Source organism: Aliihoeflea sp. (genome assembly GCF_052435475.1).
Lineage (GTDB): Bacteria > Pseudomonadota > Alphaproteobacteria > Rhizobiales > Rhizobiaceae > Aliihoeflea.
On the sequence record NZ_JBQVMV010000012.1, the window covers coordinates 55,075 to 109,525 of the forward strand.

Here is a 54,451-nt window from a genome sequence, read left to right on the forward strand (position 1 = left end):
GCAGCGGCTCTCTCCGGACGCGCAGGATGGACTCGCACTGACGATCCTTGAGATAGTCGGGGATGAAAAGTCCGACATCTATGTCCTTTCGGACGATGAGAGACAGGCGATTGAAGCTTCGCGCGCCCAAATTGCCCGCGGTGAATTTGCGACGGAAGACGAGATCGAGGCGGTACTGAACAAGTATGCGCAATGAAGGCGCGGCTTTCGCCGGCGGCGCTGGAAGATCTCGATGGCATCCTGCGGTTTCTGGCGTCACAGTCGCCGTCAGCCGCAGCGGGGTTTCGCGACAAATTTAAGCAGATAAGGCAGTTGCTCGGCGTCTATCCACATGGCGGTCGGCGAACCGATCAGGAAAATCTGCGCTACGTGAACGCTCGACCGTATCCGTACCTTGTCTTCTACGACGTGATTGACGGTCAGGCGGTCATTCAACGGCTGATCCACGGGGCACGCAATCCGCTCTCCATGCCGGGCCGCCCGAGCTAAGTCAGGCCAACTACCGCTCCGCCAACCCCTCCAACTCCTCCGCCCGCGTGCGGGTCAACTCCACCATGCACGAATTGCCCTCGATCGCCGCGATCGTGCCTTCGCCGGAGCGATAATACCCGCAGCTTGCGTCGCGATAGGCGATCCAGGTGCGCTGGACGTCGCGAAACTGGGTGCGGCGTTCGCCTTCGAGCGGTTCGATGGCGGCGCGGTAGGCGGTGTTGAGGCGCGCGTCCCAGTCCTCGTAGGTTTCGGTCAGGCATTCGACGATGTCGACGGTGGTGACGGCGTCGGGACAGGTCTCTTCATCCTCGGCGAACGCGGGCGCTGCGAAAAGAAGAAGGGCGGGAATGATCATCGAAATGGCGCGCATGGACTTGCTCCGTTGGTCTGGAGCGTCGAACAATGCGATGCCCGCCTACGCATCGCAAGCGAGACCCGATGTCGAACGATCCGCTGCTCCAGCCTTTCCGCCTCAAGCATTTGACGTTCAAGAACCGGGTGATGTCGACGGCGCACGAGCCGGCCTATTCGGAAGACGGGATGCCGAAGGAGCGCTACCGGCTCTACCACGCGGAAAAGGCCAAGGGCGGCATGGCGCTGACGATGACGGCCGGCTCGGCGCTCGTCTCGAGGGACAGCCCGGCGGCGTTCGGCAATCTGGAGGCCTATCGCGACGAGATCGTGCCTTGGATGCGCGAACTGGCGGATGCCTGCCACGAACATGACTGCAAGGTCATGATCCAGTTGACGCATCTGGGCCGTCGGACGGGCTGGAACCGGGCCGACTGGCTGCCGGTCCTCTCCGCCTCGCCGGTGCGTGAAGCAGCGCATCGGGCCTTTCCGAAGGAGGCGGAGGAGTGGGACATCGAGCGCATCGTCGCCGACTACGCGTCGGCCGCTGAGCGCATGAAGGCAGCCGGGCTCGATGGTATCGAGTTCGAGGCCTATGGTCATCTGATGGACGGGTTCTGGTCGCCGGCGACGAACCATCGCGCGGACGACTATGGCGGGTCGCTGGAAAACCGGATGCGGTTTTCGGTGCGGGTGCTCGATGCGGTGCGCGACGCCGTCGGGCCGGATTTCGTCGTCGGCATCCGTATGGTGGCGGACGAGGATCTGGAGACGGGGCTCTCCCGCGCCGAAGGCGTCGAGATCGCGCAGATGCTGGCGCGGTCGGGCAAGGTCGATTTTCTCAACATCATCCGCGGCCATATCGACACCGATGCAGCACTGGTCGACGTCATCCCGGTGACGGGAATGCGCTCTGCGCCGCATCTCGATTTCGCCGGCGAGGTGCGCGCCGCGACGAAGTTCCCGGTCTTCCATGCCGCACGGATTTCCGACGTCGCGACCGCGCGCCATGCGATCGCCGAGGGCAAGCTCGACATGGTCGGCATGACGCGCGCGCATATCGCCGAGCCGCATATCGTCGCAAAGGTGAAGGCCGGCGCGGAGCACCGCATCCGCCCCTGCGTCGGCGCGACCTACTGCCTCGACCGCATCTATGAGGGTGGCGGCGCGCTGTGCATCCACAATGCGGCGACGGGACGCGAAGCGCAGATTTCGCATGTCATCGCCCGGACGGAAGGGCCGCTCAAGCATGTGGTCGTGGTAGGCGCAGGGCCGGGCGGGCTGGAGGCGGCGCGCGTCGCCGCCGAGCGCGGGCACGAGGTGACCGTGATGGAAGCCTCGTCGAAAGCCGGCGGTCAGATCGGGCTCGCGGTGCAGAACCCGCGTCGCCGCGAACTCGTCGGCATCGTCGACTGGCGGCTGGCCGAACTCGGCCATCTCGGCGTGACCATCCGCTACGATTGCTGGGCGGAGGTGGGGGACGTGTTGGAACTGGAGCCCGACGTTGTGGTGATCGCCACCGGCGGCCTGCCGCAAAACCCGCCGCTAGAGGCGGGCGACGACCTCGTCGTGTCGAGCTGGGACATCCTGTCGGGCGCGGTGAAACCGGCCGAGAACGTGCTGCTTTTCGACGACAATGGCGGGCATCAGGGCATGTCGGCGGCCGAGATGATCGGCAATGCGGGATCGAAGCTCGAACTCGTCTCGCCCGAACGGCTGTTCGCGCCGGAGATGGGCGGCATGAACCACGTGCCCTACATGCGCGCCTTCCACGAGCGCCATGTGCGGGTGACGATCAACACGCGTGTCGTCGCCGTCCGGCGCGAGGGCAACGGGTTGGTGGCGACGCTCGGCTCGGACTATGCGAAGGGCTGGACCGAGGATCGGCACGTGGAGCAGGTTGTCGTCGAGCACGGAACGGCAGCGAACGACGAACTCTACCACGCGCTCAAATCCCATTCGAGGAACGGCGGCGCGGTGGATTACGAAAGCCTCGTCGGCGGGCAGGGTGCGCTCTTTCCGCAGTCGAACGTTGACGGACGTTTCGACCTCTTCCGGATCGGCGACGCGGTCGCGGCGCGCAACATCCACGCGGCGATCTATGATGGAATCCGCTACGCCATCCGGTTGTAATTCCGCCGCTTGCCGCCGGTCGGGCACAAAAACTGTTTCGCGCCGCGTCCAATGGCACTAAGTTGCCGCCCAAATGGCAATTTTCGCAATCTGCAACTCCGGACGGTGACGAAATGAACATGGAAGTTAGAGCCAAGGACACGTCCGCGGCTTTCGCGTGGAACGATCCTTTCCTTCTCGACGATCAACTGACCGAAGACGAGCGGATGATCCGCGACACGGCGGCCGCCTTTGCGGCCGACAAGCTCGCGCCGCGCGTGCAGGAGGCGTATCTGGAGGAAAAGACCGATCCCGCGATCTTCCGCGAGATGGGCGAATCCGGTCTCCTGGGCGTCACGATCCCTGAGGAATATGGCGGCGTCGGTGCCGGCTACGTGGCCTATGGCCTCGTCGCCCGCGAGGTCGAACGCATCGATTCGGGCTACCGCTCGATGATGAGCGTCCAGTCCTCGCTCGTCATGCACCCGATCTATGCCTACGGTTCGGAAGAGCAGCGCAAGAAGTACCTGCCCAAGCTCGCTTCGGGCGAATGGATCGGCTGCTTCGGCCTGACCGAGCCGGATGCCGGCTCCGACCCCAACGGCATGAAGACGCGCGCCGTGAAGACGGCCGATGGCTACCGCCTGTCGGGCTCGAAGATGTGGATCTCGAACTCCCCGATCGCCGACGTCTTCGTCGTCTGGGCGAAGTCGGAAGCCCATGACAACAAGATCCGTGGCTTCGTGCTCGAAAAGGGCATGAAGGGCCTGTCCGCGCCGAAGATCGGCGGCAAGCTGAGCCTCCGCGCGTCGATCACCGGCGAAATTGTCATGGAAGGCGTCGAGGTAGGCGAGGACGCGCTGCTGCCGAACATTTCCGGTCTGTCCGGCCCGTTCGGCTGCTTGAACCGCGCCCGATACGGCATTTCCTGGGGTGCGATGGGCGCTGCCGAGGATTGCTGGTTCCGCGCCCGCCAGTATGGCCTCGACCGCAAGCAGTTCGGCAAGCCGCTCGCCGGCATGCAGCTCTTCCAGAAGAAGCTCGCCGACATGCAGACGGAAATCGCGCTCGGCCTGCAGGGTAGCTTGCGCGTCGGCCGCCTGATGGACGAGCACAAGTTCGCGCCCGAGATGATCTCGCTCGTCAAGCGCAACAATTGCGGCAAGGCGCTCGATATCGCCCGCCAGGCCCGCGACATGCACGGCGGCAACGGCATCCAGGTCGAGTACCACGTGATGCGACACGCGCAGAACCTCGAGACGGTCAACACCTATGAGGGCACGCACGACGTCCACGCGCTGATCCTCGGACGCGCGCAGACCGGGCTGCAGGCGTTCTTCTAGGCGCCGCTCGCGACAGGGGATCGGGCGCTTCGGCGCCCGATTTCACAAGCAAGAAACTTCAAAAAGAAAAAGGAGAACACTCTCATGGCAATGGGAAAAATTGCAGCCCTGACGACCGTCCTGGCGATGCTCGGCTCGCCGGTGATCGCAGGCGAAACGCTCGACCGCGTGACCTCGGCCGGCAAGCTGGTCATGTCGAGCGACCCCGAATATCCGCCGCAGTCCTTTCTCAATGACGCCAACGAAATGGACGGGTTCGACATCGATGTCGGCAAGGCGATCGCCGAGAAGATGGGCGTCGAACTGGAAATCGTGACCCCCTCCTGGGAAGTGATCACGGCAGGTAGCTGGGCCGGGCGCTGGGACATGTCCGTCGGCTCGATGACGCCGACCGCCGCGCGCGCGCAGGTGCTCGATTTCCCCGCGATTTACTACTATACGCCGGCCGCCTTCGCCGTTCACACCGATTCCGACGTGCAGTCGATAGACGAACTGAACGACAAAATCATCGGCTCGTGCGGCGGCTGCACCTACGACGCCTATCTCAACCGCGAACTGGTGATCGATGCCGAGGGCGTGCCCGAGTTCGAATATCAGGTGACGGCGGCCGAAATCCGCACCTACGAGACCGACACCAACGCCTTCGACGATCTGCGCCTCGGCGACGGCGTGCGCATCGATGCGGTGTTCTCGGCGCTGCCGACCATCCAGGAAGCGATCAACAACGGCTATCCGCTGCGCATCGTCGGCGATCCGGCCTTCTACGAGCCGCTGTCGGTCGCAACCGACAAGGGCGACGAGGAGTTCAACGCCCGCATCGCCGAGATCGTCGAGGAGCTGCACGCCGACGGCACCCTCTCCGAACTGTCGGAGAAGTGGTACAAGGTTGACCTGACGACCGTCGAGTAATGTCAGCAACCGACACGATAAACGACGCGCCGGCTCTCCCACCGGAGAGCTGGCTCGTCCGTGCCCGCCCGTCGCGGATCGAGGCGGGCATCGTTTTCCTGATCGTGATCGTCCTCGTCTGGATGGGGCTTGGCGGCACACGCGCCGGCGGCCTGGTCGCGCCGCTTCTGGGCGGGGCGACGGGCGAGGGGCAGGAGGTCGGCTTCGGGCTGCACCTTGCGACCGGCATCCTGCTCGGCGGCGCGATCTGGGCAAACCTGATCCTCCTTCGCCTGGTGCCGTTCAAGATCCAGGTGCTGATCGTCTGGATCGAACTCGTCCTGCTTTTCGGCCTGTTCATCACCAGCTTCGACCGCAATCTGGGCGTCTGGTTCGCACCGACGCGCGACGGTGGGACGAACCTGTCCTACATGATCACGACGGGCGCGGTGACGACGCTCTACGTCTCGCTGATCTCGATCGTCATCGCCTCGGTCATCGCGCTTGCCGCAGCGCTCGGGAAGCTGTCGAGATCGGGGCCGGCCTATGCGATCGCGACCTTCTACATCTCGTTCTTTCGCGGCACGCCGCTCTTGCTGCAGGTCTATCTGATCTATCTCGGCCTGCCGCAGATCGGGCCGCAATTCGCGCTCGACGCGGTGCCGTCCGGCATCATCGCGCTGTCGCTTTGCTACGGCGCGTATCTGGCCGAAATCTTCCGCGCCGGCATCGTCGGCGTCGCGCATGGCCAGCACGATGCGGCCAAGGCGCTGGGCTTCACGGAGCGCCAGACCTTCCGGCTGATCATCTTTCCCTTGGCGATGCGGCTGATCGTGCCGCCGACCGGCAACCAGTTCATCGCGATGCTGAAGGACTCCTCGCTCGTCTCGGTGATGGGTGTGTGGGAACTGACGCGCACCGCGCAGATCATCGGCCGGCGCGATTTCACCGTCTTCGAGATGCTGATCGCGGCGGCGCTGATCTACTGGGCGATGTCGATCTGCTTCGAACTGATCCAGTCGCGGCTGGAGAAGCATTATGGCAAGGGGCATGTGAGGTAGGAATTTAAGGGTGGCGCTCTATGGCGCCCCCCTCTGCCCTGCCGGGCATCTCCCCCGCGAGGGGGGAGATTGGTCTCGTCGCCACCGTGCGTGATCTCCCTACTTGCGGGGGAGATGGCCGGCAGGCCAGAGGGGGGCGACGTAGGGCACCCGATTCGGAGATAAGCGTGACAAACACCTTCCTTTCCCACCTCTCCGCCGAACTCGACGGCCTCAAATCCCAAGGCCTCTACAAGTCCGAGCGCGTGATCTCGTCGATGCAGTCCGCCGAAATTACCGCCGACGGGCGCGAGGTGCTGAACTTCTGCGCCAACAACTATCTCGGCCTCGCCGACAATGCCGAACTGCGCGAGACGGCCAAGCACGCGCTCGACCGCTACGGCTACGGCATGGCCTCGGTGCGCTTCATCTGCGGCACGCAGGAGGAGCACAAGGCACTCGAGGCGCGCATCTCGTCCTTCCTCGGCTTCGAGGACACGATCCTCTATGGCTCGTGCTTCGACGCCAATACCGGCCTGTTCGAAACGCTTCTGTCGGACGAGGACGCCATCATCTCCGATGCGCTCAACCACGCCTCGATCATCGACGGCGTGCGGCTGTCGAAGGCGAAGCGCTACCGCTACGCCAACAACGACATGGGCGAACTCGAAGCGCGGCTGAAGGAGGCCGCCGACGCGCGGTTCCGGCTGATCGCGACGGACGGCGTCTTCTCGATGGACGGCATCATCGCCAACCTTCAGGGCGTTTGCGACCTTGCCGAGAAGTACGACGCGATGGTCATGGTCGACGACAGCCATGCAGTCGGGTTCGTCGGGACCCATGGCCGCGGCTCGATCGAGCATTGCGGCGTCGAGGGCCGGGTGGACATCGTCACCGGCACGCTCGGCAAGGCGCTCGGTGGCGCGTCGGGCGGCTATACGTCGGGCAAGCGCGAGGTCGTCGACTGGCTACGCCAGCGCTCGCGGCCGTACCTCTTTTCCAACACGCTCGCACCGGTGATCGCCGCGACCTCGCTCAAGGTCTTCGACATGGTCGAAAACGGGGACGCGCTGCGCCGGCACTTGAACGACAATGCCGCACGCTTCCGCGCCGGCATGGAAAAGGCCGGCTTCACGCTCGCCGGAGCCGACCATGCGATCATCCCGGTCATGCTCGGCGACGCGCAAGTGGCGAAAGACATGGCCGACCGGCTGATGGACCACGGCATCTACGTCATCGGCTTCTCGTTTCCGGTGGTGCCAAAGGGCCAGGCGCGGATCAGGACGCAGATGTCGGCAGCGCATTCGGTCGAGGATATCGACCGCGCGGTGGAGGCGTTCGCGGCAGTGGGAAAAGAGATGGGGGTGGTTTGATGAGCGCGTCGCCCTACGTTGCGCCCCTCTGTCCTGCCGGACATCTCCCCCGCGAGGGGGGAGATTACGCGCGCCATCGCCCCAGCCAATCTCCCCCCATGCGGGGGAGATGTCCGGCAGGACAGAGGGGGGCGCGAAGGAATGCTGTCGATTCGGAGGTCAGTTCATGTCCAACATGATGCGTGCACTCGTCAAAGCCAAAGCGGAGCCCGGCATCTGGATGGAAGAAGTGCCGCTGCCGGAAGTCGGCCCCAACGACGTCCTCATCAAGGTGAAGAAGTCCGCGATCTGCGGCACCGACGTCCACATCTTCAACTGGGACCAATGGGCGCGAAAGACCGTGCCGGTGCCGATGGTGACGGGGCATGAATTTGTCGGCGAGGTCGCCGATTTCGGCGCGGCGGTGAGCGAATACAAGGTCGGCCAGCGCGTCTCGGGCGAGGGGCATATCGTGTGCGGCCATTGCCGCAACTGCCGCGCCGGGCGCGGCCACCTCTGCCGCAACACGCTCGGCGTCGGCGTCAACCGGCCGGGCTCCTTCGCCGAATATCTGGTCCTGCCCAAACACAATGTCGTGCCGATCCCCGACGACGTGCCGGACGAGATCGCCGCGATCTTCGATCCGCTGGGCAACGCCGTCCACACCGCGCTCTCCTTCGATCTCGTCGGCGAGGACGTGCTGGTGACGGGCGCGGGGCCGATCGGCATCATGGGCGCGCTGGTGGCGCAGGCTGTGGGCGCGCGCAAGGTCGTCATCACCGACATCAACCCGGTGCGGCTCGACCTCGCCCGCAAGATGAAGATCCACCATGTCGTCGACGCCTCGAAGGAGAGCCTGCGCGACGTGATGCGCGAGGAGGGCATGACGGAAGGCTTCGACGTCGGGCTTGAAATGTCGGGCTCGGCGGCCGCCTTCCGCGACATGATCGACACGATGAACAATGGCGGCAAGATCGCCATCCTCGGCATCGCGCCGACCGGATTCGAGATCGACTGGAACAAGGTCATCTTCAAGATGCTGACGCTGAAGGGCATCTACGGCCGCGAGATGTTCGAGACCTGGTACAAGATGATCGCGCTGGTGCAGGGGCCGCTCGACGTGTCGGGGCTCATCACGCATCGCATCGGCATCGATGACTATGCCGCAGGCTTCGAGGCCATGCGCTCGGGCAATTCCGGCAAGGTCGTGATGGACTGGTAGGCGGCAGGCGATGCGGCGGTTTGCGCGTATATTGCTGACACGACACGAAACGCCCGTCGGGCTTGGCTCCAACGTCAAGGCCGGGATCGGCGCGGCGCTGGGCATGTGCTTCGTCGGTTATCTGGCATCGACGACAGACCTGCCGCTGCTGCTCGCCCCGCTGGGCGCGAGTTCGGCACTCCTGTTCGGCCAGCCGTCGAGCCCGCTCGCCCAGCCGCTGAACGTGATGGCGGGCTTCTTCATCTCGGCCGTCATATGCGAGGCCACTTTCTCGCTGTTCCCCGGCGTCTGGATCGCCGCGGCACTTTCGGTGGGCATGGCGATCGTGGTGATGCGGGCGCTGCGCGTCACCCATCCGCCAGCCTGTGCGCTGCCGATCCTCGCCTTCGGCAACGGCCTTCACGGCATCCAGCTCTTTGTCGTCGTCCTGATCGGTTGCCTCGTCCTGATCTCGCTCGCAATCATCGTCCACAACATCCCACCCAGGCGCGAGTATCCGCATCGGGTGGAGTGACGCTCAACCGCCCGCCCGTTCCAGCGCGGCGAGGCCGCGCAGGACGGCGTCGCGGTCGGCGGGCGACATGTTGGCGAGGAGGTTTTCCTCGAAGGATTTGGCGAAGGGTACGAGTTCGCGATAGGCGGCCTGGCCGGCCTTCGTCAGCGTCAGATGTTCGACGCGGCGGTCTTCCGCGCTCGGTGACCGCTTCAGCCACAGCCGCTTTTCGAGCGCGGAAACGGCGCGCGATACCTTGGTCTTGTGCATCGCCGAATGCTGGCCAACGGCAGTCGCCGTCATCCTCTCATATTGGCCGAGCGCCGCGAGCAGCCGCCATTCGGGGCGGGTGAGGCCGTAGCGGTCGCGGTAGATTTTCGCGAAGTCGCGGCTGATGACGTCCGCCAGCCGGTTCAGCCGATAGGGGAGGAAGCGTTCGAGCTCGAGCGTCATCGGCACCGTTGATGGTTACATTTTCAATGGTTACGAATGCAACGAAATACACGGGACGTCAAATCCGGGAGGTCGCCATGAACGAGATGAGCAAAGTGCTCGGCCACACGTCGCCGGCGAAAAAGCCGAAGGCGCGCTTCGACTACATGCCGGGCTTCGGCAACGATTTCGAGACCGAGAGCCTGCCCGGCGCGCTGCCTCAGGGCATGAATTCGCCCCAGCGGCCGGCCTATGGGCTCTATGCCGAGCAATTGTCCGGCTCGCCCTTCACGGCACCGCGCGGAACGAACGAGCGTTCCTGGCTCTACCGCATCCGCCCGTCCGTGAAGCACCATCGCCGCTTCAAGCCCTACGACCTGCCGCTCTGGCTCTCCGCGCCGTCGAAGGGCGAGCATGAACTGCCGCTCGGCCAGTTCCGCTGGAACCCGGTGCCGATCCCGGCGGAGAAGACCGACTTCATCTCCGGCATGCGCACGATGACGCTTGCCGGCGACGTGCTGGGGCAGGCGGGCATGGCGGCGCATGTCTATGTCGCCAATGCCGACATGGTGGACGACCATTTCTTCAACGCCGATGGCGAGATGCTGGTCGTGCCGCAGGACGGCGGCGTGCGCTTTTTGACCGAGATGGGCGTGATCGAGGTCGAGCCGGGCGAAATCTGCATCCTGCCGCGCGGACTCACCTTCAAGGTCGAGCTGATGGGAAAGACCGCGCGCGGCTACATTTGCGAAAACTACGGCGCCAAGTTCACGCTGCCCGATCGCGGGCCGATCGGCGCCAACTGCCTTGCCAACCCGCGCGACTTCAAGACGCCCGTCGCCTGGTATGAGGACAAGGAAACGCCCTGCCGGATCGTCGTCAAATGGTGCGGCCAGTTCCACGTCACCGAGATCGGCCATTCGCCGCTCGACGTCGTCGCCTGGCACGGCAATTATGCGCCCTACAAATACGATCTCGCGACCTTCTCGCCCGTCGGCGCGATCCTGTTCGACCATCCCGACCCGTCCATCTTCACGGTTCTCACCGCGCCCTCCGGCGAGGAGGGGACGGCGAATATCGACTTCGTCATCTTCCCGCCGCGCTGGATGGTGGCCGAGAACACGTTCCGCCCGCCCTGGTATCACCGCAACATCATGTCCGAATTCATGGGCCTGATCCGCGGCCAGTATGACGCGAAGGAAGAGGGCTTCGTGCCCGGCGGCATGAGCCTTCATAACATGATGCTGGCGCATGGGCCCGACGCGGGCGGCTTCGAGAAGGCATCACGTGCCGACCTGAAGGCGGTGAAGCTGGAAAACACCATGGCGTTCATGTTCGAAACGCGCTTTCCCCAGCTTGTGACGAAATACGGGTTGGGGCTGGAGACGCTTCAGGACGACTACATCGATTGCTGGAGCGACCTGAAGAAGCGCTTCGATGGCACGATCGAAGGCGACTGGAGTTAAGTGCCGCCGGCTGCAATGATGGCGCGACGACAAGAGAGCCCATACCGGGCCAAGGGGATGGAGACCGCATGAAACTTGCCACGCTGAAGAACGGCACGCGCGACGGAAAACTGGTGCTCGTGTCGCGCGACCTGACGCGCTCGACGGATGCGTCCTTCCTCGCCCCGACGCTGCAGGCCGCGCTCGACAACTGGCGCCGGATCGCGCCGCATCTCGAAGCGCTGGCCGAAAGCCTCGAAGTCGGCGCAGTGCCGACCGAGCGCTTCCACGAGCACGACGCGATGTCGCCCCTGCCGCGCGCCTATCAGTGGGCGGACGGCTCGGCATACGTCAACCACGTCGAACTCGTGCGCAAGGCGCGCAATGCCGAGATGCCGGACACCTTCTGGACCGACCCGCTGATGTATCAGGGCGGTTCGGACACGTTCCTCGGGCCGCGCGATCCGATCGTGATGGCCGACGAAGCCTATGGCATCGACATGGAAGGCGAGATTGCAATCATCGTCGACGACGTGCCGATGGGGGCGAGCCTCGACAAGGCGCGTGAGGCGATCCGGCTGGTCATGCTGGTCAATGACGTGTCGCTGCGCGGCTTGATCCCGGCCGAACTCGGCAAGGGCTTCGGCTTTTTCCAGTCGAAGCCCTCCTCGGCCTTCTCGCCGGTCGCGGTGACGCCGGACGAACTCGGCGACGCCTGGGACGGCGGCAAGCTCTTGCTGCCCTTGATGGTCGATTACAACGGCAAGCCGTTCGGCCGCGCGAACGCCGGCGTCGACATGACGTTCGACTTCCCGACCCTGATCGCCCACGCAGCGAAGACGCGGCCTTTGGTGGCGGGCTCGATCATCGGCTCGGGCACGGTGTCGAACAAGCTTGACGGCGGGCCGGGCAAGCCGGTCGATGCCGGCGGCGTCGGCTATTCCTGCATCGCCGAAATCCGCACCATCGAGACGATCGAAACCGGCAAGGCGACGACCCCCTTCATGCGCTTCGGCGACACTGTCCGCATCGAGATGAAAGACAAGGCGGGCCATTCGATCTTCGGCGCGATCGAGCAGGTGGTGGAGAGGTACGAGCCGGAAAACAATTGACCACAAAGCACCCCACTCCGTCGCGCTTCGCGCGCCACCTCTCCCCCTGCCCCGGGGAGAGGAACCCAGGCTGAATGAGCGCTGAGATTGATGAAGCGCATTTCCTCTCCCCCGGGGCAGGGGGAGAGGTGGCCCGAAGGGACGGAGTGGGGGTGCTTTGCGACGCGGAAAACAAACTGGAGCACACATGACCAAGAACTTCGCATCGACCGGCGACATGGCCGAAAAGAACATCTCCTTCACCGAGATCGGCCGCGACCTGTGGGCGTTCACCGCCGAGGGCGATCCGAACACCGGGGTCATCATCGGCGACGATTCGGTCATGATCATCGACGCACAGGCGACGCCGCGCCTGGCGAACAAGGTCATCGAGAAGATCCGCACCGTCACCGACAAGCCGATCAAATATGTGACGCTGTCGCACTATCACGCGGTGCGCGTGCTCGGCGCATCGGCCTATGGCGCGTCGGAAATCTTCATGTCGGAAAAGGCGCGGTCCATGGTGGTCGAGCGCGGGCAGGAGGACTGGGATTCGGAGTTCGGCCGCTTCCCGCGCCTCTTCCAGGGTCATGAATCGATCCCGGGCCTCACCTGGCCGACCATGACCTTCAATGACCGGCTGACCGTCCATATGGGCAAGCGCCGCGTCGACCTGATGTTCCTCGGCCGCGCGCACACGGCGGGCGACATCGTCGCCTATGTGCCGGACGAGAACGTGATGTTCACCGGCGACATCGTCGAATACCACTCCGCCTGCTATTGCGGCGACGGGCATTTTTCCGACTGGCCGATGACGCTGGAGGAAATTCGCGCCTTCGACCTCGACGCCATCGCCCCCGGCCGCGGCGACGCGCTGGTCGGCCCGGACATGGTCAACGACGCGATCGACAACACCGCCGATTTCGTCATGTCCACCTACCGCCCGATCGCCCGCGTGGCGCAGGGCGGCGGCTCGCTGAAGGAAGCCTGGGACGCGTGCCGCGAAGTCTGCGACCCGAAATTCGGCGACTACGCCATCTACGAGCACTGCCTGCCCTTCAACGTCGCCCGCGCCTATGACGAGGCGCTGGGGATCGACACGCCGCGGATCTGGACGGCGGAGCGGGACAAGGCGATGTGGGGAGAGTTGCAGGGGTGATTGGGGGCGGTAGGCTTCAGGATACCCCCACCTTTTATTCCTCCCCACAAGGGGGAGGAAGGATGTCAGCGTCGCACCGCACCTCGGATGAATTGATCTGATTTGAATGGTGGCTCGACGCCGACGTCTCCCTCCCCCTTGTGGGGAGGGGTGCGGGGTGGGGGTATTGAAGCCCGCAAGCTTTAAAGAGAGGAGGCGATCACGTGACCAATCTACCGCGACATTTTTCCGCCATGGCGCGCAACAATCGCTGGTCAAACCACGTCCTCCTGCGCGCATGCGCAAATCTCGACAGCGTGGCCTTCACCGCAACCCGCACCTCCTTCTTCCCCTCCATCGCCGCGACGCTCTCACACAACCACTTCGTCGACCTCTACTACATCGACGCGCTGGAAGAGGGCGGACGCGGAGAGCGGGTCTATGACGACGAGATCGTGTTCGCCCACGCATCCGAACTTGCGCCGCTGCAAAAGGCGGCGGATGAGCGGCTGATCGCATTCTGCGACCGGCTCTCGGATGACGACACCGAGCGGACGGTTGTCACGGATCGCGGCCACAAGGGGCAATTCCCCGAGCGCATCGACGATCTCCTCGCTCATCTCTTCCAGCACCAGATTCACCATCGCGGACAGGCCCATGCAATGCTTGCCGGCACCGATGTGAAGCCGCCGCAACTCGACGAATTCTTCCTCACCTTCGAGCGCGACCCCGAAATCCGCCGCATGGGGCTCGCCTGATGCCGCGCTACCAGTACCAGCCGTTCGAATACAAGACGCCGCCGGAACTCTCCGGCGAGGCGGGTGCACGCAGGAAGATCGTCATCGTCGGCGCCGGGCCGGTGGCCCTCGCTGCGGCGATCGACTGCGCGCTGCACGGCATCGAATGCGTGGTGCTGGACGACAACGACGTCGTCTCGCTGGGCAGCCGCGCGATCTGCTGGTCGAAGCGCACGCTGGAGATTATGGACCGCCTCGGCATCGGCGAGCGCATGGTCGAAAAGGGCGTGACGTGGAAGGTGGGGCGGTTGTTTCACCGCGACCGCGAGGTCTGGAATTTCGACCTCCTGCCCGAGCCCGGCCACAAGATGCCGGCTTTCATCAACCTCCAGCAATATTACGTCGAGCGGTATCTGGTCGAACGCGCGGCCGAGTTTAAGGACCTGATCGACCTCAGATGGAAGAACCGTGTGACGGGTGTCGAGCCATCCGCCGACGGTGTGCGTGTTTCGGTCGAGACGCCGGACGGCACCTACGAAATCGAGACCGACTGGCTGCTCGCCTGCGACGGGGCACGCTCGCCGGTTCGCGCGATGATGGGCCTCGATTTCGCCGGCCGCGTCTTCGAGGAACGGTTCCTGATCGCCGATGTCGAGATGAAAGCGGATTTTCCGCCGGAGCGCTGGTTCTGGTTCGAGCCGCCCTTCCACAAGGGACAGTCCGCGCTTTTGCATAAGCAACCGGACGACATCTACCGCATCGATCTGCAACTTGGCTGGGACGCCGATCCGGAGGTGGAGAAGCGGTCCGAAAACGTCATCCCGCGCATCGAGGCGATCGTCGGCCATCGCGATTTCACGCTCGACTGGGTGTCGGTCTACACCTTCCAGTGCCGCCGGCTCGACCGTTTCGTCCATGGCCGCGTCGTCTTCGCGGGCGATAGCGCGCACATCGTCTCCCCCTTCGGCGCGCGCGGCGGCAATGGCGGCATCCAGGACGTCGACAATCTCATCTGGAAGTTGGCGATGGTGGTGAAGGGCGAGGCACCCGAAAACCTCAGCGCCACCTATGATGAAGAGCGCATCCACGGCGCCGACGAGAACATCCTGAACTCCGCACGCGCGACCGGCTTCATGACACCCAAAAGCGAGATGGAACGCATCTTCCGCCACGCGGTGCTCGACCTTGCCGGCGAGCACGAATTCGCGCGGCGGTTGGTGAATTCGGGACGCCTGTCGCGGCCCTGCTCGCTGGCGGGGCTATCGCTGCAAGGCCAGGGGGAGGGCGTCGGGCAGGCGATGTCCGATGCGCCGGTAAAAGGCGGCTGGCTGCTCGACCATTTCGGCGGACGCTTCGCGGTGATGGCGGTCGAGGCGGATCTGCCGGACGGCCTGCCGGCGGAAATCGACCGCATCGTCGTTACCACTGACTGGTCGCGACGGGGTGACACAACGACGTTGATCGATGCCGAGGGGCTGGTCGCGAAACGCTACGGCGCCGGCACGGTCTGGCTGGTCCGGCCCGACCAGCATCTGGCGGCACGGTTCGACAATCCGTCGGTGGCGGAGATCGTCGCTGCATATGAGCGCGCGAGGGGGATGGTATGAGCGAGATCGGCGAGGACCGGCTGGGTGCAGCGGGTGACGATGTCTACGCCGCGCTGATGGCCGCGCATGACGGGCTGAGCCTGGAAGAAAGCACGCGGCTGAATGCCAGGCTTGTGTTGCTGTTAATGAATGAGGTCAGCGACACTAAGCGTATCAAGGCGGCGATTGGGGCTGCGAAAAAGTTGACGACGTGAATTTCGGTAGTTACATTTAATGCAGATCGTGTGGGACGAACCCAAGCGGATCAAGAATTTGCGCAAGCATTTGCTGGACTTTGCGGACCTTGACCCAACGTATTTCGATCGAAGCGTGGTTACGGCTGCCAGAGACGGACGCTTCAAGGCGACTACAAATTGGCAAGGTCACGACATGACCGTGGCATTCCGGCCTTTAGGACGTGAGGCGATCTCGGTGATCTCAATGCGACCCGCAAGTTTTGCCGAAAGGAAGCGAATATGGCGCGGCTGAAGGTGAATGATCAAATTCAGAACGAGCCGGAAAACTGGACGGATGCTCAAGAGGCCGACCTTCTTCGCAAAATTGCAGACGATCCTGATGATTGGGTGTCGACGGACGAAGAACTAAGGCAGGCTCGCCCCTTCGCCGAAGTTTTCCGGGAACTGGCTGCGAGCATTGAGCGTAGCCGTGGCCGACCTTCGGTCGAAAACCCAAAAAAACAGGTGACCTTGCGGTTGGACGGCGATGTGATCGAGACATTCCGCGCTTCCGGCCCAGGCTGGCAAAGCCGCATGAACGCGGCTTTGCGGAAGGCTGCAGGGCTATAAGACGAACTATTCCGCCGCCTCGACCTTGATCACGCCGCGCCTGATCTGGTCTTCCTCGATGCTCTCGAACAGGGCGCGGAAATTGCCTTCGCCGAAGCCTTCGTCGCCCTTTCGCTGGATGAACTCGAAAAAGATCGGGCCGATCACGGTTTTCGAGAATATCTGCAGCAGGATCTTCGTCGTGCCGCCGTCAAGCACGCCTTCGCCGTCGATCAGGATGCCGTGCTTTTTCATGCGGTCGATCGGCTCGTCATGGCCGGCGACGCGCTCGTGGCTCTTTTCGTAATAGGTTTCGGGCGGCTTCGGCATGAATTTCAGGCCGTTGGCGTCGAGCCTGTCGGTGGCATCAAAGATGCCGTCCGTGCCGACCGCGATGTGCTGGATGCCTTCGCCCTTGTACTTGCGCAGATATTCCTCGATCTGGCTCGTCTCGTCCTTGGACTCGTTGAGCGGAATGCGGATCTTTCCGCAGGGGCTGGTGATCGCGCGGCTCATCAGGCCGGTGATGCGGCCGTCGATGTTGAAGAAGTGGATCTGCTTGAAGCCGAACAATTCGCGGTAGAAGGCCCACCACTTGTCCATGTTGCCGCGAAAGACGTTGTGGGTGAGGTGGTCGAGATAGTAGAAGCCGACGCCTTCGGGCTTCGGGTTTTTTTCGCCCAGCCACTCGAATTCGGCCTCGTAGGCCGAACCGCGGTCGCCATACGTCTCGACGAAATAGAGAAGCGAGCCGCCGATGCCGACGATGGCGGGCACGTCGAGCGTCTTGTCGTCGCCCTCATAGGGCGTCGCGCCCTTGGAGACGGCGTGGTCAAATGCGTGTTTCGCATCGACGACGCGCCAGGCCATGGCGGGAGCGCAGGGGCCGTGCTCGTCGACGAAGCGCATCGCGTGCGAGCCGGGTTCGGCATTGACGACATAGTTGATGTCGCCCTGCCGCCAGACGTCGATCTTCTTGGTCCTGTGGGTCGCGACCTTGGTGTAACCCATGCGCGTGAAGAGTTCGGCGAGCTTTTCGGGCTCGGGATGCGCGAACTCGACGAACTCGAAACCGTCGGTGCCGGCGGGGTTGGCGCGGGTGATCTCGGCGGGCGGCGCGTCGTGCGGGAAGGGACCCATTTCATCCTCCTGAATTGATTGGCCCGATCCTACGCCGAAGGTCGTGCAAGCGGCTTGCATTCTGATGCGCGAAATGGGCAAGTTATGCACGAGGCATGCATGGATGGTGAGCAGATGGCTGATATCGACCTTGTAGACGCATTCGATCGCAAGATACTCGCGCTTTTGCAGACGGATGCGCGGCTGACGAATAACGACCTTTCCGAACGCGTCCACCTCTCACCCTCGCAATGCTCGCGGCGACGACAGCGGCTGGAGGAGGCCGGTTTCATCAAGGGATACCGTGCGACGCTCGACCGCGACCGGCTCGGCTTTCCGCTGGTCAACGTCATCTCGGTGACGCTCGCCACCCACAACCGCGATAATGCGCAGCGCTTTTCCGAGCTTCTGGCGCGTCTGCCGCAGGTGCAGGAGGCCTACGCGCTGACGGGCGAGATGGACTATTTCCTCAAGGTCGTCACGCCCGACCTGAAGTCGCTCGCCGACTTCGTCAACGAAGTGCTCCTGCCGCATGAATCGGTGCAGCATGTGAAGACGGCGATCGTGCTGCAGACGTTGAAGGAGACGGATGCGTTGCCGCTCTAACGTGTTACGAAAATGACGCGTGACGGCTCTTTATTGTTACATAAATCCATGTAGGATCGCTGCCTGAAGACCGGTTATCGTGGGAGAGCGGCCGGTCCGCAGCATCAGGGAGGAAATCGATGCAGATGAAGTCTTTCAGGGCGGCGCTCGCCGCCGGTGTGCTGGCCTCGGCGACGTGGCTGGCCGGTTCCACATCCGCACTGGCGCAGGAGGTGACGCTGCGGCTGCACCATTTCCTGCCGGCGCAGGCCAACGTGCCGACCCACGTCCTCGACGTCTGGGCCGACAAGATCGAGGACGCTTCCGGCGACCGCATCAAGATCGAGCGTTATCCGGCCATGCAACTCGGCGGCACGCCACCGCAGCTTTATGACCAGGCCGCCGAGGGCACGGTCGACATCGTCTGGACGCTGCCCGGCAACACGCCCGGCCGTTTCCCCTCCGTCGAGGTCTTCGAACTGCCCTTCATGATGACCAATGCCGAGGCGACGTCGCGCGCCTATTGGGACATCTTCGACGCCAGGCTGCGCGACACCGAATTCGCCGACACGCACATTCTCGGCACCTGGGTCCATGGGCCCGGCATCATCCATTCCAAGGAGCCGGTCGAGACGATGGAGGATCTGTCGGGCATGACGGTCCGCGCGCCGACACGCGTGATCACGGCACTCCTGACCGAGCTTGGCGCCAATCCGATCGGCATGCCGATCCCGCAGGTGCCCGAGGCGCTGTCGAAGGGCGTGATCCAGGGCGCGGTGGTGCCGTGGGAGGTCACGACCGCGCTGCGCGTTCCCGAACTGGTCGACAACCACACCGAATTCGGCGGCGACCACGCGCTCTATACCACGACCTTCGTGCTGGCGATGAACAAGGCCAAGTATGACAGCCTGCCGGACGATCTGAAGGCGATCCTCGACGAGAATTCGGGCGCCGAGTTCTCGGCCTTCGCCGGCCGCACCCAGCAGGAATACGACGCGCCGGGCCGCAAGCTGGCCGAGGGCAACAACATCATCGAACTGTCGGCCGAGGAATCGGCCAAGTGGCAGGAAGCCGCGCAGCCGGTGATCGACAACTGGGTCGCCGAGATGGACGGCAAGGGCATCGAAGGGCAGGCGCTGCTCGACGAGGCGCGCGGTCTGATCGAGAAATACACCGCCGAATAGGTGAGGCGTTGCGTGGAGCGGAAGCCGTGGGTTTCCGCTCCGCGCGTCTTTCCTTTTCCGCCTCGTGGGTGCACGGTCGGCATGGCGGCGGGACAACCGCCGTCAGCTTGATTCTCAACGTTATGTTCTATAACAATCCGCCTCAGGGAGTTCGTTGCTCCAGGCTTGGCACGGCTGTAGCCTGCCTGCCGGAGCGGTGTTGATGAGGGAGGAGAGGATGAACCTCTCGCGATTCATGGCGGGGCTTGCACGCGGGCTGGCGATCATCGGTGGGCTGGCGCTGGTGGCGATCACGGTCATCACCGTGGTCTCGATCACCGGGCGCGGGCTGACGGCGTTCGGGCTGAGGCCGGTGCCGGGCGATTTCGAGCTGGTCGAGGCGGGCACCGCCTTCGCCGTCTTCGCCTTCCTGCCCTGGTGTCAGTTGACGCGCGGCCACGCGACCGTCGACGTCTTCACGAGCTTCCTGTCGCCGGCCATAAACCGGGTCATCGATCTCGTTGCAGAACTGCTGATGACGGCGGTGATCGTTCTCATCGCGCTGCAGCTCTGGCGCGGCATGTGGGACAAGATCCGCTACCAGGAAACGACCTTCATCCTGCAGTTCCCCGTCTGGTGGGGCTTTGCGGCGGCGATGGCGGCGGCGTGCGTCGCGGTCGTCATCTCGATCTACGTCCTTATCGTGCGCGTGCAGGAAGTGCGGACCGGCCGCACCATTCTCGGTCCCGGCCAGGGAGCAGTCCATTGAGCAATCTCGAACTCGGCCTCTGGTCGTTCCCGGCGCTCCTCTTCCTGATCTTCCTGCGCATTCCGATCGCGCTTGCCATGCTGGTGACGGGCCTCATCGGCACCTATCTCATCATGGGCTCGCCCGCGCCGATCCTGTCGCGGCTGAAGGGCGAGACCTATTCGACCTTCTCCAGCTATTCGCTGTCGATCATCCCGCTGTTCCTGCTGATGGGCCAGTTCGCCTCGCTTGGCGGCATGTCGCAGTCGCTGTTCAACGCCGCCAATTCCTGGCTCGGCCACCGCAAGGGCGGCGTCGCCATGTCGGCCATCGGCGCCTGTGCCGGGTTCGGGGCCATCTGCGGTTCTTCGCTGGCGACGGCGGCCACCATGGCGCAGGTCGCTCTGCCCGAACTCAAGCGCTACGGCTATTCTGGCGCGCTGGCAACGGGAACGCTTGCGGCCGGTGGTACGCTCGGCATCCTGATCCCGCCTTCGGTGGTCCTGGTCATCTATGCCATCCTCGCCGAGCAGAACATCGCCAAGCTCTTCGTTGCCGCCTTCATTCCCGGCATCCTCGCGGCTATCGGCTACATGATCGCAATCGCGATCTATGTCCGCCTCTATCCCGACTCCGCCGGATCGAGCGAGCGCCAGCCCTATGCCCAGCGCTTCCGCGCATTGTTCGACGTCTGGCCGGTGTTGCTGGTGTTCATCGCCGTCGTCGGCGGCATCTATACGGGCTGGTTCACGCCCACCGAGGCGGCCGCCGTGGGCGCTGCCGGCACGGGTCTCATCGCATGGGTCAGTGGCGGGCTGACGCGCAGGACGCTGATCGATTCCATCCTGATGACGGCGTCGGCGACGGCCATGATCTTCTTCATCGTCTTCGGCGCGGCGTTCTACAATTCCTTCCTGGCGCTTTCGCAGATGCCGGTCGCTGCCGCGACGTTCATCACCAGCCAGGGCTTCGAGCCGATGATGGTTCTGATCGGCATCCTGTTCTTCTACGTCGTGCTCGGCTGCTTCATGGATTCGCTGTCCATGATCCTCCTGACGATCCCGATTTTCTTCCCGATCGTCTCGGCCCTCGATTTCGGCCTCGGGCCGGAAGAGTTCGCGCTGTGGTTCGGCATCCTCGTCCTGATCGTCGTCGAGGTGGGGCTGATCACGCCGCCGGTGGGCATGAACCTCTTCGTCATCAACTCGATGGATCGATCGACGCCCATCATGCAGACCTACAAGGGCGTCATGCCCTTCGTGATGAGCGACATGTTCCGCACGATCATCCTCCTGGCCTTCCCGGTGATCACGCTGTTCCTGGTGCGGGTGCTGTACTGAGCATGGCTGACATGTCTCCAATTTGTGATACGGTGTATTACAAATTGGAGGTGCCGCAATGACCAAGCCCCCCTTGTCCGATCCGATCGCCATGAGGCTTCCGGAAGACATGCTGTCGGCGATCGAGGAGATCGCGCAAACCTGCGACCGTTCCCGCAGTTGGGTGATCGTCCGGGCGCTGAAATTCTATTTGGCGTCCGAAGGCGCGGATATTCTGGCGGTCAGTGCCGGTCGCAAACAAGCCGATGCTGGCGCGAGCGAGGACATGGACAAGGTCCTGCGCGAGGTAAGCGAACTCGTCGGACGGCGCGTTGCCTAGGGTTCGCCTGTCGGCCCAGGCAGCGGACTATCTGAAGGCGGACGCGCACTATCTGCGTCAGCACAGCAGGAGCGCCGCCGAAGCTTTCGTGATGCGGATGCAGGAGGCGCGCGTCAACCTCGCCCGTTTTCCCGACATCGGACTTGGAAGCGGACGATTGCCCGTGCCGGGCGCACGCCGGCTGATCGTCGGCGACCATGTTATCGACTACGAAGTTTCAGATGATGTCATCACGGTGCTGGCGATCCGGCATGGCCGCCAACAGCCACCTGATTTCGAGCCGGACGAAGATTTCGACTACGAAGCCTGAGACCTACAGCCCCATCTGCTGGATCGCGGCGTGGAGGTTGGCGCATCGGGTGCCGGAGCGGCAATAGGCGAGGACGGGCTTGGGCAGTTCCTTCAGGAGCGCGGCCTGGTCGCGGGCGTTGTCCTCGGTCATCTGGCCGGAGATCACCGGCAGATGGCGGAAGGCGAGGCCGGCTTCCTCGGCGGCCTTGCGGATGATTTCGACCGACGGCTGGCCGGGGTCCTCGTCGTCGGGGCGGTTGCACACGATGCTCTTGAAGCCCGCGCCGGCGATGAGCGGCACATGCTCGACACCGATCTGCGGGGAGACCGAATAGTCCTCGGTGATCTGGCGGATTTGCATGTCTCGTCTCCTGCGGGTGCCTGTCGGGGCCGCAGATGTGGCATGGCCGGCCGCACGAGGCAACCGGCCATGAAAAGGCTTACGCAGCCTCGAACAGCCCTTGCCCGCGGGCAAGCGCGCGCAGGTGGAAGTCGGCGTCGCCGAACTGCGTGTCGATCATCGTCATGCGCTTGAAATAGTGCCCGACGGCATATTCCATCGTCATGCCGACGCCGCCGTGAAGCTGGATCGCATTCTCGCCGCACACGCGCCCTCCGCGCCCGATCTCGGCCTTGGCCGCGTGCATCGCCTGCGCGCGCGCCGCCGCATCGTCGCTGCCCGCCATCATCGTGGCGTAGAGCGTGATCGAGCGCGCCTGCTCGATGGCGACGAACATGTCGACGGCGGCGTGCTGAAGGACCTGGAAGGCACCGATCGGCACGCCGAACTGCTTGCGGACCTTGAGATAGTCGACCGTCAATTCCTGCATCGCCGACATCACGCCGATGGATTCGGCCGACAGGGCCGCGATGGCGCCGTCGATGGTTTTCTTCAGCGCCGAAAGCCCGGTGGCCGGATCGCCCAGCGCTTCGGCGGCCACGTTGTCGAGGCTGAGTTCGGCCGCGCGCGCGCCGTCCTGCGTCGGGTATCCGCGCCGCGTCAGGCCTTCGGCGGAAGCATCGACGAGGAAGAGGCCGATGCCGTTTTCGTCGCGCACGTCGCCGGCCGTGCGGGCGACGACGATGATTTTATCGGCAGCCTCGCCATGGAGCACGACGCTCTTCTGGCCGGTAAGCCGCCAGTGGTCGCCGTCCTTCACCGCCTTCGTCTCGACATGGTGGAGGTCGTAGCGCGAATTGCGCTCGGTATGGGCGAGGGCGAGCTTGAGCGAACCCTCGGCGATCTGCGGCACGAGTTCGGCTCGCTGGTCGGCGGAAGCGGCCGCCTTGAGCGCGCCGCCGCCGAGGATAACCGTCGCGAAATAGGGCTCGAGCGCCAGCGCGCGACCGAGCGATTCCATCACGATCATGGTCTCGACCGGCGTGCCGTCGAGCCCGCCATCTTCCTCCGAAAAAGGCAGCGCCATCAGCCCCATCTCGGCATAGGCGTTCCACATCTCGGCGCTGAAGCCGGCGGGATCGGCCATGTATTTCTTGCGCTGCTCGAAGCCGTAGGAGTCTTTCAAGAGGCGGTCGAGAGAGTCCTTGAGCATGGATTGCTCGTCGGAAAGGTCAAAGTCCATGGTAGCTCCTGAATGTGTCTGCCGTTAGCGCCCTATGGCGCCCCCCTCTGGCCTGCCGGCCATCTCCCCCGCATGGGGGGAGATTAGTCTCGTCGTCGACACCGCGTGATCTCCCCCCTCGCGGGGGAGATGCCCGGCAGGGCAGAGGGGGGCAACGTCGAGCGCCTGCATGGCCGAGCGTCATCACAACCCCAGCACCGCCTTGGCGATGATGTTCTTCTGGATCTCGTTCGAGCCGCCATAGATCGAGACCTTGCGGAAGTTGAAATAGCCTGGCGCGGCGGTGGCGGCGTAGTCGGGTTCGATCGGCAGCTCGTTCGAGCCGTCCATGTCGCCCGAATGGAAGGGCATGGCGTGCGGGCCCATGACCTGCATCAGGAGATGCGTGGTCGCCTGCTGGATTTCCGAACCCTTGATCTTGAGGATCGAGGACGCCGGGTCCGGCTTGCCGGTATTGCCGCGCTTGGCATCGGCCGCAACGACGCGCAGCTGCGTCAGCTCCAGCGCCTTCAAATCGATCTCGACCGAGGCGAGCTTTTCGCGGAAGCGCTCGTCCTCGATCAGCGGCCGGCCGGACGACATCTCCTTCGCCGCCAGTTCGCGGATGCGCGCGAGCCGCTGCTTCGACATGCCGACGCGGGCGATGTTGATGCGCTCGTTGCCGAGCAGGAACTTGGCATAGTCCCAGCCCTTGTTCTCCTCGCCGACGAGGTTTTCGACCGGCACCTTCACGTCGGTCAAGAACACCTCGTTGATCTCCCGCCCGCCATCGATGGTGACGATGGGGCGGACCTCGATGCCCGGCGTCTTCATGTCGATCAAAAGGAACGAGATACCGGACTGCTTCTTGGCGTCCGGATCGGTGCGCACGAGGCAGAAGATCCAGTCGGCATATTGGGCGAGCGTCGTCCAGGTCTTCTGGCCGTTGACGATGTAATGGTCGCCGTCCCGCACGGCTTTCGTCTTGAGCGAGGCGAGGTCGGAGCCGGCGCCCGGTTCGGAAAAGCCTTGGCACCACCAGTCGTCGAGATTGGCGATGCGCGGCAGATAATGCGCCTTCTGCGCCGCGTTGCCGAAGGTATAGATGACCGGCCCGACCATGTTGACGCCGAAGGCGAGCGGCTGCGGCGCCGGCCATTTCTGCGTCTCTTCGAGGTAGATGTATTGCCGCATCGGGTCCCAGCCCGTGCCGCCATATTCCGCCGGCCAATGCGGCACGGCCCATCCCTTCTCGTTGAGAATGCGCGACCAGGTGACGAGGTCGTCCTTGTCCATGTGCTCGCCGTCGATCAGTTTCTGGCGGATCTCGGCCGGCAGCTTGTCCTTCAGGAACTGGCGCACCTCGTCGCGGAAGGCGAGTTCCTCGGATGTGTAGCGAAGGTCCATGTATATCTCCTTCTAAGCGTTGCGCAGACCCCCACTCCGGCCTTTCAGGCCACCTCTCCCCCTCAGAAGGGGAGAGGAAACGCCGGCCGCATGCTCGATCCCTTCCTCTCCCCTGGGCAGGGGGAGAGGTGCCGGAGCGAAGCGGAGGCGGAGTGGGGGTGCTTCATGCGATCAAACGATCTCGAACAGTCCCGCCGCGCCCATGCCGCCGCCGACGCACATGGTCACCACGGCATATTTGACGCCGCGGCGCTTGCCTTCAATGAGGGCGTGGCCGGAAAGCCGCGCGCCGGACATTCCATAAGGATGACCGAGCGCGATGGCGCCGCCATTGACGTTGAGCTTGGCCGGATCGATGCCGAGCTTGTCGCGGCAGTAGATGACCTGCACGGCGAAGGCCTCGTTCAGTTCCCAAAGGCCGATGTCGTCGACGGTGAGGCCGTGGCGTTCGAGCAGGCGCGGCACGGCGAAGACGGGGCCGATGCCCATCTCGTCGGGCTCGCAGCCGGCGACGTTGAAGCCGCGCATGATGCCGAGCGGGGTCAGCCCGCGGCGCTGCGCTTCCTTGTCGCTCATCATGACGTGGGCCGACGCGCCGTCGGAAAGCTGGCTGGCATTGCCGGCCGTGATCGTGCCGCCCTCGCGCACCGGCTTCAGGCCGGCAAGGCCCTCGGCGGTGGTCTCGGCGCGCGGACCTTCGTCATGGGCGATCTCGACGTCGCGATGCGAGATTTCCTTGGTCTCCTTGTCGACGACGGCCATGCGGGTCTTCATCGGCGCGATCTCGTCCGCGAACTTGCCCGCCTCACGGGCGGCGGCGACGCGACGCTGGCTTTCGAGCCCGTATTCGTCCTGTTGCTCGCGGGTGATGCCGTAGCGCTTGCCGACGTTTTCGGCGGTGTCGATCATCGGCAGATAGACGTCGCCGACCGAGCCCGTCAGCGACTTGTCGACGAGGCGGAAGGTGTTGCGGTGGTCGTTCTGGACGAGCGAGATGGATTCGACGCCGCCGGCGATGCCGACCGGCACGCCGTCATTGCGGATGGCGTTGGCCAGAAGCGCCATGGACTGCATGCCCGACGAGCACTGCCGGTCGATCGTGGTGCCGGCTGCGGTGACGGGAAGCCCGGCGACGAGCGCGGCGCGGCGCGCGACGTTGAGGCCGGTCGTGCCCTCCTGCATCGCGCAGCCCAGGATCACGTCCTCGATCTCAGCCCCATCGACCTTTGCGCGCGAAAGCGCGTTGCGGATGGCGTGGGCGGCAAGGTCCGCGCCGGCCGTGTCGTTGAAGCCGCCGCGATAGGCCTTGCCGATCGGCGTTCTGGCGGTCGAGACGATGACTGCGTCTGTCATGAATTCCTCCTCATTGGGCGGCCTTGAGCGCCGCCTCCTGTTTCAGTTCGAGCTTTGACAACTTGCCGACGGGCGTGCGCGGGAGCGCCGGGCGGATTTCGAGCGCGCCGGGCAGTTCGTGCGGCCCGATCTTGCCTTTCAGGAAGGCGCGCAAGCTCTCGAGAGTCAATTCCGGCGCGCCGTCTTGGAGCTTGGCGAACACTTTCGGCGTCTCGCCGCGATAGGCGTCGGGAATGCCGATGACCAGCACTTCCTCGACGTCGGGATGGGTGTAGACGGCCTGCTCGATCAATTGCGGATAGACGTTGAAGCCGCCGCAGATGATCATGTCCTTCTTGCGGTCGACGATGGTGAAGAACCCGTCGCCGTCCATGAAGCCGATATCGCCGGTCAGGAACCCGCCATCGGAAAAGATCGTGTCGTTGTCGCCCTCGCGGCCCCAGTAGCCGGACATCACGTTCGGCCCGAAGATACGCAACTCGCCCGTCTCGCCGGCCGGCAGCACGCGGCGCGGATCGTCGAGCGCGACGATATCGACATAGATGCCCGGCAGCGGCACGCCGATCGTGTCGACGCGGTCCGGATGGGTGACTGGGATGTTGGTGCCGGCGGGCGACGTCTCGGTCATGCCCCAGCCGCCGAGAATGTCGTGGCCGGTGGCGCGCTTCAATTTGCGCGCCACCTCGACGGGAAGCGGCGCGCCGCCCGACGCGCAGTAGCGCAGCGAGGAGAGGTCGCGCTTTTCGAAGCCCGGCGTCGCGGCGATGGCGATCCACATGGTCGGCACGCCCGGAAAGCTCGTCGCGCCGGCCTCGATTTCGGCCAGCGCCGTCTCGGCGTCGAAGCGGGTGTGGAGGAGGAGCGTTAAGCCGTTCTTCACCCCGCGCAGCATGACGGCGGTCAGCGCATAGATGTGGAAGAGCGGCAGGAAGAGCAACACGCGGTCCTCTCCCGGCCGGATAAGGCCATGAGCGGAAAACCAGGCATCGTAGCTGGAGACGGCGGCCGAAAGGTTCGCATGCGTCAGCATCGCGCCCTTGGGCAGGCCCGTCGTCCCGCCCGTATATTGCAGCACCGCGAGGTCGCCGGCCTCGACATGGGGGAGGGCGGCGATACTGCCCATCTCTATGCCGTCCCATTTCGGCCCCGCGCCGTCGAGCGCCGCATCACTGCCGACGATGACGCGCTCGACCAACCCTGCCTCACGCAGCGCCTCGGCCTTGGCCGACAGCCCGCCGAGATCGGTCGTTATGATCGCCCGCGCGCCGCTGTCGGCGATCTTGTGCTTCAGCACGATCTCGCCGTCGAGCGGCGACAGATGCACGACGGTCAGCCCCGCCTTCAGCGCGCCGAAAAAGGCGATCGGATGGTAGAGCGTGTTGGGCAGGAGAAGCGCAATGCGCTCGCCCTTGGCAAAGCCCGCCGCTGCAAGCGCGCTCGCAACGGCGTCGACCTCGCGCGCCAGGTCGCGATGCGAAAAGTCCCGCCCGCGAAAGACGAAGGCCGCCTTGTCGCCCCAAATGGCCGCCGAGCGCTCGACCAGCTCGTGCACCGGATAGGTGTCGAGCGGCACGTCCGGCGAGAGGCCCGCCGGATAGATGCCTTTCCAGGGCGCGTCGGCGAGCCGGGTCATGCCGCCTTCTTTTTCGGCGCGGTGAAGCCTGCGCCTTCCTCGGCGAGGCGACGTAGGAGCGCGGACGGCTTGAAGACGTCCTTGCCGGTCTTGCCGTGCCAGTGGTCGAGCCGCTCGACGATCTTCTTCAGCCCGACCGTATCGGCATAGAACATCGGCCCGCCCTTGCCGATCGGGAAGCCGTAGCCGTTGGTCCAGACGATGTCGATGTCGGACGGCCGCGCGGCGATCTCCTCCTCGAGGATCAGCGCGCCCTCGTTGATCAGCGGATAGAGCGTGCGCTCGGTGATCTCCTCGTCGGAAATCTCGCGGCGGTTGACGCCCTTCTCCCGCGCCTTGTCCTCGATCAGCTTTTCGACGTCCGGATCGGTCTTCGGCGCGCGCGACCCGGCCTCATAGAGATAAAAACCCTTGCCGGTCTTCTGGCCGAAGCGTCCCTGTTCGCAGAGCGCATCGGCGATCGCCGCCGTCTTGCCGAGCGCCTTGCGGTTGCGCCAGCCGATGTCTAGGCCGGCAAGGTCGCCCATCGCGAACGGGCCCATCGGCCAGCCGAAATCTGTGAACACCTTATCGATCTGCGCCGGCGTCGCGCCTTCCATCAAAAGGTCCTCGTTTTCTGCCGAACGGGCCGAAAGCATGCGGTTTCCGACGAAGCCGTGACAGACGCCGACGACCACCGGCACCTTGCCGATCTTCTTGGCGACGGCAAGCGCGGTGGCGAGCACGTCCGGCGCGGTCTCGGCGCCGCGCACGATTTCGAGCAGCTTCATGACGTTGGCGGGCGAGAAGAAATGCAGGCCGACAACGTCCTGCGGGCGCGAGGTGGACGCCGCGATCTCGTCAACATCGAGATAGGAGGTATTGGAGGCGAGGATCGCGCCGGGCTTGGCGACCTGGTCGAGCTTGCCGAACACCTCCTTCTTCACCGACATCTCCTCGAACACGGCCTCGATGATCAGGTCGCATTCGGCAAGATCGGCATAGTCGGTGGTCGGCTTGAAGGCGGCGAGACGCTGCTCCTTCGCCTCGGTCGTCAGCGAGCCGCGCTGGACGGAAATGTCATAGTTCTTCGCGATGGTCGCGAGGCCACGGTCGAGCGCTTCGCGGTTCATCTCCAGCAGCGTCACCGGAATGCCGCCATTGACGAAGGACATGGCGATGCCGCCGCCCATCGTGCCCGCGCCGATGACGCCGACGCGCGCGACCGGGCGCGGCTTCACGTCGCCGTCGACGCCCTTGACCTTGGCCGTCTCGCGCTGCGCGAAGAACAGATGGCGCTGGGCCTGCGACTGGACGCCCTGCACCAGATCGAGGAAGAACTGCCGTTCGGCCTTGAGCGCGGCGTCGAAATCCATGGTGATGGCATTGCGGACCGCCTGCGCGCAGGCGACCGGCGCGTCGAGCCCGCGCGCCTTCTTCTTCACTTCACCGACCGCGGCGTCGAAGGCGGCCATGTCGACATTCTCGATCCTGTCCGTGCGGTCGCGCACGGCGACGAGCTTTTCGCCGATCTTCGAGCGCGCGAAGGCGATGGCGGCCTCGACCAGATCGCCATCCGCAATCTCGTCCACGACGCCGAGCTTCAACGCCTTGTCGGCCGAAATCGGATTTCCGGTGGTGATGATCTTCAACGCTTCGACGGGCCCTGTCAGACGCGGCAGCCGCACCGTGCCGCCCGATCCGGGCAGGATGCCGAGCTTGACTTCGGGCAGGCCGACCAGCGCCGACTTGACCGCGACGCGGTAATGGCAGGAAAGCGCAAGTTCGAGCCCGCCGCCGAACGCCGTGCCGTGGATGGCGGCGATGGCAGGCTTCGGCAGGGTTTCGAGCAGGCGACACAGTTCGGGCAGCGACGGCGAGGCGAGCGCCTTGGGCGAGCCGAACTCGGTGATGTCCGCGCCCGAGATGAAGGTGCGGCCCGCGCAGGCGATGACGATCCCCTTGACGGCATCATCGTCGCGCGCGCTTTCGATCGCGGCGAACAGCGGCTCGCGCAGATGATGGCTGAGCGCGTTGACGGGCGGGTTGTCGAGCGTGATGACGGCGATCTCGTCCGCGCGCGTCAACTTTACATATTCGGTCATGGTGCTTCCTTGTCAGTTCAGCGCTCCGTCGCGCCCCCCTCTGTCCTGCCGGACATCTCCCCCGCGAGGGGGAGATCACATGGTGTCGATGACGAGAGTAATCTCCCCCCATGCGGGGGAGATGTCCGGCAGGACAGAGGGGGCAACGTAGAGCGCTTCCTTCGCATGTCAGTTCTGCGTCACAAATGTCTTGATGAGCCGCGCCGTCTCTTCCGGCTTCTCGATGCACGGCAGATGCCCCGCGCCCTCGATGATCTCGAAGCGCGACCCGGCCACCAGATCGGCCGTCGAGCGCACGAGGTCGGGCGGTGTCGAGCCGTCCTGGTCGCCGACGATGCACATCAGCGGCATCTTGAGCGCGGCGGTGGATTGGGTCAGGTCGGCATCGCGCAGGGCCGCGCAGGTGCCGGCATAACCGTCGACCGTGGTGCGGGTCAGCATGGCGGTATAGCCGACGAAATCGGCATTGTCGGCGCGGCGGTAGGTGGGCGTGAACCAGCGCTCCATGATGGCGTCCGACATCGCACCGATGCCCTTCGAGGTCACCGTGTCGATGCGCTGGTTCCACATCTCAGGCGTGCCGATCTTGTGCGCGGTGTCCATCAGGACGAGGGCGGAAACGAGGTCGGGACGCTTGGCCGCGAGGCCCTGCGCGATCATGCCGCCGACCGACAGGCCGACGACGCTCGCCTTCGTCACGCCGAGTTGATCGAGCAGAGCGGAGAGGTCGCCGACATGGTCGTCGAGCTTGTAGGGCGCAGGCGTCGCTTCCGAAAGGCCGTGGCCGCGCTTGTCATAGAGAACGACGCGGAACGCATCGCCGAGAAGCGCGACGACATCGTTCCAGATACGGAAATCGGTGCCGAGCGAATTGGAAAAGACGAGCACCGGCGCCGTTTGCGGGCCGCGGACTTCGTGATGCAGGACTACGCCGTTGACGCGCGAAAACGCCATCCCGGACCTCCCTTCCGGTTTGAACATACCGCAAAGTATGTCGCAAGCGCGGGCCGCGTCAACGGCGCGCGCCGAAATTCACGCGCGATCGAGCCCGGTCAGGTCGAGTTCGCCGGGCAGCGGCGCGAAGTAGGCGTCGATATCGGCATCGCTCACCTCGGCGAGGGTCGCCGGGCGCCAGTCGGGCCGGTTGTCCTTGTCGATGATGACCGCGCGCACGCCCTCGAAGAACTCATGACCCTCGACGACGCGGGAGACGATCCGGAATTCGATCTTCATGCACGTCTCGAAATCCGCCTTCGCGCCCTCCTGCATCTGGCGCAGCGCGATCTTGAGGCTGGTCGGCGATTTCGTGCGGATGATCGATGCCTGCTTCGCAGCCCATTCGCCGCCATCGCCGTCGAGCGCGGCGAGAATGGTTTCGACCGTATCGCCGGCGAAGCAGCGCTCGATCGTCGCGGCGAGATCGGGGAGCGTCGCTCCTTCAGGCGAGGCGGCGAAGGGGGCGAGGGCGTCATCCGGCGCGGCGCCGTCCGCAAGCGCAGCCTCGATCGCGTCGAAGCGCTCGGTGGGCGCGGCATGGGTGGTCAGGCCGCACCACAGCGCATCGGCCTGGCCGAGCCGCGCGCCGGTGAGCGCCAGCCAGGTGCCGATCCGGTGCGGCAATCGCGGAAGGAAGTATGTGCCGCCGACATCGGGAAAGAGGCCGATGCCGGTTTCGGGCATGGCGAACATCAGTTTCGAGCCGCCGACGCGGTGGCTGCCGTGGAAGGACACGCCGACCCCGCCGCCCATCACGATGCCCTCGATCAGCGCGACATAGGGTTTCGGATACGTCTTGATGAAGGTGTTGAGCCGGTATTCCTCGCGATAGAAATCGCGGATCGCCGGGTTCTTCTGCTGGCCCCAGTCATAGAGCTGGCGAATGTCGCCGCCGGCCGAAAACGCCCTCTCACCCGCCGCCTTGACGACGATTGTTTCGATCGCGGGATCGTTCTCCCATTCGATCAGCTTCGCGTGGAGTTCGCCGACCATCAGCCGGGTCACCGCGTTCAGCGCCTTCGGGCGGTTCAGCGTAACGATGCCGGCCTTGCCGCGCGTTTCGAACAGGATTTCGGCCTCGGACATCTTCACCTCCACTGCGTCGTCAGACTAAGGGTGAATAGCCGGTTCGCCCATCGGTGGCTATGCGCAGCGGATGTGCAGAAAACGACGTGCGCGCATCGAGCGCAACCCGGCTTTCTGCTCTTGATCGTTCGAAGGTCCGGGAATTGTGGCAAGAAGCGTTGTGCGCGTATCGACCAATGACGGCCGGGCCACCGGGCGAAAATCGCGCCGCTGTCTCCGCCCGCCCTTCCCACGACGGGAAATCGCCGCTAATCGGAATGACCGTGAATTGAGGGAGGAGTTTGCGATGGCGATGTCCTTGCCCGGATGTGAGGGGAAGTCCCGCTGATGCGCGCAGTTCTCGAACAGTTGGAGGAGCGGCGCGGTCAGGCGCGGCTCGGCGGCGGCCAGAAGCGCATCGACGCGCAGCACGCCAAGGGCAAGCTCACCGCGCGCGAACGCGTCGAGGTGCTGCTCGATGAGGGTTCGTTCGAGGAATACGACATGTATGTCGTGCACCGGACGACCGATTTCGGCATGGCCGAGCAGAAATTCTCCGGCGACGGCGTTGTGACAGGCTGGGGCACGATCAACGGCCGACTCGTCTACGTCTTCTCCCAGGATTTCACCGTCCTCGGCGGCTCGCTCTCCGAGACCCACGCTCAGAAAATCTGCAAGATCATGGACATGGCGGTGCGCAACGGCGCGCCGGTCATCGGCCTCAACGATTCAGGCGGCGCGCGCATCCAGGAAGGCGTCGCCTCGCTCGGCGGCTATGCCGACGTCTTCAAGCGCAATGTCGACGCGTCGGGCGTGGTGCCACAGATTTCCGTCATCATGGGCCCCTGCGCCGGCGGCGCGGTCTATTCGCCGGCGATGACCGACTTCATCTTCATGGTGCGCGATTCATCCTACATGTTCGTCACCGGCCCGGACGTCGTGAAGACCGTGACGAACGAGATCGTCACGGCCGAGGAACTCGGCGGCGCAAGGACGCACACGCAGAAATCCTCGGTCGCTGACGGCGCCTTCGACAATGACGTCATCGCGCTGGAGGAAGTGCGCCGGCTGTTCGACTTCCTGCCGCTCAACAACCGCGAGAAGCCGCCCGTTCGCCCGTTCCACGACGACCCGGCCCGTATCGAGGACCGGCTCGACACGCTGATCCCCGACTCGGCCGCCAAGCCCTACGACATGAAGGAACTGATCCACGCGCTCGGCGACGAGGGCGAGTTCTTCGAGATTCAGGAAGCTTTCGCCCGCAACATCATCACCGGCTTCATGCGCATGGAAGGCCAGACGGTCGGCGTCGTCGCCAACCAGCCGATGGTGCTCGCCGGCTGCCTCGACATCGATTCATCGCGCAAGGCCGCGCGTTTCGTGCGCTTCTGCGATGCCTTCTCGATCCCGATCCTGACGCTGGTCGACGTGCCGGGCTTCCTGCCGGGCACGGCGCAGGAATATGGCGGCGTCATCAAGCATGGCGCAAAGCTGCTCTTCGCATACAGTCAGGCGACCGTTCCGATGGTCACCCTCATCACCCGCAAGGCCTATGGCGGCGCCTACGACGTCATGGCCTCCAAGCACATCGGCGCCGACGTCAACTACGCCTGGCCGACGGCCGAGATCGCCGTGATGGGCGCCAAGGGCGCGACCGAAATTCTCTACCGCTCCGAACTCGGCGACCCGGAAAAAATCGCCGCCCGGACGAAAGAATACGAGACCAACTTCGCCAATCCGTTCAAGGCCGCCGAGCGCGGCTTCATCGACGAAGTGATCATGCCGCATTCCTCCCGCAAGCGCATCGCGCGCGCCTTCGCCATGCTGCGCTCCAAGAAGCTGGAGCAGCCATGGAAGAAGCACGACACGATCCCGCTTTAGGGGCGGGTGATGCCGACCGTCTTCGAATGGAAGGGATGGAAGTTTCTATTCTATAGTGACGAAGGCACGGAGCCGCCGCATATCCACGCACGCAAGGATCGCAAGGAAACAAAGATTTGGCTCAAAAGCCTTGAGATAGCGCGAAACAAGCGGTGCACGGCGCATGAACTAGCCGCTCTCGCGAATATTGTAGAAGAGCATCAAAGCGAATTTCTGGAGCGATGGCATGAGCACTTTGGAAATTGACGAAGACCTGATCGAGCCCGTCGCCGCGCACTGCACGGACCACGACCTCGTGGTGACGCTTGCCGATGGCGTGAGGCTGGTCATGCCGCTCTGGTGGTATCCCCGTCTGCTGCGCGCCGGCGAGCGGGAACGCAACGAAATCGAGCTGTCGCCCTATGGCATTCACTGGCCGACAATCGACGAGGATTTGAGTGTCGAGGGAATGCTCAAAGGCCGCAAGGCACCTGATGCCGTGCCGCCGGCACAAGCCGCCGAATGACCACTTCACCTCCTTCTCCCGCGATGTGAGACCCAAAAGAATGTTCAAGAAAATCCTCATCGCCAATCGCGGCGAGATCGCCTGTCGGGTCATCAAGACGGCGAAGAAGCTCGGCATCGCGACCGTCGCGGTCTATTCCGACGCCGATCGCGATGCGCTGCATGTGAAGATGGCGGACGAGGCGGTGCATATCGGTCCGGCGCCGTCGAACCAGTCCTATATCGTCATCGACAAGATCATCGACGCGATCGCCAAGACCGGCGCCGATGCGGTCCATCCGGGCTATGGCTTCTTGTCGGAGAACCCGCTTTTCGCGCAGGCGCTGGAAAGGCAAGGCGTCGCCTTCGTCGGTCCGCCGGTGCGCGCGATCGAGGCGATGGGCGACAAGATCACGTCTAAGAAGCTCGCCGCCGAAGCGGGCGTCTCGACTGTGCCCGGCCATATGGGCCTGATCGCCGATGCCGACGAGGCGGTCAAGATTTCCACCTCGATCGGCTATCCGGTGATGATCAAGGCGTCGGCCGGCGGCGGCGGGAAGGGCATGCGCATCGCCTGGAACGACGCGGAGGCGCGCGAGGGCTTCCAGTCGTCCAAGAATGAGGCGAAGAACTCCTTCGGCGACGACCGCATCTTCATCGAGAAGTTCGTCACCCAGCCGCGCCATATCGAGATCCAGGTCTTGGGCGACCAGCACGGCAATGTCATCTATCTCGGCGAGCGCGAATGCTCGATCCAGCGCCGGAACCAGAAGGTCATCGAGGAGGCGCCGTCGCCATTCCTCGATGAGGCGACGCGCAAGGCGATGGGCGAGCAGTCGGTCGCGCTGGCAAAGGCCGTCGGCTATTTCTCGGCCGGCACGGTCGAGTTCATCGTCGATGGGGAGCGCAATTTCTACTTCCTCGAAATGAACACGCGCCTGCAGGTCGAGCATCCGGTAACCGAATTGATCACCGGCATCGACCTCGTCGAGGAGATGATCCGTGTTGCCGCCGGCGAGAAGCTGCGGATGGCGCAGGACGACGTCGAACTGAACGGCTGGGCGATCGAAAGCCGGCTTTATGCGGAAGACCCGTTCCGCAACTTCCTGCCGTCGATCGGCAGGCTGACACGCTATCGCCCGCCAGCCGAAGGCAAGCTGGATGACGGCACGATCGTGCGCAACGACACCGGCGTGTTCGAGGGCGGCGAGATCTCGATGTATTATGATCCGATGATCGCCAAGCTCTGCACATGGGCTCCTGATCGCCTCGCCGCCATCGACGCGATGAGCGCTGCGCTCGACGATTTCGAGGTCGAGGGCATCGGCCACAACCTGCCCTTCCTGTCGGCGGTGATGGAGCACGAGCGCTTCCGCGACGGCCGCCTGACGACCGCTTTTATCGCCGAGGAATTTCCCGAAGGCTTCCAGGGCGTCGCGCCGCAGGCCGCTGACGGCCGCGTCCTCGCCGCCGTCGCCGCCTTCGTCAATTGGCGCAGCCAGAAGCGCGACGTGCTGATTTCCGGCGGCATGGACAATCACCGCCGCGCCGTCGGGCGTGACTGGATCGTCGCGATGGGTGAGAGCGAATTCGAATGCCTCCTGCGCGAGGAGGGCGGCAAGGTGCTGGTCTCCTTCGGTCCCGACAAGGCGGTCGAGGTCAGGTCGGACTGGCTGCCCGGCAAGAGCCATGCGCGCTTCACCGTCGACGGCGAGCCGGTCGGCGTCAAGATCGATCGCGTCAATTCGGCCTGGCGCCTGCGCTGGAAGGGCATCGACGAGAAGGTTCATGTGCGCACCCCGCGCATTGCCGCGCTGGCGCGCCTGATGCCCGAAAAGCTGCCGCCGGACACCTCGAAGATGCTGCTCTGCCCGATGCCGGGCGTGATAACCTCGATCGCGGTCAAGCCCGGCGACACCGTCGAGGACGGCCAGCCGCTCGCCACCGTCGAGGCGATGAAGATGGAAAACGTCCTGCGCGCGGAGCGGCGCGGCGTGGTGAAGTCGGTCGCCGTGGAGGCGGGCGCGAGCCTGGCGGTGGACGAGATGATTTTGGAGTTCGAGTAGGGTCATGCTGAACCGTCTGCGCCTCTTCGCGCCCCCCTCTGTCCTGCCGGACATCTCCCCCGCGAGGGGGGAGATCAGCCAGTCGCAAAGGTCAACGCGCGTGATCTCCCCCCTTGCGGGGGAGATGTCCGGCAGGACAGAGGGGGGCAACGTAGAGCGCCTCGCGGCAGGAGGAGCCGACGCATGACCAACCACAACCTCGACCAATGGCGCAAGGCCGCCGAAAAGGAGGTCAAGCGCGACCCGGACACGCTCGTCTGGAACACGCCCGAAGGCATCGCGGTCAAGCCGGTCTACACCGCCCACGACATCGCCGGCCTCGACCACATCCACTCGCTGCCGGGCCAGAAGCCTTTCCTGCGCGGGCCGCGCGCTACGATGTATACGGGCCGACCGTGGACGATCCGGCAATATGCGGGCTTCTCCACCGCCGAAGCCTCCAACGCCTTCTACCGCAAGGCACTGGCGGCGGGGCAGCAGGGCGTGTCGGTCGCCTTCGACCTCGCCACCCATCGCGGCTATGACTCGGACCATCCGCGTGTCGAAGGCGATGTCGGCAAGGCGGGCGTCGCGATCGATTCGGTCGAAGACATGAAGATCCTCTTCGACGGCATCCCGCTCGGCGAGATTTCCGTCTCGATGACCATGAACGGCGCGGTGATCCCGATCCTCGCGAACTTCATCGTCGCGGGCGAGGAGCAGGGCGTCTCGCGCGCCGAACTCTCCGGCACCATCCAGAACGACATTCTCAAGGAGTTCATGGTCCGCAACACCTACATCTATCCGCCCGAGCCCTCGATGCGGATCATCGCGGACATCATCGAATACACCGCAAAGGAGATGCCGAAGTTCAACTCGATCTCCATTTCCGGCTACCACATGCAGGAAGCCGGCGCGACGCTGGTGCAGGAACTCGCCTTCACGCTGGCTGACGGACGCGAATATGTCCGCGCAGCGCTCGCCAAGGGGCTGGACGTCGACGCATTCGCGGGCCGCTTGTCCTTCTTCTTCGCCATCGGCATGAATTTCTTCATGGAAGCCGCCAAGCTGCGCGCCGCGCGCCTGCTCTGGACGCGGATCATGGAGGAATTCGAGCCGAAGAAGGCATCGTCCCTTATGCTGCGCACGCACTGCCAGACGTCCGGCGTGTCGCTGCAGGAACAGGACCCCTACAACAACGTCATCCGCACCGCCTACGAAGCGCTGTCGGCGGCGCTCGGCGGTACGCAGTCGCTGCACACCAACGCGCTCGACGAGGCGATCGCGCTGCCGACGGAATTCTCCGCCCGCATCGCCCGCAACACGCAGTTGATCCTGCAGCACGAGACGGGCGTGACCAGGGTCGTCGATCCGCTCGCCGGCTCCTACTATGTCGAGAGCCTGACCAATGACCTCGCCGAAAAGGCCTGGGCGCTGATCGGCGAGATCGAGGCGATGGGCGGCATGACCAAGGCGGTCAATGACGGCTATCCCAAGCGCCTGATCGAGGAGGCGGCGACGCGCAAGCAGGCGGCGATCGACCGCGGCGACGAGGTGATCGTCGGCGTCAACAAGTACCGGCTCGAGACCGAGGACGACCTCGACATTCTCGACATCGACAACAAGGCGGTGCGCGAGGCGCAGATCGCGCGCATCGAGAAGACCCGCCGCCAGCGCGACCCGAAGAAGTGGGAGGAAACGATCACCACGCTGCGCGACGTCGCCCGCACCGGCAAGGGCAACATCCTCGAAGCCGCCGTCGAAGCGGCCCGCGCCCGCGCCACGCTCGGCGAGATTTCCGATGCGCTGCGCGAGGCCTTCGGCGACCACACGGCGGTGCCGAAGGTGGTGCGCAACGTCTACGGTCCAGCCTATGAGGGCGAACCGGAATACGAGACGCTGGTCGAGCGGCTGGACGGTCTGGCGAAGGTCCTGGGCGAAACGCCCAAGGTCATGGTCGCCAAGCTCGGCCAGGACGGCCACGACCGCGGCGCCAAGATCATAGCGTCCGCCTTCGGCGATATCGGCTTCGACGTCCTCGCCGGCCCGCTCTTCCAGACGCCGGGCGAGGCGGCGGATCTAGCGGTGGCGCAGAAGGTGCATGTCGTCGGCATGTCGTCGCTCGCCGCCGGCCACAAGACGCTGGCGCCCCAGCTCGTCGAGGCGCTGAAAAAGAAGGGCGCGGAGGACGTCATCGTGGTCGTCGGCGGCGTCATTCCCCGTCAGGACTACCAGTTCCTCATCGACAGCGGCGTGGCGGCGGTCTTCGGCCCCGGCACGAATGTGCTCGACGCCGCCCGCGCGGTGATCGACCTGATGGAAGGCAAGCGCCGCAACGCGTGAGGCGTTACGCTTCGAATGGATCGCGCGCCGGCGCGTGCGGGTAGGTGCCCGCCGCGCGGCGGCGCTCGATCTGCTTCATCGAACAGGCGGGCGAGCACAATATGCCTTCGTCGCAGAAATAGGCCGGGCCGTCTTCGATCCGGCCGTAGTAGTACCAGAAGCCCGGATCGCCGTAGCGGCGGCGGCATTCGACGCAGAAATTCGTTTCGGGGCGCGCCAGCATTATGGTCTCCGTTTCGCTTCCAGTTTGACGTAAACGTCAAAAAAATCTAGCCATGGTTGCCACGCATTCGAGCCGGAGGAAAGCCTATGTATCGCGCGCCTGTCGACGACATCGCATTCACCTTGAAACATGTCGCGGGGCTCGACGGGGCGATGGCTGATGGCCGTCTCGGCGATCTTTCCGACGATCTGGTCGACGCTATCCTTGGCGAAGCCGGCCGCTTCGCCTCCGAAGAACTGGCACCTCTCTACAAGGTCGGCGACGAGGTCGGCGCGGTCTGGAAGGATGCGGCGGTGACGACGCCGCCCGGCTGGCGCGAGGCCTATCGCCACTGGATCGAGGGCGGCTGGAACGGGCTCTCCGGGCCCGAGGATTTCGGCGGACAGGGCCTGCCGACCATGCTCGCCATGGCCGCGATGGAGATGTGGAACTCGGCCTCCATCGCCTTCGCGCTCTGCCCGACGCTGACCGCCGGCGCGGCGGAAGCCGTCGCCAAGCACGGGTCGGACGACCTCAAGGCGATCTATCTCGAAAAGCTCGTCACCGGCGAATGGACCGGCACGATGAACCTGACCGAGCCGCAGGCCGGCTCCGACCTCGCCGCGCTGCGCACCCGCGCGACCCGCGCCGATGACGGCACCTACCGCATCTTCGGCCAGAAAATCTTCATCACCTATGGCGAGCACGACTACACCGACAACATCGTCCATTTGGTGCTCGCACGCCTGCCCGACGCGCCGGCCGGCACGCGCGGCATCTCGCTGTTCCTGGTGCCGAAATTCCTCGTTAACGCGGACGGGTCGCTCGGCCGGCGCAACGACGCCTTCTGCGCCTCGATCGAGCACAAACTCGGCATCCACGCCTCGCCCACCTGCACCATGATCTTCGGCGACGGCTTCGTCGACGGCGAGGAAAAGGGCGCGGTCGGCTATCTGGTCGGCGAGGAGAATCGCGGCCTCGCCTGCATGTTCACCATGATGAACAATGCACGCCTCGCTGTCGGCATCGAGGGCGTCGCGGTCGCCGAGGCCGCATTCCAGAAGGCGCATGCCTATGCGCTCGACCGTCGCCAGGGCAAGGCGCCGGGGCACACGGGCGACGGCATGGCGCCGATCGTCCTGCACCCCGACGTGCAGCGCAATCTTTTGACCATGAAGGCGCTGACGCAGATCGCGCGCGCCATCTGCTATTCCTGCGCCCACGCGATCGACATGAGCCATGCGGGCGGCGACGACGCGGCCGAATGGGCCGACCGCGCCGGCCTCCTGACCCCGGTCGCCAAGGCCTTCTCGACCGATATCGGCGTCGAGATGGCCTCGGTCGGCGTGCAGATCCATGGCGGCATGGGCTTCATCGAAGAGACAGGCGCGGCCGCACTCTATCGCGACGCGCGCATCGCGCCGATATACGAAGGCACCAACGGCATCCAGGCCATCGACCTCGTCACGCGCAAGCTGCCGCTTGGGCACGGCAAGCACGTGCTGCGCTTCATCGACGAGCTGCACGCCGACATCGAGGCCGTGCGCACGTCGAACCGGGACGGCTTCGGCGCGACGGCGGAAAAATGCGAGGCGGCGTTGAACGATTTGTCCGAGGCGACGGCCTGGCTGCAGGAGGCGCTCGATGGCGGCCGCACCGACGAGGCGCTGGCCGGCGCGACGCCCTATCTGCGGCTCTTCGCGCTCGCCGCCGGCGGCGCCTATCTCGCGCGCGGCGCGGTAGCCGACGAGAGCGGCAAGCGCATCCCGCTCTGCCGCTTCTACGCCGAAAACCTGATCGAGGAGACCGCCGCGCTTCGCCGCCGCGTCGTCGAGGGCGCCGTCAGCCTTCGCGAAGCCGGCGCGGCGCTGGTCGCGTAAAGCATGGCGCCGGCAAGTGGGAACCGGTTTTCGGGTCACATCATGCGACAACGAGTGAGACGGATATGAACGAGCACATCCAGATCGAGCGCCGTGGCGCGATCCAGTCCATCCGCATGAACCGGCCGGACAAGAAGAACGCCATCACGCGGGCGATGTATGCGCAGATGGCGCAGGCGCTGACGGCGGGCGACGCCGATCCCGACATCCGCTGCCATGTGATCCTCGGCGTGCCGGGCGCGTTCTCGTCGGGCAACGACCTTGCCGACTTCATGACCGTCGCCACGGGCGGGGAGGGTGGCCGCGAGGTCTACGACTTCCTGCTCGCGCTCGCGAAGTCGCAAAAGCCGATCGTCTCGGGCGTCGATGGCATCGCCGTCGGCATCGGCACGACGATCAACCTCCATTGCGACCTGACCTTCGCCACCCCGCGCACCGAATTCCGTACCCCCTTCGTCGATCTCGGCCTCGTGCCCGAAGCAGGCTCGAGCCTGCTCGCCCCGGCCGTCATCGGGCGCCAGCAGGCCTTCGCGCTTCTGGGATTGGGCGAAGGCTTTTCGGCCGAACGCGCGAAGGAGGCGGGCCTGATCTATACCGTGGTGTCGGAAGCCGAACTCGAAGCCGCGGTCTTCGAAGCCGCCGAACGCATCGCCTCAAAGCCGCCCGAAGCCCTGAAGATCGCCCGCGACTTCCTCCTCGGCGACCGCGCACCACTCATCGCCCGAATCGAGGAAGAAGGCGTCCAGTTCCGCAACCGCCTCAAATCCGAAGAAGCGCGCAACGCCTTCATGGCCTTCATGAGCCGGAAGAAGTAGGGGGCCTTATCGTCCGCGATGCGCGTTGGCGTAGGCGCGCAGAACGGTCTGCATCTTGGTCAGATGCCCCTTGCCGCCGCTCTGCTTTTGGAAGAAATCGAAGACGTCCGCATCGAGCTTGAGGTGCACTGAGCGCTTGCGCGGCGCTTCGACCTTGGCGCTGGCCCAAAACTCCGCGCCGAGACTCTCGCCCTCCGGTGCGTCGACGGGCCGCGCGATGTCACCATTGTCCTTCATCTGGCGGATCTCCGCCAGCGATGCTCGCTTGATATATGGCTCGCTCATCGCGACCTCCCTTCCAGGCCGAAATCAGCCTGATGGCATCTTTGCGCCGTGTGTGCACGACGACGAAACAGTCGCCGTCCACCATTCCAAGTGAGATGAAGCGCTGTTCGCCGTAATCCTGCCGGTCGTCGATGCGCGTGAAAACGACTTCTTCGAAGATCAGCGCCGCGTAGAGCAGGTCCACGCCGTGCTTCTCGATGCCGTTGCGGCGCTTGGCTTCATCCCATTCGAATTCCAACGGCACAATCCAATGTTAGTGTATTTGAAAAGTGTACACTTTGCAATGTGCCCGCTCACGGATATAGCCTCGTCTTCCCCCAGCCGTCACCCTCGCGCTTGAACTGTAGGCGGTCGTGCAGGCGGAAGGGGCGGTCGTGCCAGAATTCGATCTCGACCGGCCTGATGCGGAAGCCCGACCAGTGCGCGGGGCGGGGGATTTCGCCGATGGCATGTTTCGCAGTGTATTCCGCGACCGCCTTTTCCAGCGCGAACCGGCCTTCGAGCGGGCGCGATTGGGCTGACGCCCAGGCGCCGATCCGGCTGCCGCGCGGGCGCGTCGCGTAGTAGGCGTCGGCCTCGGCGTCGGTGACGATCTCGACCGGCCCGCGCACCCGCACCTGCCGGCGCAGGCTTTTCCAGTGGAAGCACATGGCCGCCTTCATCGAACCCAGAATCTCCCGCCCCTTGGCGCTTTCGAAATTGGTGTAGAAGACGAAGCCCTGCGCGTCGAAACCCTTTAGAAGCACCATGCGCACGTTAGGCAGGCCGTCGGCGTCGACCGTCGCGAGCGCCAGCGCGGTGGGATCGTTGATCTCGCTCTTCTCGGCGTCCTTCAGCCAGTCGGCGAAGAGGCGATAGGGTTCGGTCGCTTCGGTGAAATCAGTGTTTGTTAACTGTGCATCCGACATTCTAAACCTCTGCGCATGATTCGAGCATCGGACCGAAAAGTGGAAACCGGTTTTCGGACTTTCCGATGCTCTAACAACAAATGTGGATCGTACTTTGCGCGTCCTTGGACGCGCGGCGATCCATCGGGAGATGACGCATTGTTGCACCCGTTGCAAGCGATGGCGATGACGGCACGGCGGGCCATTTTGCTGGCCACGATGGCGTCGTGCCTTGCCGCCTGCGGCTCGCGCGGCGTCACGCTCGAGGACGTCGCCAAGGATACGTCGATCATCACCGGCTCGGTGCAGAAGACCGAAGCGCCGAAGGATGCGACGGAACTCTCCGATGCGGCGACCATCCGCAACGTCGTCTCCGCGCTCGACCTCGACGCCGGCGCGCCCGATGCGCTCGCATGGGCGAATGCCGAGACGGGTTCGCGCGGCGCGCTGCGTCAGATCAGTGAATACAACGAACAGGGCACGCGCTGCCGCCGCTTCGAGGCGACGCGCGAAAGCTTCGACGGCATCGCGCTCTATCAGGGCGAATCCTGCCTCGCCTCGGGCGGCATGTGGGCGATGACGGCTTTCGACAAGCTTTGACCGGCGCCCGGAAAATCTGGAAACTTCGCGCCGTCATGCTCATATAGCGGGCGACCAATCCTCAATTCGGGCAGGCAATTCATGCGCGATCCCTACCAGGTGCTGGGCGTTGCCAAGAACGCCTCGGCCAAGGACATCAAGTCGGCATACCGGAAGCTGGCGAAGAAATATCATCCGGACCAGAACGCCAACGACCCGAAGGCGCAGGAACGCTTCGCCGAGGCGAGCCAGGCCTATGAGATCGTCGGCGACGACGAGAAGCGCGGCCAGTTCGACCGCGGCGAGATCGACGCGACCGGCAAGCCGCGCTTCACCGGTTTCGAGGGCGCGGGTGGCGGCGACCCGTTCGGCGGCTTTCGGCGTGCCGGCGCAGGTCCGGGCGGCGGGCGCTACGAGTTCCGCTCGTCGGGCGGCGCCGATCCGTTCGGCGATGCCGGTGACGACATCTTTTCGCACATCTTCGGCCAGGCGTTTCGCCAGGGAGGAGGCGCGCAGGCAGGGCCGCAGCCAGGGGCCGGCCAGCGCCGCCAGCCGCGCGGCAGCGACCTGCAGGTGACGCTCGACGTGACGATCGAGGAAGCGGCGACGGCGGCCAAGGTCACCGCGGCCTTTCCCGACGGGCGCAAGATCGCGGTCAAGCTGCCGGCCTTCCTGGAGGACGGGCAGACGATCCGCCTGAAAGGGCAGGGCGAGCAACTCGGCATCGGCGAGCCGGGCGACGCTCTTGTCAAAGTCCGCTTCAAGACGCATCCGCTCTACCGTGTCGAGGGTCGCGATCTTCATGTCGACCTGCCCGTCCCGCTGGAAGACGCGGTGCTGGGCGCCAAGCTGCCGGTGGAAACGCCGACCGGCCGGCTCGCCGTCGCCATTCCCGCCTGGTCGAGCTCCGACAAGCGCTTGCGCTTGAAAGGCAAGGGCCTGCCGACCAGGCATGGCGGCCATGGCGACCTCTACGTTCATGTCTCCGTGATGCTGCCTCCCGACCGCGACGAGGACCTTGAGGCACTGATGCGCGCGCGCCGCGCTTCCTGATCGCCGTTGCCGCCCGACGGTCTCGCGGCTTGATGCCGCACACCCTCTATGCGATAGGCTCGGTCCAAACGTGATCGGGTCGAGGGAATGACATGGCAGGTGGAAACGGATTGATGGCCGGCAAGCGCGGCCTCATCATGGGCGTGGCGAACAATCGCTCGATCGCCTGGGGCATCGCGAAGGCCTGCGCAGAGCAGGGCGCCGAACTCGCCTTCACCTGGCAGGGCGACGCCTTAAAAAAGCGCGTCGAGCCCCTCGCAGCCGAACTGGGCGCGCATCTGGCCGGCCATTGCGACGTTTCCGACATGGCGACCATCGACGCCGTCTTCGCAGACCTCGAAGCCAAGTGGGGCAAGCTCGACTTCGTCGTCCACGCCATCGGCTTTTCCGACAAGGACGAACTCGTCGGCCGCTATGTCGACACCAGCCACGGCAATTTTGTGAAGACGATGGACATCTCGGTCTACTCGTTCACCGCCGTCGCGCAGCGCGCCGAAAAGCTCATGACTGAGGGCGGCTCGCTCCTGACCATGACCTATTACGGCGCCGAAAAGGTCATGCCAAACTACAACGTCATGGGCGTCGCCAAGGCCGCTCTCGAAGCGTCCGTTCAGTATCTGGCGGTCGATCTCGGCCCGAAGAATATTCGCGTCAACGCCATCTCGGCCGGCCCGATCAAGACGCTCGCCGCGTCCGGCATCGGCGATTTCCGCTACATCCTGAAGTGGAACGAGTACAACGCCCCGCTGCGTCGCACCGTCACCATCGAGGAAGTCGGCCAGACCGGCGTCTACCTCCTCTCCGACATGTCGAAGGGGATGACGGGCGAGGTGCTGCACGTCGATTCGGGCTATCACGTCGTCGGCATGAAGGCGGTGGACGCCCCGGACATTTCGACGGTCTGACGCTCCTCACCAACAAATGACCGCATGCAACTTGCGGCCCGGCGACGGGTCGCGCTAATCCAAGCGCATGGCAACGCTCATCTATTTCATCCGGCACGGCCAGACCGACTGGAACGCAACCATGCGCCTGCAGGGGCAGGCCGACACGGATCTGAACGTTGTCGGCCGTGCGCAGGCCGACCGCAATGGCGAGCGGCTGGCGAAGGTGCAGCCCGACATCGCCTTGTTCCGCTTCGTTGCCAGCCCGCTGAAGCGCACCCGCGAAACGATGGAACGCGTGCGCGCCGGCGCCGGCCTGCCGCGCCGCGGCTATTTGACCGACCCGCGCCTCATCGAGGTCCATTTCGGCGACTGGCAGGGCAAGACGCTGGAAGAGGTCGAAGCCGGTAGGCCCGGCGCGACTGCCGAGCGCAATGCCGACAAATGGCACTTCGTGCCGCCCGGCACCGCCGGCGAAAGCTACGACCGCCTGATGTCCCGCTTCCGGCCGTTCCTCGACGAGATCGCGCACCCGACCGTCTGCGTCACCCATGGCGGCATCATCCGCGCCGTCTTCCGCATCGCAGGCGGCATGGGTGCTACGGAAGCCGCGGCGTTGGTCGTGCCGCAGGATAGGATTTTGCGGTGGGATGGGGTGAAGCTGGAGTGGCTGTAGCTGCTGGGTGCCACGTCATCCCGGCCGAAGTCCGAGCGAAGCGAGGCGAGAGCCGGGACCCATTCCGTGCCCTCTCCGATGGTACGGAATGGGTCCGGATAGCCGATCTGCGCTGCGCTCCGATCAGCTTTCGGGATGACCCCGTACCGGCCTAATCCCCCACATCCATATCCGTAATCTGCTTCTCCCCCTCGATCTCCTCATAGGCGAGCAGCACGTCCATTCCCTCCGAGATCGCCTCGACATCGAATTCGCCCGGCAGCTTGTAGACATTGCCGTTCTCGAGCGTGATCGTCATCGCTTCGCGGTCGATCGCGGTAATCGGGCCTTCGTCGTTGGCGGCGAGGGCCGCGGTGGCGAAGAGAGTGGCGGCGGCGGTGAAAAGGGCGAGCTTGCGCATCAGATGGAATCCTCCGGAGGGTCGCGAGACGATGTTTGAATCGAAACAATGTGTCAAAACTCCGCGCGGTTTGACCCTCCGGCAAAACGCCAATAGAAGCGGTGGCGAAACGGCCCTTGAAGGGCCGGCGGGGCAGGGACCAGCATGTCGCACAACACGTTCGGGCATCTCTTTCGCGTGACGACCTGGGGCGAAAGCCACGGGCCGGCGCTCGGCTGCGTCGTCGATGGCTGCCCCCCCGGCATCAGGTTCCAGCTTTCCGACATCCAGGCCGATCTCGACCGCCGCCGTCCCGGCAAGTCGCGCTTCGTCACCCAGCGCCAGGAGCCCGACCAGGTGAAGATCCTGTCCGGCGTGCTCGAGGACGGCGACGAACTCATCACCACCGGGACGCCCGTTTCGATGCTGATCGAAAATGTCGACCAGCGCTCCAAGGACTATGGCGAAATCGCCCGGCAATACCGCCCGGGCCACGCCGACTACACCTATGACCTCAAATACGGCCTGCGCGACTATCGCGGCGGCGGACGCTCTTCGGCCCGCGAGACCGCAGCCCGCGTCGCCGCCGGCGCACTCGCCCGCAAAGTGGTGCCCGGCATGGTCGTGCGCGGCGCGCTCGTCTCGATGGGCGTCAAGGACATCGACCGCGCCAACTGGGACTGGGATTTCGTCCAGTCCGCCGACAACCCGTTCTTCACGCCCGACCCCAAATCCGTGTCCGTCTTCGAGGATTATCTCGACGGCATCCGCAAGGCTGGCTCCTCCGTCGGCGCCATCGTCGAGATCGTCGCAGACAATGTCCCGGCCGGCCTCGGCGCGCCGATCTACGCCAAGCTCGACCAGGAGATCGCGTCGGGCCTGATGTCGATCAACGCCGTCAAGGGCGTCGAGATCGGCAACGGCTTCGAGGCCGCTCGCTTTACCGGCGAGGAAAACGCCGACGAGATGCGCATGGGCAATGACGGCCCGCGCTTTCTGTCCAACAAGGCGGGCGGCATTCTCGGCGGCATCTCGACCGGCCAGCCGGTCGTCGCCCGTTTCGCCGTCAAGCCGACCTCGTCCATCCTCAACACCCGCCAGTCGATCGACGTCGACGGCCAGGAAGTGGACGTCCGCACCAAGGGCCGTCACGACCCCTGCGTCGGCATCCGCGCCGTGCCGATCGGTGAGGCGATGGTCGCGTGCGCGATTGCGGATCACTATCTGAGACATCGAGGCCAGACGGGCCGGGTCAATTAAGGGAGGGGGGGGAGTAAGGGAGTAGGTGAAATTCTAGGATGAAGCCCGCGGCGCTCAACCTTCATTTTTCCCTACTCCCTTACTCCCCTATCTCCCCCGCTCCCCCGCTCCCCCGCTCCCCCACTCCCCCACTTCGAAAGACGCTCCATGCCCTACGACCAGCAAAAAACCGTCGAAGCCATCCGCGCCTTCGAGCGTGGCGAGATCGTCGTCGTCATGGACGATGACGGCCGCGAGAACGAGGGCGATCTCATCGTCGCGGCCGTGCACTGCACGCCCGAGAAGATGGCCTTCATCGTGCGCCACACTTCGGGCATCGTCTGCACGCCGATGACGCGCGAGGACGCCAAGCGGCTGAACCTGAACCCCATGGTCGCCGACAATGACGCGCCGCATTCGACGGCCTTCACCGTCTCCGTCGACTTCAAGCACGGCACCACCACCGGCATTTCGGCGGAAGACCGCACGCTGACGGCGCGCAACCTTGCCAATGGCAATGTCGGCGCGTCCGATTTCGTGCGTCCCGGCCACATCTTCCCGCTCGTCGCGCGCGAGGGCGGGGTGCTCATGCGCTCCGGCCACACGGAAGCTGCGGTCGATCTGTGCAAGCTCGCCGGCCTCCCGGCGGTCGGCGTCATCTGCGAACTCGTCAATGATGACGGCACGGTGATGCGCGGCCCGCAGGTGCAGGGCTTCGCCCGCCAGCACGGCCTGAAGGAAGTTTCCGTCGCGGACCTGATCGCCTATCGCCAGCGCCAGGAAACACTGATCGAGCGCATCTCCGATTTCGAGATCGAGACGCCCGGCGGCAAGGCGCGCGCGCTGACCTACCGCCTGCCGTGGGACACGATGCACCATCTCGCCATCGTCTTCGGCGACATCCGCGACGGCCGCGACGTGCCGGTCCGCCTCCACACCGAGGACGTCGTCGCCGACGTGTTCGGCGCAGGGACCGAACTCAAGAATCTCCTGTCGAAGTTCGGTAGCGAACGCGGCGTCCTCGTCTATCTGCGCGAGGGCTCGGTCGGCGTGGCGCACAATGCGCGCAACCGGCCGATGGGCGAGCGCGAGGCGCACGAAGAAGCGCTTGTCCGCGAGGACGAATGGCGCGAGATCGGCCTCGGCGCGCAGATCCTGCGCGATCTCGGCATTTCGTCGATCCGGCTGCTCGCCTCCCGCCCGCGCCACTATATCGGCCTCGAGGGCTTCGGCATCGAAATCGCGTCGACCGAGATCATCCAGAGCTGATCGCTGTTGATCGCTCGGCCGAAGTGAAATCGGGGCGTGGTCACGCGCCCTGATCGGCCCTATATCAAGCGCCCATGGTCACACGTCTCTATACGCACCCCATCTATCTCGAACATCTGATGCCAGCCGGCCACCCCGAGCGGCCGGATCGCCTGCGCGCGCTAGAACGTGCACTGGAGGCCGAGGCCTTCGACCGGCTCGACCGGCATCTGTCGCCGATGGGCGATATCGAAACCGTGCTCTACGCCCACCCGCAAAGCCATGTCGACAAGATACGCGCCCTGATCCCCTCCGAGGGTCTGGCGAGCATCGACGGCGACACCACCGTCAGCCCGAAGAGCCTCGAAGCCGCGCTGACCGCCGTTGGCGCTGCCAATGCGGCCGTGGACGACGTCTTCGCCGGCCGCGCCGACAACGTCTTCGTCGCCTCGCGCCCGCCCGGGCACCATGCCGAGAAGGCGACGGCGATGGGCTTCTGCCTCTTCAACCACGCCGCCATCGCCGCCCGCCACGCCCAGAAGGCGCACGGCGCCGAGCGCGTCGCGATCGTCGACTGGGACGTCCATCACGGCAACGGCACGCAGGATATCTTCTACGACGACCCGTCGGTCCTCTACTGCTCCACGCACCAGATGCCGCTCTATCCCGGCACCGGCGCGAAGTCGGAGACCGGCGCCGGCAACATCGTCAACGCGCCGCTCGATCCAGGCACGGGCAGCGAAACCTTCCGCGAGGCGTTCAATTCGCGCGTCCTCCCCGCGCTCGACGAATTCCGGCCCGACCTCATCATCATCTCCGCCGGCTTCGACGCCCACCACCGCGACCCGCTGGCCGAGATCAACCTGACCGAAGACGATTTCGACTGGGCGACCGGCGAACTCATGGAGCGCGCGACACGCCACTCCAACAACCGTCTCGTGAGCTTGCTGGAAGGCGGTTACGATTTGCAGGGCCTGGCCTTCTCGGCCGCCGTCCACATCGCCCGCCTGATGAAGGGATGACCATGACCGACCAGACCACCCCGAATGCCGACATCAAGGCGATGACCTTCGAACAGGCGCTCGAAGCGCTCGAACGCATCGTCGACGACCTGGAACGCGGCGACGTCCCCCTCGACCAGTCGATCCGCATCTACGAGCGCGGCGAGGCGCTGAAGGCGCATTGCGACCAGCTCTTGAAGGCGGCCGAGGACAAGGTCGAGAAGATCAGGCTGTCGCGGGACGGCAAGCCGATGGGCACGGAGCCGTTGGACGGGGAGTAGGGGTCGAGCTTGAAAATTGTGTCATGCAACGCTATCTTAGCCAGGATTAGCTAAGGAGCGCGTGATGTCCACCGTCAATATGCTTGAAGCCAAGACCTCGTTGTCCCGTCTCGTGGAAGCGGTCGAGAGCGGCTTGGAAAGCGAAATCGTCATCGCTCGCAATGGCAAACCGGCGGCGAAGCTTGTTCCGCTCGGCGCGCCCGTTGCGAAGACAATTCGCTTTGGGCACGCCAGAGCGAAGTATCCGCCGCTGGACTATGAAGCCTTCCAGGCGCTCGACGCGGATGTCGAGGCAATGTTCTTCGGCGAAGAAAAGCAGAAGACGTGAGGCTCCTGCTCGACACCCACGTCGCGATCTGGGCGGCCACGACACCGGAGCGAATACCCCAACACGTACAGGATACGATTGCCGCAAATTCCGGCTCGATTTCGGTCTCGGTAGCCGCGGTCTGGGAGGTTGCGATCAAGCACCCGTTGGACCGCCTGGATGCGCCACCGTTTTCTGGCCATGAGGCCATCATCGAATTCCAGACGACAGGTTTCGACCTGCTGGATGTAAGGCCCGAGCACGCAGCGTTCGTCGAGCGGTTGCCGCCTTTCCATGCCGATCCGTTCGATCGCCTGATGCTGGCGCAGGCGATCGTCGAAGGCATGCAATTCGTCACACACGATCGCCATCTCTCGCGATATGATGTGCCTTTGCTGACATGGTGAGGCCCCATGAGCTTCTTCCCCGGAACCGACCCCGTCGCCGGCGACGCGTTCGCCTGCGATGCCATCGAAACGCTGATCATCCCGCGCGCCCATGACATCGGCGGCCTCGAAGTCCGCCGCGCGCTGCCGTCCGCACGCCGCCGGCTCGTCGGGCCGTTCATTTTCTTCGACCGCATGGGCCCGGCGATCCTGCGCGCGGGGCAGGCGCTCGACGTGCGCCCGCATCCGCATATCGGGCTTGCCACGGTCACCTATCTCTTCGACGGCAAGATCCGGCATCGCGATTCGCTCGGCACCGAAATGGTGATCGAGCCCGGTGACGTGAACCTGATGACGGCCGGGCGCGGCATCGTCCATTCGGAGCGCTCGCCGGAGGAATTGCGCGGTGGACCGCTGTCGATTTCCGGTCTCCAGACATGGCTCGCTCTGCCGGAAGACAAGGAGGAGGTCGCGCCGCTTTTCGAGAATACCGCGCACGTCGAACTTCCCGAAATAGACGGCGAGGAGGCGACCGGCCGTGTCGTCATCGGCTCGTTTTCGGGCCTCAAGGCACCGGTCCGCACGGCTTCCGACACACTCTATGTCGACATCGCGCTGAAGCCGGGCGGGCGCATCGAGATTCCCGCCGACACCGAGGAGCGCGCGATCTATCTGCTCGAAGGCGAAGTCGAGATTGCCGGCGATCGTTTCGCCAACAACCAGCTTCTCGTCTTCCGGGAGGGCGACCAGATCGTCGTTTCCTCCGAACGCGGCGCGCATTTCATGTTGTTCGGCGGCGCCTCGCTGGGCTCGCGCCGCTATATCTGGTGGAATTTCGTTTCATCGTCCAAGGAGCGGATCGAGCAGGCCAAGGAGGAGTGGCGGACCGGGCGGTTCGACATCGTACCGGGCGACGCCGAGGAGCGCATTCCGCTCCCCGAGAACTGAGCGTCGCATTTACTTTCGGCAAGCGAGCCACTATCTCCCCGTTAACGCGCGACGAGAGATCATGGCACCTGTGAAATCACCCCCCGAGACGCCGCTTCTGGACCAGGTCAAGGTTCCGGCGGACCTTCGCCGCCTGAAGGAAGGCGACCTGCCGCAACTGGCCGAGGAACTGCGTCACGAGCTGATCGACGCCGTTTCGCAGACCGGCGGGCATCTGGGCGCGGGGCTCGGCGTCGTCGAACTGACCGTCGCACTGCACTATGTCTTCGACACGCCCGCCGACCGCATCATCTGGGACGTCGGCCACCAGGCCTATCCGCACAAGATCCTGACCGGCCGGCGCGACCGCATCCGCACCCTGCGCCAGGAGCACGGCCTGTCCGGCTTCACCAAGCGCTCCGAAAGCGAATACGACCCGTTCGGCGCGGCGCATTCCTCGACATCGATTTCGGCCGGGCTCGGCATGGCCGTTGCGCGCGATCTTGCCGGCGCGAAGAACAACGTCATCGCGGTCATCGGCGACGGCGCGATGTCGGCCGGCATGGCCTATGAGGCGATGAACAATGCCGGCGCGCTAGACGCGCGGTTGATCGTGATCCTCAACGACAACGACATGTCGATCGCTCCGCCCTCGGGCGCGATGAGCCACTATCTCGCGCGCCTCGCTTCGGGCTCGACCTATGCCGGCATCCGCGATTTCGGAAAGAAGCTGACCTCCTATCTCGGCAAGCGCGCCGACAAGGCGATCACCCGCGCCGTCGAGCATGCGCGCGGCTACGTCACCGGTGGAACGCTGTTCGAGGAACTCGGCTTCTTCCATATCGGCCCGATCGACGGCCACAATCTGGAGCATCTCGTCCCGGTCCTGAAGAACGTGCGCGACAATGGCGAAGGGCCGATCCTGATCCATGTCGTGACCAAGAAGGGCAAGGGCTACGGGCCCGCCGAGGAAGCCGCCGACAAATATCACGGCGTCAACAAGTTCGACGTCATCTCCGGCGCGCAGGCCAAGGCCCCCGCCAATGCGCCGGCCTATACGAAGGTCTTCGCCGACGCGCTGATCCAGGAAGCGCGCGAGGACGAGAAGATCGTCGCGGTCACCGCCGCCATGCCTTCGGGAACGGGCCTCGACCATTTCGGCAAGGAATTTCCCGGCCGCACCTTCGATGTCGGCATCGCCGAACAGCACGGCGTCACCTTCGCTGCCGGCCTCGCGACCGAGGGCTTCAAGCCCTTCGCCACCATCTATTCGACCTTTCTCCAGCGCGCCTACGACCAGGTCGTCCACGACGTCGCGATCCAGAAGCTGCCCGTCCGCTTCCCGATCGACCGCGCTGGTTTCGTCGGCGCGGACGGCGCGACCCATTGCGGCGCGTTTGACGTCACCTATCTCGCCTCGCTGCCGGGCTTCGTCGTCATGGCCGCCGCCGACGAGGCGGAGCTGAAGCACATGGTGCGCACCGCCGCTGCCTATGATGACGGCCCGATCTCCTTCCGCTATCCGCGCGGCAATGGTGTCGGCGTCGAAATACCAGCGAGGGGCGAAATCCTCGAAATCGGCAAGGGCCGCATCGTCAAGCAAGGCACCAAGGTCGCGCTCCTCTCCTTCGGCACGCGCCTGGCGGACTGCCTGCTCGCAGCCGAGGAACTTGACGCGGCCGGCTTGTCCACCACCGTCGCCGATGCCCGCTTCGCGAAGCCGCTCGACGAGGACCTCGTCCGTCGCCTCGCGCGCGAGCACGAGGTGCTGATCACCGTAGAGGAAGGCGCGATCGGCGGCTTCGCCAGCCACGTCCTGCACTTCCTCGCCCATGACGGCCTGCTTGAAACCGGCATCAAGGTCCGCCCGCTGATCCTGCCGGACGAATTCACCGACCACGCGAAACCGGAAAAGATGTATGCCGATGCGGGGCTCGATTCCGCCGGCATCGTGCGCACCGTCTTCGCCGCTTTGGGCCGCGACCGCGCAGCCGCCACCGCGTGAACGCGGAAAAGCTTCGCCTCGACGAACTGCTCGTCACCCGCGGGCTCTTCGCCTCTCGCTCTCGCGCTCGCGACGCGATCCTGCGCGGCACGGTTACGGTCGTCGGCGCGGTCGTGACCAAACCCGGGCTCGGCGTTTCCTTGGATGCCGAAATCACCGTCGATGATCCGGCGCAGGATTACGTCTCCCGCGCGGCTCTCAAGCTCGTCCACGCACTCAACGCCTTCGGTCTCAATGTCACCGGCACGACCGCGCTCGACATCGGTGCCTCCACCGGCGGGTTCACGCAGATCCTGCTCGACCGCGGCGCGGCGCATGTCTTCGCCATCGATGTCGGCCATGACCAGCTTGACGCGACCCTGGCCGCGGACCCACGCGTGACCTCCATCGAGCGCCTCAACGCCCGCGACCTTTCTGCCGAGCACCTGAACGGCATCGCGCCCGATTTCCTCGTCTCCGATATCTCCTTCATCTCTCTGAAGCTGGCCCTGCC

General features: G+C 64.7%; 59 protein-coding genes and 1 pseudogene (2 of these 60 running past the window's edge). 44 read left to right on the forward strand and 16 right to left on the reverse strand.

The features are described 5' to 3' along the window. Both ACT6QU_RS13775 and ACT6QU_RS13780 read left to right on the forward strand, forming a co-directional pair. A protein-coding gene (locus ACT6QU_RS13775) for a hypothetical protein (protein WP_444564914.1) crosses the window boundary here: on the forward strand, positions 1–196 show its 3' portion. It extends 35 nt beyond the left edge of the window; 196 of the gene's 231 nt are visible here — the last part of the coding sequence; its start codon lies off the left edge, out of view; the stop codon is at positions 194–196. Further along, the gene (locus tag ACT6QU_RS13780) at positions 193–489 is read left to right on the forward strand and encodes a type II toxin-antitoxin system RelE/ParE family toxin (protein WP_444564915.1); all 297 of its coding nucleotides are present in this window, start codon (positions 193–195) and stop codon (positions 487–489) included. Before ACT6QU_RS13775 ends, ACT6QU_RS13780 begins: the two co-directional genes overlap by 4 nt. A 10-nt stretch (positions 490–499) precedes the next feature. Here ACT6QU_RS13780 and ACT6QU_RS13785 read toward each other — a convergent pair whose 3' ends face one another. Next, positions 500–862, reverse strand: coding sequence for a lysozyme inhibitor LprI family protein (locus ACT6QU_RS13785; protein WP_444564916.1), 363 nt, complete (start codon positions 860–862; stop codon positions 500–502). 68 nt (positions 863–930) lie between these two features. On the opposite strand from ACT6QU_RS13785, the gene ACT6QU_RS13790 reads away from it, so the two are divergent. The 7 genes from ACT6QU_RS13790 (at position 931) to ACT6QU_RS13820 (ending at position 9,314) form a co-directional block, all read left to right on the forward strand. Next, on the forward strand, positions 931–2,976 hold the full coding sequence (locus ACT6QU_RS13790; protein WP_444564917.1) for an oxidoreductase: 2,046 nt from the start codon (positions 931–933) through the stop codon (positions 2,974–2,976). A 119-nt stretch (positions 2,977–3,095) separates the two neighbouring features. Continuing rightward, positions 3,096–4,298, forward strand: a complete 1,203-nt coding sequence (locus tag ACT6QU_RS13795; RefSeq protein ID WP_024589012.1) for an acyl-CoA dehydrogenase — start codon at positions 3,096–3,098, stop codon at positions 4,296–4,298. Between the two features lie 84 nt (positions 4,299–4,382). Then, positions 4,383–5,207, forward strand: a complete 825-nt coding sequence (locus ACT6QU_RS13800; protein ID WP_444564918.1) for a transporter substrate-binding domain-containing protein — start codon at positions 4,383–4,385, stop codon at positions 5,205–5,207. After that, positions 5,207–6,247 (forward strand): amino acid ABC transporter permease, encoded by a 1,041-nt coding sequence (locus ACT6QU_RS13805; protein ID WP_444564919.1) that lies wholly within the window; start codon positions 5,207–5,209, stop codon positions 6,245–6,247. The genes ACT6QU_RS13800 and ACT6QU_RS13805 overlap by 1 nt, the downstream gene beginning before the upstream one ends. A 167-nt stretch (positions 6,248–6,414) precedes the next feature. After that, positions 6,415–7,599 (forward strand): glycine C-acetyltransferase, encoded by a 1,185-nt coding sequence (locus ACT6QU_RS13810; protein WP_444564920.1) that lies wholly within the window; start codon positions 6,415–6,417, stop codon positions 7,597–7,599. Positions 7,600–7,765: 166 nt separating this feature from the next. Continuing rightward, positions 7,766–8,800 carry an L-threonine 3-dehydrogenase gene (gene tdh / locus ACT6QU_RS13815; RefSeq protein ID WP_444564921.1) on the forward strand — a complete coding sequence of 345 codons (1,035 nt, stop codon included), beginning with the start codon at positions 7,766–7,768 and terminating at the stop codon, positions 8,798–8,800. A gap of 10 nt (positions 8,801–8,810) precedes the next feature. Beyond that, complete coding sequence (locus ACT6QU_RS13820) at positions 8,811–9,314, forward strand: HPP family protein (protein WP_444564922.1); 504 nt, start codon at positions 8,811–8,813, stop codon at positions 9,312–9,314. A 3-nt stretch (positions 9,315–9,317) separates the two neighbouring features. Here the strand turns inward: ACT6QU_RS13820 and ACT6QU_RS13825 are convergent, their stop codons facing one another. Beyond that, positions 9,318–9,746: a MarR family winged helix-turn-helix transcriptional regulator gene (locus ACT6QU_RS13825; protein ID WP_444564923.1), complete on the reverse strand. Its 429-nt coding sequence runs from the start codon at positions 9,744–9,746 to the stop codon at positions 9,318–9,320. Between the two features lie 86 nt (positions 9,747–9,832). Here ACT6QU_RS13825 and hmgA point away from each other — a divergent pair, with 86 nt between their 5' ends. The 8 genes from hmgA (at position 9,833) to ACT6QU_RS13865 (ending at position 16,528) form a co-directional block, all read left to right on the forward strand. Continuing rightward, positions 9,833–11,191 carry a homogentisate 1,2-dioxygenase gene (hmgA, locus tag ACT6QU_RS13830; protein WP_444564951.1) on the forward strand — a complete coding sequence of 453 codons (1,359 nt, stop codon included), beginning with the start codon at positions 9,833–9,835 and terminating at the stop codon, positions 11,189–11,191. 68 nt (positions 11,192–11,259) lie between these two features. Continuing rightward, entirely contained in the window at positions 11,260–12,282 is a 1,023-nt protein-coding gene (locus ACT6QU_RS13835) for a fumarylacetoacetate hydrolase family protein (protein WP_444564924.1), read from the forward strand. A 187-nt stretch (positions 12,283–12,469) separates the two neighbouring features. Then, positions 12,470–13,420, forward strand: coding sequence for an MBL fold metallo-hydrolase (locus tag ACT6QU_RS13840; RefSeq protein ID WP_444564925.1), 951 nt, complete (start codon positions 12,470–12,472; stop codon positions 13,418–13,420). Between the two features lie 203 nt (positions 13,421–13,623). Next, entirely contained in the window at positions 13,624–14,157 is a 534-nt protein-coding gene (locus ACT6QU_RS13845) for a DinB family protein (protein ID WP_444564926.1), read from the forward strand. Next, positions 14,157–15,743 carry an FAD-dependent oxidoreductase gene (locus ACT6QU_RS13850; protein WP_444564927.1) on the forward strand — a complete coding sequence of 529 codons (1,587 nt, stop codon included), beginning with the start codon at positions 14,157–14,159 and terminating at the stop codon, positions 15,741–15,743. Before ACT6QU_RS13845 ends, ACT6QU_RS13850 begins: the two co-directional genes overlap by 1 nt. Then, entirely contained in the window at positions 15,740–15,937 is a 198-nt protein-coding gene (locus ACT6QU_RS13855; RefSeq protein WP_444564928.1) for a DUF2783 domain-containing protein, read from the forward strand. The genes ACT6QU_RS13850 and ACT6QU_RS13855 overlap by 4 nt, the downstream gene beginning before the upstream one ends. Before the next feature lie 19 nt (positions 15,938–15,956). Next, entirely contained in the window at positions 15,957–16,211 is a 255-nt protein-coding gene (locus tag ACT6QU_RS13860) for a BrnT family toxin (protein WP_444564929.1), read from the forward strand. Then, positions 16,199–16,528 (forward strand): BrnA antitoxin family protein, encoded by a 330-nt coding sequence (locus tag ACT6QU_RS13865; RefSeq protein WP_444564930.1) that lies wholly within the window; start codon positions 16,199–16,201, stop codon positions 16,526–16,528. Before ACT6QU_RS13860 ends, ACT6QU_RS13865 begins: the two co-directional genes overlap by 13 nt. Before the next feature lie 6 nt (positions 16,529–16,534). Here ACT6QU_RS13865 and hppD read toward each other — a convergent pair whose 3' ends face one another. Further along, positions 16,535–17,647 carry a 4-hydroxyphenylpyruvate dioxygenase gene (gene hppD, locus ACT6QU_RS13870; RefSeq protein ID WP_444564931.1) on the reverse strand — a complete coding sequence of 371 codons (1,113 nt, stop codon included), beginning with the start codon at positions 17,645–17,647 and terminating at the stop codon, positions 16,535–16,537. Positions 17,648–17,761: 114 nt separating this feature from the next. Here hppD and ACT6QU_RS13875 point away from each other — a divergent pair, with 114 nt between their 5' ends. From ACT6QU_RS13875 to ACT6QU_RS13900, 6 genes are all read left to right on the forward strand, one after another. Continuing rightward, positions 17,762–18,232: an Lrp/AsnC family transcriptional regulator gene (locus ACT6QU_RS13875; protein ID WP_444564932.1), complete on the forward strand. Its 471-nt coding sequence runs from the start codon at positions 17,762–17,764 to the stop codon at positions 18,230–18,232. 125 nt (positions 18,233–18,357) lie between these two features. Continuing rightward, complete coding sequence (locus tag ACT6QU_RS13880; protein WP_444564952.1) at positions 18,358–19,395, forward strand: TRAP transporter substrate-binding protein; 1,038 nt, start codon at positions 18,358–18,360, stop codon at positions 19,393–19,395. 217 nt (positions 19,396–19,612) lie between these two features. Continuing rightward, entirely contained in the window at positions 19,613–20,143 is a 531-nt protein-coding gene (locus ACT6QU_RS13885) for a TRAP transporter small permease (RefSeq protein WP_444564933.1), read from the forward strand. After that, positions 20,140–21,462, forward strand: coding sequence for a TRAP transporter large permease (locus ACT6QU_RS13890; RefSeq protein WP_444564934.1), 1,323 nt, complete (start codon positions 20,140–20,142; stop codon positions 21,460–21,462). Before ACT6QU_RS13885 ends, ACT6QU_RS13890 begins: the two co-directional genes overlap by 4 nt. Before the next feature lie 58 nt (positions 21,463–21,520). After that, a complete protein-coding gene (locus ACT6QU_RS13895; RefSeq protein WP_444564935.1) occupies positions 21,521–21,781 on the forward strand; it encodes a CopG family ribbon-helix-helix protein in 261 nt (86 codons plus the stop codon). Then, a complete protein-coding gene (locus tag ACT6QU_RS13900; RefSeq protein ID WP_444564936.1) occupies positions 21,774–22,091 on the forward strand; it encodes a type II toxin-antitoxin system RelE/ParE family toxin in 318 nt (105 codons plus the stop codon). The genes ACT6QU_RS13895 and ACT6QU_RS13900 overlap by 8 nt, the downstream gene beginning before the upstream one ends. A 3-nt stretch (positions 22,092–22,094) precedes the next feature. On the opposite strand, the gene ACT6QU_RS13905 is transcribed toward ACT6QU_RS13900, so the two are convergent. The 8 genes from ACT6QU_RS13905 to ACT6QU_RS13940 form a co-directional block, all read right to left on the reverse strand. Continuing rightward, on the reverse strand, positions 22,095–22,433 hold the full coding sequence (locus tag ACT6QU_RS13905; RefSeq protein WP_444564937.1) for a TIGR01244 family sulfur transferase: 339 nt from the start codon (positions 22,431–22,433) through the stop codon (positions 22,095–22,097). Positions 22,434–22,512: 79 nt separating this feature from the next. Next, on the reverse strand, positions 22,513–23,655 hold the full coding sequence (locus ACT6QU_RS13910) for an acyl-CoA dehydrogenase family protein (RefSeq protein ID WP_444564938.1): 1,143 nt from the start codon (positions 23,653–23,655) through the stop codon (positions 22,513–22,515). Positions 23,656–23,838: 183 nt separating this feature from the next. Continuing rightward, on the reverse strand, positions 23,839–25,041 hold the full coding sequence (gene pimC / locus ACT6QU_RS13915; RefSeq protein WP_444564939.1) for a pimeloyl-CoA dehydrogenase large subunit: 1,203 nt from the start codon (positions 25,039–25,041) through the stop codon (positions 23,839–23,841). A 171-nt stretch (positions 25,042–25,212) separates the two neighbouring features. Further along, positions 25,213–26,394 carry an acetyl-CoA C-acyltransferase gene (locus ACT6QU_RS13920; protein WP_444564940.1) on the reverse strand — a complete coding sequence of 394 codons (1,182 nt, stop codon included), beginning with the start codon at positions 26,392–26,394 and terminating at the stop codon, positions 25,213–25,215. A 10-nt stretch (positions 26,395–26,404) separates the two neighbouring features. After that, complete coding sequence (locus ACT6QU_RS13925) at positions 26,405–28,027, reverse strand: AMP-binding protein (RefSeq protein WP_444564941.1); 1,623 nt, start codon at positions 28,025–28,027, stop codon at positions 26,405–26,407. Then, positions 28,024–30,111, reverse strand: a complete 2,088-nt coding sequence (locus tag ACT6QU_RS13930; RefSeq protein ID WP_444564942.1) for a 3-hydroxyacyl-CoA dehydrogenase NAD-binding domain-containing protein — start codon at positions 30,109–30,111, stop codon at positions 28,024–28,026. The genes ACT6QU_RS13925 and ACT6QU_RS13930 overlap by 4 nt, the downstream gene beginning before the upstream one ends. A gap of 168 nt (positions 30,112–30,279) precedes the next feature. Next, entirely contained in the window at positions 30,280–31,065 is a 786-nt protein-coding gene (gene pcaD / locus ACT6QU_RS13935; protein ID WP_444564943.1) for a 3-oxoadipate enol-lactonase, read from the reverse strand. 78 nt (positions 31,066–31,143) lie between these two features. Beyond that, the gene (locus ACT6QU_RS13940) at positions 31,144–32,193 is read right to left on the reverse strand and encodes an enoyl-CoA hydratase/isomerase family protein (RefSeq protein WP_444564944.1); all 1,050 of its coding nucleotides are present in this window, start codon (positions 32,191–32,193) and stop codon (positions 31,144–31,146) included. Between the two features lie 327 nt (positions 32,194–32,520). Here ACT6QU_RS13940 and ACT6QU_RS13945 point away from each other — a divergent pair, with 327 nt between their 5' ends. From ACT6QU_RS13945 to scpA, 6 genes and pseudogenes are all read left to right on the forward strand, one after another. Then, entirely contained in the window at positions 32,521–34,053 is a 1,533-nt protein-coding gene (locus tag ACT6QU_RS13945; RefSeq protein WP_444564945.1) for an acyl-CoA carboxylase subunit beta, read from the forward strand. A 9-nt stretch (positions 34,054–34,062) separates the two neighbouring features. After that, entirely contained in the window at positions 34,063–34,299 is a 237-nt protein-coding gene (locus ACT6QU_RS13950; protein WP_444564946.1) for a DUF4160 domain-containing protein, read from the forward strand. After that, positions 34,280–34,558, forward strand: coding sequence for a DUF2442 domain-containing protein (locus ACT6QU_RS13955; RefSeq protein ID WP_024589044.1), 279 nt, complete (start codon positions 34,280–34,282; stop codon positions 34,556–34,558). Before ACT6QU_RS13950 ends, ACT6QU_RS13955 begins: the two co-directional genes overlap by 20 nt. 40 nt (positions 34,559–34,598) lie before the next feature. After that, a pseudogene (locus ACT6QU_RS13960) lies at positions 34,599–36,066 on the forward strand (acetyl-CoA carboxylase biotin carboxylase subunit); the annotation flags it as partial. Next, positions 36,048–36,602 (forward strand): biotin/lipoyl-containing protein, encoded by a 555-nt coding sequence (locus ACT6QU_RS13965; RefSeq protein ID WP_444564953.1) that lies wholly within the window; start codon positions 36,048–36,050, stop codon positions 36,600–36,602. The pseudogene ACT6QU_RS13960 and the gene ACT6QU_RS13965, both read left to right, overlap by 19 nt. Positions 36,603–36,785: 183 nt before the next feature. After that, positions 36,786–38,924 (forward strand): methylmalonyl-CoA mutase, encoded by a 2,139-nt coding sequence (gene scpA, locus ACT6QU_RS13970; protein WP_444836681.1) that lies wholly within the window; start codon positions 36,786–36,788, stop codon positions 38,922–38,924. Positions 38,925–38,928: 4 nt separating this feature from the next. Here the strand turns inward: scpA and ACT6QU_RS13975 are convergent, their stop codons facing one another. Further along, positions 38,929–39,147 carry a hypothetical protein gene (locus ACT6QU_RS13975; protein WP_444565712.1) on the reverse strand — a complete coding sequence of 73 codons (219 nt, stop codon included), beginning with the start codon at positions 39,145–39,147 and terminating at the stop codon, positions 38,929–38,931. Positions 39,148–39,233: 86 nt separating this feature from the next. Here ACT6QU_RS13975 and ACT6QU_RS13980 point away from each other — a divergent pair, with 86 nt between their 5' ends. Both ACT6QU_RS13980 and ACT6QU_RS13985 read left to right on the forward strand, forming a co-directional pair. Next, complete coding sequence (locus tag ACT6QU_RS13980) at positions 39,234–41,006, forward strand: acyl-CoA dehydrogenase (RefSeq protein ID WP_444565711.1); 1,773 nt, start codon at positions 39,234–39,236, stop codon at positions 41,004–41,006. A gap of 65 nt (positions 41,007–41,071) precedes the next feature. Further along, positions 41,072–41,821 (forward strand): crotonase/enoyl-CoA hydratase family protein, encoded by a 750-nt coding sequence (locus tag ACT6QU_RS13985; RefSeq protein ID WP_444565710.1) that lies wholly within the window; start codon positions 41,072–41,074, stop codon positions 41,819–41,821. 6 nt (positions 41,822–41,827) lie between these two features. On the opposite strand, the gene ACT6QU_RS13990 is transcribed toward ACT6QU_RS13985, so the two are convergent. From ACT6QU_RS13990 to pdxH, 3 genes are read right to left on the reverse strand one after another with little or no spacing between them, the layout of a single operon-like run. Next, positions 41,828–42,058, reverse strand: coding sequence for a BrnA antitoxin family protein (locus tag ACT6QU_RS13990; RefSeq protein WP_444565709.1), 231 nt, complete (start codon positions 42,056–42,058; stop codon positions 41,828–41,830). Continuing rightward, a complete protein-coding gene (locus ACT6QU_RS13995) occupies positions 42,042–42,344 on the reverse strand; it encodes a BrnT family toxin (RefSeq protein ID WP_444565708.1) in 303 nt (100 codons plus the stop codon). Before ACT6QU_RS13995 ends, ACT6QU_RS13990 begins: the two co-directional genes overlap by 17 nt. 55 nt (positions 42,345–42,399) lie before the next feature. Next, entirely contained in the window at positions 42,400–43,014 is a 615-nt protein-coding gene (gene pdxH / locus ACT6QU_RS14000) for a pyridoxamine 5'-phosphate oxidase (RefSeq protein WP_444565707.1), read from the reverse strand. Between the two features lie 165 nt (positions 43,015–43,179). On the opposite strand from pdxH, the gene ACT6QU_RS14005 reads away from it, so the two are divergent. From ACT6QU_RS14005 to ACT6QU_RS14020, 4 genes are all read left to right on the forward strand, one after another. Beyond that, the gene (locus ACT6QU_RS14005; protein WP_444565706.1) at positions 43,180–43,593 is read left to right on the forward strand and encodes an RT0821/Lpp0805 family surface protein; all 414 of its coding nucleotides are present in this window, start codon (positions 43,180–43,182) and stop codon (positions 43,591–43,593) included. An 81-nt stretch (positions 43,594–43,674) separates the two neighbouring features. Beyond that, complete coding sequence (locus tag ACT6QU_RS14010) at positions 43,675–44,625, forward strand: DnaJ C-terminal domain-containing protein (RefSeq protein WP_444565705.1); 951 nt, start codon at positions 43,675–43,677, stop codon at positions 44,623–44,625. A gap of 92 nt (positions 44,626–44,717) precedes the next feature. Further along, the gene (fabI, locus tag ACT6QU_RS14015; RefSeq protein ID WP_444565704.1) at positions 44,718–45,530 is read left to right on the forward strand and encodes an enoyl-ACP reductase FabI; all 813 of its coding nucleotides are present in this window, start codon (positions 44,718–44,720) and stop codon (positions 45,528–45,530) included. A 67-nt stretch (positions 45,531–45,597) separates the two neighbouring features. Beyond that, positions 45,598–46,185, forward strand: a complete 588-nt coding sequence (locus ACT6QU_RS14020) for a histidine phosphatase family protein (protein WP_444565703.1) — start codon at positions 45,598–45,600, stop codon at positions 46,183–46,185. A gap of 151 nt (positions 46,186–46,336) precedes the next feature. Here ACT6QU_RS14020 and ACT6QU_RS14025 read toward each other — a convergent pair whose 3' ends face one another. Next, a complete protein-coding gene (locus ACT6QU_RS14025; RefSeq protein WP_444565702.1) occupies positions 46,337–46,585 on the reverse strand; it encodes a DUF1344 domain-containing protein in 249 nt (82 codons plus the stop codon). A gap of 144 nt (positions 46,586–46,729) precedes the next feature. On the opposite strand from ACT6QU_RS14025, the gene aroC reads away from it, so the two are divergent. The 9 genes from aroC to ACT6QU_RS14070 all read left to right on the forward strand — a co-directional run. Further along, positions 46,730–47,824 carry a chorismate synthase gene (gene aroC, locus ACT6QU_RS14030; RefSeq protein ID WP_444565701.1) on the forward strand — a complete coding sequence of 365 codons (1,095 nt, stop codon included), beginning with the start codon at positions 46,730–46,732 and terminating at the stop codon, positions 47,822–47,824. A 147-nt stretch (positions 47,825–47,971) separates the two neighbouring features. Next, positions 47,972–49,072: a 3,4-dihydroxy-2-butanone-4-phosphate synthase gene (gene ribB / locus ACT6QU_RS14035; RefSeq protein WP_444565700.1), complete on the forward strand. Its 1,101-nt coding sequence runs from the start codon at positions 47,972–47,974 to the stop codon at positions 49,070–49,072. A gap of 74 nt (positions 49,073–49,146) precedes the next feature. Continuing rightward, positions 49,147–50,073 (forward strand): histone deacetylase family protein, encoded by a 927-nt coding sequence (locus ACT6QU_RS14040; RefSeq protein WP_444565699.1) that lies wholly within the window; start codon positions 49,147–49,149, stop codon positions 50,071–50,073. Between the two features lie 2 nt (positions 50,074–50,075). After that, on the forward strand, positions 50,076–50,333 hold the full coding sequence (locus tag ACT6QU_RS14045; protein WP_444565698.1) for an exodeoxyribonuclease VII small subunit: 258 nt from the start codon (positions 50,076–50,078) through the stop codon (positions 50,331–50,333). 64 nt (positions 50,334–50,397) lie between these two features. Continuing rightward, positions 50,398–50,661, forward strand: a complete 264-nt coding sequence (locus ACT6QU_RS14050; RefSeq protein WP_444565697.1) for a type II toxin-antitoxin system Phd/YefM family antitoxin — start codon at positions 50,398–50,400, stop codon at positions 50,659–50,661. After that, positions 50,658–51,047 carry a type II toxin-antitoxin system VapC family toxin gene (locus ACT6QU_RS14055; RefSeq protein WP_024589061.1) on the forward strand — a complete coding sequence of 130 codons (390 nt, stop codon included), beginning with the start codon at positions 50,658–50,660 and terminating at the stop codon, positions 51,045–51,047. The genes ACT6QU_RS14050 and ACT6QU_RS14055 overlap by 4 nt, the downstream gene beginning before the upstream one ends. Before the next feature lie 6 nt (positions 51,048–51,053). Then, complete coding sequence (locus ACT6QU_RS14060; RefSeq protein WP_444565696.1) at positions 51,054–51,974, forward strand: pirin family protein; 921 nt, start codon at positions 51,054–51,056, stop codon at positions 51,972–51,974. Between the two features lie 61 nt (positions 51,975–52,035). After that, positions 52,036–53,958 (forward strand): 1-deoxy-D-xylulose-5-phosphate synthase, encoded by a 1,923-nt coding sequence (dxs, locus tag ACT6QU_RS14065; RefSeq protein WP_444565695.1) that lies wholly within the window; start codon positions 52,036–52,038, stop codon positions 53,956–53,958. Further along, positions 53,955–54,451, forward strand: the 5' portion of a protein-coding gene (locus ACT6QU_RS14070) for a TlyA family RNA methyltransferase (RefSeq protein ID WP_444565694.1). The gene runs 253 nt beyond the window's last position; only the first 497 of its 750 coding nucleotides appear in the window; its start codon is at positions 53,955–53,957; its stop codon lies off the right edge, out of view. Before dxs ends, ACT6QU_RS14070 begins: the two co-directional genes overlap by 4 nt.

What these genes read in the sequence shown, in the direction of transcription:
- ACT6QU_RS13780 (WP_444564915.1), top strand. Translation starts at nt 193, where the DNA reads ATGAAGGCGCGGCTTTCGCCGGCGGCGCTGGAAGATCTCGATGGCATC.
- ACT6QU_RS13785 (WP_444564916.1), bottom strand. Translation starts at nt 862, where the DNA reads ATGCGCGCCATTTCGATGATCATTCCCGCCCTTCTTCTTTTCGCAGCG.
- ACT6QU_RS13790 (WP_444564917.1), top strand. Translation starts at nt 931, where the DNA reads ATGTCGAACGATCCGCTGCTCCAGCCTTTCCGCCTCAAGCATTTGACG.
- ACT6QU_RS13795 (WP_024589012.1), top strand. Translation starts at nt 3,096, where the DNA reads ATGGAAGTTAGAGCCAAGGACACGTCCGCGGCTTTCGCGTGGAACGAT.
- ACT6QU_RS13800 (WP_444564918.1), top strand. Translation starts at nt 4,383, where the DNA reads ATGGCAATGGGAAAAATTGCAGCCCTGACGACCGTCCTGGCGATGCTC.
- ACT6QU_RS13805 (WP_444564919.1), top strand. Translation starts at nt 5,207, where the DNA reads ATGTCAGCAACCGACACGATAAACGACGCGCCGGCTCTCCCACCGGAG.
- tdh (WP_444564921.1), top strand. Translation starts at nt 7,766, where the DNA reads ATGTCCAACATGATGCGTGCACTCGTCAAAGCCAAAGCGGAGCCCGGC.
- ACT6QU_RS13820 (WP_444564922.1), top strand. Translation starts at nt 8,811, where the DNA reads ATGCGGCGGTTTGCGCGTATATTGCTGACACGACACGAAACGCCCGTC.
- ACT6QU_RS13825 (WP_444564923.1), bottom strand. Translation starts at nt 9,746, where the DNA reads ATGACGCTCGAGCTCGAACGCTTCCTCCCCTATCGGCTGAACCGGCTG.
- hmgA (WP_444564951.1), top strand. Translation starts at nt 9,833, where the DNA reads ATGAGCAAAGTGCTCGGCCACACGTCGCCGGCGAAAAAGCCGAAGGCG.
- ACT6QU_RS13835 (WP_444564924.1), top strand. Translation starts at nt 11,260, where the DNA reads ATGAAACTTGCCACGCTGAAGAACGGCACGCGCGACGGAAAACTGGTG.
- ACT6QU_RS13840 (WP_444564925.1), top strand. Translation starts at nt 12,470, where the DNA reads ATGACCAAGAACTTCGCATCGACCGGCGACATGGCCGAAAAGAACATC.
- ACT6QU_RS13850 (WP_444564927.1), top strand. Translation starts at nt 14,157, where the DNA reads ATGCCGCGCTACCAGTACCAGCCGTTCGAATACAAGACGCCGCCGGAA.
- ACT6QU_RS13855 (WP_444564928.1), top strand. Translation starts at nt 15,740, where the DNA reads ATGAGCGAGATCGGCGAGGACCGGCTGGGTGCAGCGGGTGACGATGTC.
- ACT6QU_RS13860 (WP_444564929.1), top strand. Translation starts at nt 15,957, where the DNA reads ATGCAGATCGTGTGGGACGAACCCAAGCGGATCAAGAATTTGCGCAAG.
- ACT6QU_RS13865 (WP_444564930.1), top strand. Translation starts at nt 16,199, where the DNA reads ATGGCGCGGCTGAAGGTGAATGATCAAATTCAGAACGAGCCGGAAAAC.
- hppD (WP_444564931.1), bottom strand. Translation starts at nt 17,647, where the DNA reads ATGGGTCCCTTCCCGCACGACGCGCCGCCCGCCGAGATCACCCGCGCC.
- ACT6QU_RS13875 (WP_444564932.1), top strand. Translation starts at nt 17,762, where the DNA reads ATGGCTGATATCGACCTTGTAGACGCATTCGATCGCAAGATACTCGCG.
- ACT6QU_RS13880 (WP_444564952.1), top strand. Translation starts at nt 18,358, where the DNA reads ATGAAGTCTTTCAGGGCGGCGCTCGCCGCCGGTGTGCTGGCCTCGGCG.
- ACT6QU_RS13885 (WP_444564933.1), top strand. Translation starts at nt 19,613, where the DNA reads ATGAACCTCTCGCGATTCATGGCGGGGCTTGCACGCGGGCTGGCGATC.
- ACT6QU_RS13895 (WP_444564935.1), top strand. Translation starts at nt 21,521, where the DNA reads ATGACCAAGCCCCCCTTGTCCGATCCGATCGCCATGAGGCTTCCGGAA.
- ACT6QU_RS13905 (WP_444564937.1), bottom strand. Translation starts at nt 22,433, where the DNA reads ATGCAAATCCGCCAGATCACCGAGGACTATTCGGTCTCCCCGCAGATC.
- ACT6QU_RS13910 (WP_444564938.1), bottom strand. Translation starts at nt 23,655, where the DNA reads ATGGACTTTGACCTTTCCGACGAGCAATCCATGCTCAAGGACTCTCTC.
- pimC (WP_444564939.1), bottom strand. Translation starts at nt 25,041, where the DNA reads ATGGACCTTCGCTACACATCCGAGGAACTCGCCTTCCGCGACGAGGTG.
- ACT6QU_RS13920 (WP_444564940.1), bottom strand. Translation starts at nt 26,394, where the DNA reads ATGACAGACGCAGTCATCGTCTCGACCGCCAGAACGCCGATCGGCAAG.
- ACT6QU_RS13925 (WP_444564941.1), bottom strand. Translation starts at nt 28,027, where the DNA reads ATGACCCGGCTCGCCGACGCGCCCTGGAAAGGCATCTATCCGGCGGGC.
- ACT6QU_RS13930 (WP_444564942.1), bottom strand. Translation starts at nt 30,111, where the DNA reads ATGACCGAATATGTAAAGTTGACGCGCGCGGACGAGATCGCCGTCATC.
- pcaD (WP_444564943.1), bottom strand. Translation starts at nt 31,065, where the DNA reads ATGGCGTTTTCGCGCGTCAACGGCGTAGTCCTGCATCACGAAGTCCGC.
- ACT6QU_RS13940 (WP_444564944.1), bottom strand. Translation starts at nt 32,193, where the DNA reads ATGTCCGAGGCCGAAATCCTGTTCGAAACGCGCGGCAAGGCCGGCATC.
- ACT6QU_RS13945 (WP_444564945.1), top strand. Translation starts at nt 32,521, where the DNA reads ATGCGCGCAGTTCTCGAACAGTTGGAGGAGCGGCGCGGTCAGGCGCGG.
- ACT6QU_RS13950 (WP_444564946.1), top strand. Translation starts at nt 34,063, where the DNA reads ATGCCGACCGTCTTCGAATGGAAGGGATGGAAGTTTCTATTCTATAGT.
- ACT6QU_RS13955 (WP_024589044.1), top strand. Translation starts at nt 34,280, where the DNA reads ATGAGCACTTTGGAAATTGACGAAGACCTGATCGAGCCCGTCGCCGCG.
- scpA (WP_444836681.1), top strand. Translation starts at nt 36,786, where the DNA reads ATGACCAACCACAACCTCGACCAATGGCGCAAGGCCGCCGAAAAGGAG.
- ACT6QU_RS13975 (WP_444565712.1), bottom strand. Translation starts at nt 39,147, where the DNA reads ATGCTGGCGCGCCCCGAAACGAATTTCTGCGTCGAATGCCGCCGCCGC.
- ACT6QU_RS13980 (WP_444565711.1), top strand. Translation starts at nt 39,234, where the DNA reads ATGTATCGCGCGCCTGTCGACGACATCGCATTCACCTTGAAACATGTC.
- ACT6QU_RS13985 (WP_444565710.1), top strand. Translation starts at nt 41,072, where the DNA reads ATGAACGAGCACATCCAGATCGAGCGCCGTGGCGCGATCCAGTCCATC.
- ACT6QU_RS13990 (WP_444565709.1), bottom strand. Translation starts at nt 42,058, where the DNA reads ATGAAGGACAATGGTGACATCGCGCGGCCCGTCGACGCACCGGAGGGC.
- pdxH (WP_444565707.1), bottom strand. Translation starts at nt 43,014, where the DNA reads ATGTCGGATGCACAGTTAACAAACACTGATTTCACCGAAGCGACCGAA.
- ACT6QU_RS14005 (WP_444565706.1), top strand. Translation starts at nt 43,180, where the DNA reads ATGACGGCACGGCGGGCCATTTTGCTGGCCACGATGGCGTCGTGCCTT.
- ACT6QU_RS14010 (WP_444565705.1), top strand. Translation starts at nt 43,675, where the DNA reads ATGCGCGATCCCTACCAGGTGCTGGGCGTTGCCAAGAACGCCTCGGCC.
- fabI (WP_444565704.1), top strand. Translation starts at nt 44,718, where the DNA reads ATGGCAGGTGGAAACGGATTGATGGCCGGCAAGCGCGGCCTCATCATG.
- ACT6QU_RS14020 (WP_444565703.1), top strand. Translation starts at nt 45,598, where the DNA reads ATGGCAACGCTCATCTATTTCATCCGGCACGGCCAGACCGACTGGAAC.
- ACT6QU_RS14025 (WP_444565702.1), bottom strand. Translation starts at nt 46,585, where the DNA reads ATGCGCAAGCTCGCCCTTTTCACCGCCGCCGCCACTCTCTTCGCCACC.
- aroC (WP_444565701.1), top strand. Translation starts at nt 46,730, where the DNA reads ATGTCGCACAACACGTTCGGGCATCTCTTTCGCGTGACGACCTGGGGC.
- ribB (WP_444565700.1), top strand. Translation starts at nt 47,972, where the DNA reads ATGCCCTACGACCAGCAAAAAACCGTCGAAGCCATCCGCGCCTTCGAG.
- ACT6QU_RS14040 (WP_444565699.1), top strand. Translation starts at nt 49,147, where the DNA reads ATGGTCACACGTCTCTATACGCACCCCATCTATCTCGAACATCTGATG.
- ACT6QU_RS14045 (WP_444565698.1), top strand. Translation starts at nt 50,076, where the DNA reads ATGACCGACCAGACCACCCCGAATGCCGACATCAAGGCGATGACCTTC.
- ACT6QU_RS14050 (WP_444565697.1), top strand. Translation starts at nt 50,398, where the DNA reads ATGTCCACCGTCAATATGCTTGAAGCCAAGACCTCGTTGTCCCGTCTC.
- ACT6QU_RS14060 (WP_444565696.1), top strand. Translation starts at nt 51,054, where the DNA reads ATGAGCTTCTTCCCCGGAACCGACCCCGTCGCCGGCGACGCGTTCGCC.
- dxs (WP_444565695.1), top strand. Translation starts at nt 52,036, where the DNA reads ATGGCACCTGTGAAATCACCCCCCGAGACGCCGCTTCTGGACCAGGTC.